Source organism: Flavobacterium lacus (assembly GCF_003268815.1).
Taxonomy (GTDB): domain Bacteria; phylum Bacteroidota; class Bacteroidia; order Flavobacteriales; family Flavobacteriaceae; genus Flavobacterium; species Flavobacterium lacus.
The window spans coordinates 1-53,387 of the sequence record NZ_QLSV01000018.1 but is presented as its reverse complement, the minus strand read 5'-3'; the positions used below and the strand labels follow the sequence as shown (position 1 = coordinate 53,387).

38 protein-coding genes are annotated in these 53,387 nt (G+C 37.1%); 14 read left to right on the top strand and 24 right to left on the bottom strand.

Annotation, left to right across the window (positions count from 1 at the left end):
* Positions 1–568: 568 nt before the first annotated feature.
* Entirely contained in the window at positions 569–781 is a 213-nt protein-coding gene (locus B0I10_RS14875; RefSeq protein WP_112087310.1) for a helix-turn-helix domain-containing protein, read from the bottom strand.
* 3 nt (positions 782–784) lie between these two features.
* On the bottom strand, positions 785–1,321 hold the full coding sequence (locus tag B0I10_RS14870; protein ID WP_112087309.1) for a DUF2975 domain-containing protein: 537 nt from the start codon (positions 1,319–1,321) through the stop codon (positions 785–787).
* A 1,833-nt stretch (positions 1,322–3,154) separates the two neighbouring features.
* Here B0I10_RS14870 and B0I10_RS14865 point away from each other — a divergent pair.
* A complete protein-coding gene (locus tag B0I10_RS14865; RefSeq protein ID WP_112087308.1) occupies positions 3,155–4,159 on the top strand; it encodes a type IV toxin-antitoxin system AbiEi family antitoxin in 1,005 nt (334 codons plus the stop codon).
* Positions 4,134–5,003 carry a hypothetical protein gene (locus B0I10_RS14860; RefSeq protein ID WP_112087307.1) on the top strand — a complete coding sequence of 290 codons (870 nt, stop codon included), beginning with the start codon at positions 4,134–4,136 and terminating at the stop codon, positions 5,001–5,003. The genes B0I10_RS14865 and B0I10_RS14860 overlap by 26 nt, the downstream gene beginning before the upstream one ends.
* 778 nt (positions 5,004–5,781) lie before the next feature.
* Here B0I10_RS14860 and B0I10_RS14855 read toward each other — a convergent pair.
* Positions 5,782–6,462: a S24 family peptidase gene (locus B0I10_RS14855; protein WP_112087306.1), complete on the bottom strand. Its 681-nt coding sequence runs from the start codon at positions 6,460–6,462 to the stop codon at positions 5,782–5,784.
* A 592-nt stretch (positions 6,463–7,054) separates the two neighbouring features.
* Between B0I10_RS14855 and B0I10_RS14845 the strand changes: the two genes are divergently transcribed.
* Both B0I10_RS14845 and B0I10_RS14840 read left to right on the top strand, forming a co-directional pair.
* A complete protein-coding gene (locus tag B0I10_RS14845) occupies positions 7,055–7,513 on the top strand; it encodes a hypothetical protein (protein ID WP_112087304.1) in 459 nt (152 codons plus the stop codon).
* A 17-nt stretch (positions 7,514–7,530) separates the two neighbouring features.
* The gene (locus B0I10_RS14840) at positions 7,531–7,812 is read left to right on the top strand and encodes a hypothetical protein (protein ID WP_112087303.1); all 282 of its coding nucleotides are present in this window, start codon (positions 7,531–7,533) and stop codon (positions 7,810–7,812) included.
* Between the two features lie 23 nt (positions 7,813–7,835).
* On the opposite strand, the gene B0I10_RS14835 is transcribed toward B0I10_RS14840, so the two are convergent.
* Positions 7,836–8,081, bottom strand: coding sequence for a helix-turn-helix domain-containing protein (locus B0I10_RS14835; RefSeq protein WP_146740377.1), 246 nt, complete (start codon positions 8,079–8,081; stop codon positions 7,836–7,838).
* Positions 8,082–8,786: 705 nt separating this feature from the next.
* Here B0I10_RS14835 and B0I10_RS14830 point away from each other — a divergent pair.
* Genes B0I10_RS14830 through B0I10_RS14820 form a run of 3 tightly spaced genes read left to right on the top strand, consistent with a single transcriptional unit; the run spans position 8,787 to position 15,759 of the window.
* Positions 8,787–11,786 (top strand): SusC/RagA family TonB-linked outer membrane protein, encoded by a 3,000-nt coding sequence (locus B0I10_RS14830; protein ID WP_112087301.1) that lies wholly within the window; start codon positions 8,787–8,789, stop codon positions 11,784–11,786.
* A 12-nt stretch (positions 11,787–11,798) separates the two neighbouring features.
* Positions 11,799–13,175, top strand: coding sequence for a RagB/SusD family nutrient uptake outer membrane protein (locus tag B0I10_RS14825; RefSeq protein WP_112087300.1), 1,377 nt, complete (start codon positions 11,799–11,801; stop codon positions 13,173–13,175).
* Between the two features lie 31 nt (positions 13,176–13,206).
* The gene (locus B0I10_RS14820) at positions 13,207–15,759 is read left to right on the top strand and encodes a S9 family peptidase (RefSeq protein ID WP_181456969.1); all 2,553 of its coding nucleotides are present in this window, start codon (positions 13,207–13,209) and stop codon (positions 15,757–15,759) included.
* Between the two features lie 42 nt (positions 15,760–15,801).
* On the opposite strand, the gene B0I10_RS14815 is transcribed toward B0I10_RS14820, so the two are convergent.
* The 3 genes from B0I10_RS14815 to B0I10_RS14805 all read right to left on the bottom strand — a co-directional run bounded on the left by B0I10_RS14815 (position 15,802) and on the right by B0I10_RS14805 (position 18,722).
* A complete protein-coding gene (locus B0I10_RS14815; RefSeq protein ID WP_112087298.1) occupies positions 15,802–16,074 on the bottom strand; it encodes a DUF6520 family protein in 273 nt (90 codons plus the stop codon).
* A gap of 86 nt (positions 16,075–16,160) precedes the next feature.
* A complete protein-coding gene (locus B0I10_RS14810; RefSeq protein ID WP_112087297.1) occupies positions 16,161–17,654 on the bottom strand; it encodes a MauE/DoxX family redox-associated membrane protein in 1,494 nt (497 codons plus the stop codon).
* A 189-nt stretch (positions 17,655–17,843) separates the two neighbouring features.
* Positions 17,844–18,722 (bottom strand): helix-turn-helix domain-containing protein, encoded by an 879-nt coding sequence (locus B0I10_RS14805; protein ID WP_112087296.1) that lies wholly within the window; start codon positions 18,720–18,722, stop codon positions 17,844–17,846.
* Between the two features lie 389 nt (positions 18,723–19,111).
* Between B0I10_RS14805 and B0I10_RS14800 the strand changes: the two genes are divergently transcribed.
* Positions 19,112–19,753 (top strand): SOS response-associated peptidase, encoded by a 642-nt coding sequence (locus tag B0I10_RS14800; protein WP_112087295.1) that lies wholly within the window; start codon positions 19,112–19,114, stop codon positions 19,751–19,753.
* Between the two features lie 354 nt (positions 19,754–20,107).
* Positions 20,108–22,471, top strand: a complete 2,364-nt coding sequence (locus tag B0I10_RS14795) for a GAF domain-containing protein (protein WP_112087294.1) — start codon at positions 20,108–20,110, stop codon at positions 22,469–22,471.
* A gap of 2 nt (positions 22,472–22,473) precedes the next feature.
* Here the strand turns inward: B0I10_RS14795 and B0I10_RS14790 are convergent, their stop codons facing one another.
* From B0I10_RS14790 to B0I10_RS14765, 6 genes are all read right to left on the bottom strand, one after another.
* Positions 22,474–23,076 carry a TetR/AcrR family transcriptional regulator gene (locus B0I10_RS14790; RefSeq protein ID WP_112087293.1) on the bottom strand — a complete coding sequence of 201 codons (603 nt, stop codon included), beginning with the start codon at positions 23,074–23,076 and terminating at the stop codon, positions 22,474–22,476.
* Positions 23,077–23,128: 52 nt separating this feature from the next.
* On the bottom strand, positions 23,129–24,523 hold the full coding sequence (locus B0I10_RS14785) for an efflux transporter outer membrane subunit (RefSeq protein WP_112087292.1): 1,395 nt from the start codon (positions 24,521–24,523) through the stop codon (positions 23,129–23,131).
* Between the two features lie 12 nt (positions 24,524–24,535).
* A complete protein-coding gene (locus B0I10_RS14780) occupies positions 24,536–27,679 on the bottom strand; it encodes an efflux RND transporter permease subunit (protein ID WP_112087291.1) in 3,144 nt (1,047 codons plus the stop codon).
* A 21-nt stretch (positions 27,680–27,700) separates the two neighbouring features.
* Positions 27,701–28,810: an efflux RND transporter periplasmic adaptor subunit gene (locus tag B0I10_RS14775; protein ID WP_112087290.1), complete on the bottom strand. Its 1,110-nt coding sequence runs from the start codon at positions 28,808–28,810 to the stop codon at positions 27,701–27,703.
* Positions 28,811–28,822: 12 nt separating this feature from the next.
* Positions 28,823–29,317: a GbsR/MarR family transcriptional regulator gene (locus tag B0I10_RS14770; protein WP_112087289.1), complete on the bottom strand. Its 495-nt coding sequence runs from the start codon at positions 29,315–29,317 to the stop codon at positions 28,823–28,825.
* A 164-nt stretch (positions 29,318–29,481) separates the two neighbouring features.
* A complete protein-coding gene (locus B0I10_RS14765) occupies positions 29,482–30,663 on the bottom strand; it encodes a Pycsar system effector family protein (RefSeq protein WP_112087288.1) in 1,182 nt (393 codons plus the stop codon).
* Between the two features lie 27 nt (positions 30,664–30,690).
* On the opposite strand from B0I10_RS14765, the gene B0I10_RS14760 reads away from it, so the two are divergent.
* Both B0I10_RS14760 and B0I10_RS14755 read left to right on the top strand, forming a co-directional pair.
* Positions 30,691–34,419, top strand: coding sequence for a metallophosphoesterase (locus B0I10_RS14760; RefSeq protein ID WP_112087287.1), 3,729 nt, complete (start codon positions 30,691–30,693; stop codon positions 34,417–34,419).
* 14 nt (positions 34,420–34,433) lie between these two features.
* Positions 34,434–35,327, top strand: coding sequence for a phosphatase PAP2 family protein (locus B0I10_RS14755; RefSeq protein ID WP_181456968.1), 894 nt, complete (start codon positions 34,434–34,436; stop codon positions 35,325–35,327).
* Here B0I10_RS14755 and B0I10_RS14750 read toward each other — a convergent pair.
* The 8 genes from B0I10_RS14750 to B0I10_RS14715 all read right to left on the bottom strand — a co-directional run bounded on the left by B0I10_RS14750 (position 35,310) and on the right by B0I10_RS14715 (position 43,391).
* Positions 35,310–36,083, bottom strand: a complete 774-nt coding sequence (locus B0I10_RS14750) for a hypothetical protein (protein WP_245943005.1) — start codon at positions 36,081–36,083, stop codon at positions 35,310–35,312. The genes B0I10_RS14755 and B0I10_RS14750 overlap by 18 nt on opposite strands.
* A gap of 339 nt (positions 36,084–36,422) precedes the next feature.
* Positions 36,423–37,340, bottom strand: a complete 918-nt coding sequence (locus B0I10_RS14745) for a hypothetical protein (RefSeq protein ID WP_181456967.1) — start codon at positions 37,338–37,340, stop codon at positions 36,423–36,425.
* Positions 37,341–37,342: 2 nt separating this feature from the next.
* Positions 37,343–37,783, bottom strand: coding sequence for a hypothetical protein (locus tag B0I10_RS14740; RefSeq protein WP_112087285.1), 441 nt, complete (start codon positions 37,781–37,783; stop codon positions 37,343–37,345).
* A 219-nt stretch (positions 37,784–38,002) separates the two neighbouring features.
* The gene (locus B0I10_RS14735; RefSeq protein ID WP_112087284.1) at positions 38,003–38,704 is read right to left on the bottom strand and encodes a WG repeat-containing protein; all 702 of its coding nucleotides are present in this window, start codon (positions 38,702–38,704) and stop codon (positions 38,003–38,005) included.
* Complete coding sequence (locus B0I10_RS14730; RefSeq protein ID WP_112087283.1) at positions 38,701–39,654, bottom strand: methyltransferase; 954 nt, start codon at positions 39,652–39,654, stop codon at positions 38,701–38,703. The genes B0I10_RS14735 and B0I10_RS14730 overlap by 4 nt, the downstream gene beginning before the upstream one ends.
* Positions 39,644–40,213, bottom strand: coding sequence for a histidine phosphatase family protein (locus tag B0I10_RS14725; protein WP_112087282.1), 570 nt, complete (start codon positions 40,211–40,213; stop codon positions 39,644–39,646). The genes B0I10_RS14730 and B0I10_RS14725 overlap by 11 nt, the downstream gene beginning before the upstream one ends.
* Before the next feature lies 1 nt (position 40,214).
* A complete protein-coding gene (locus B0I10_RS14720) occupies positions 40,215–42,518 on the bottom strand; it encodes a glycosyltransferase (protein ID WP_112087281.1) in 2,304 nt (767 codons plus the stop codon).
* Between the two features lie 12 nt (positions 42,519–42,530).
* Positions 42,531–43,391 (bottom strand): viperin family antiviral radical SAM protein, encoded by an 861-nt coding sequence (locus tag B0I10_RS14715; RefSeq protein WP_112087280.1) that lies wholly within the window; start codon positions 43,389–43,391, stop codon positions 42,531–42,533.
* A 437-nt stretch (positions 43,392–43,828) separates the two neighbouring features.
* Between B0I10_RS14715 and B0I10_RS14710 the strand changes: the two genes are divergently transcribed.
* Positions 43,829–45,634, top strand: a complete 1,806-nt coding sequence (locus B0I10_RS14710) for a sigma 54-interacting transcriptional regulator (RefSeq protein WP_112087279.1) — start codon at positions 43,829–43,831, stop codon at positions 45,632–45,634.
* 74 nt (positions 45,635–45,708) lie between these two features.
* Here the strand turns inward: B0I10_RS14710 and B0I10_RS14705 are convergent, their stop codons facing one another.
* From B0I10_RS14705 to dinB, 3 genes are read right to left on the bottom strand one after another with little or no spacing between them, the layout of a single operon-like run.
* Positions 45,709–47,097 (bottom strand): exonuclease domain-containing protein, encoded by a 1,389-nt coding sequence (locus B0I10_RS14705; RefSeq protein ID WP_112087278.1) that lies wholly within the window; start codon positions 47,095–47,097, stop codon positions 45,709–45,711.
* Between the two features lie 3 nt (positions 47,098–47,100).
* Positions 47,101–50,160, bottom strand: coding sequence for a DNA polymerase III subunit alpha (locus B0I10_RS14700; protein ID WP_112087277.1), 3,060 nt, complete (start codon positions 50,158–50,160; stop codon positions 47,101–47,103).
* On the bottom strand, positions 50,160–51,374 hold the full coding sequence (dinB, locus tag B0I10_RS14695; protein ID WP_112087276.1) for a DNA polymerase IV: 1,215 nt from the start codon (positions 51,372–51,374) through the stop codon (positions 50,160–50,162). Before dinB ends, B0I10_RS14700 begins: the two co-directional genes overlap by 1 nt.
* 98 nt (positions 51,375–51,472) lie before the next feature.
* Here dinB and B0I10_RS14690 point away from each other — a divergent pair, with 98 nt between their 5' ends.
* Both B0I10_RS14690 and B0I10_RS14685 read left to right on the top strand, forming a co-directional pair.
* Positions 51,473–52,246: an XRE family transcriptional regulator gene (locus B0I10_RS14690; RefSeq protein ID WP_112087275.1), complete on the top strand. Its 774-nt coding sequence runs from the start codon at positions 51,473–51,475 to the stop codon at positions 52,244–52,246.
* 495 nt (positions 52,247–52,741) lie between these two features.
* Positions 52,742–53,143: an endonuclease domain-containing protein gene (locus B0I10_RS14685; RefSeq protein ID WP_112087274.1), complete on the top strand. Its 402-nt coding sequence runs from the start codon at positions 52,742–52,744 to the stop codon at positions 53,141–53,143.
* Positions 53,144–53,387: the final 244 nt, after the last annotated feature.

Below are 53,387 nucleotides of genomic sequence, written 5' to 3'. Positions count from 1 at the left end.
CACTATAATTGTAAACCAATTACAGGATTAAAAATGAACCGTAAACCAATACTAGGATTTAATTAAAAACTGTAAACTTTTTTTAGGACGATACAGAGATTCCTGAATTTTAGGGGGTGGGTTGTCTGTTGTCTGTTGTCTGTTGTAGGTTGTGGGGTTTGTTGTAGGAGTGAATTTCATTTTTCCTTCTGATTTTGTTGCCCCGGCCTGCCTAGGCAGGAGCAAAATCAGATTGTATTTCAGGAGTGAATATAATTTTTCCACCTGATTTTGTTGCCCCGGCCCTAAAGGGAGCAAAATCAGATTGTATTTCAGTAGAGGATATCATTTAATTGTAAGCGTTCATTTGTGTTGAGCACGGTTTTTTTCCATTCGCCGCGGCGGGTTGGGGAATTAACCCTCGAAGGGTTTGGAACCTTTCGAGGGTTGATGCAGTTTGGGGGGAAACGCATTGCATTACCACAAGCGTTTGCGCATTATCCTTCTGTTCAAAATTTGGGTTGGCATCGGAAGGGGCGGGTAAAAATATAAAAAAGTTGAACCTGATTTCATAAACAGTCTTTATCGATTATTCTTTATCCGCCACAAACTCCAAAATATCGCCCGGTTGGCAATCCAAGGCTATACAAATGGCTTCAAGCGTACTAAATCGAATGGCTTTTGCCTTTCCGGTTTTTAAAATCGATAAGTTGGATAGGGTTAAATCTACTTTGGCAGAAAGTTCGTTTAACGACATTTTCCGTTTGGCCATCATCACATCTACATTTACGATTATTGCCATAAGTTAAATGGTTAATTCGTTTTCTGCTTGCATGGCCACGCCTCTTGCAAATAGAGTAGCAATAACATAAATTACCGCCGCCATTAAGATAAACGCTTGACTGTCTAACCAAAAGTCCTGCAAGGCATCCATGTTAAATCCATCATCAACTAGTTTTTCAGCGATTTGTTTCGCTACATAACTCAGCAGTCCAATCGAAAGGGTCGTGTAGCTTATTTTTGTAATTTGTGCCGAAACAAATGCATTAAACGGTTTTTCAAGGTCTAGTTTGTGTAAGAGCACAATGACTTCATAAAAAAGATAGGCTTTTAAAACAGCAATGGATAAAATAAAACCAAACATGCCAAAAAAAGTTGGTTGGCTTTGTACATACATGTCCATTAAATCTAATTTTTGATATAAGTTAGCTATAACCTCGGGTTTGATAAGACTAAATACAAGGTTCACCAACACAGCCCCGGCTTCAATGCACAAGCCTACAAAAATGATATAAGCTATTACGTGCAAGCCTTTAAAAATGATGTTATTTCTTTTTGACATAATGAGATTGATTTACAATTATGTTGTAAAAATAATAAAAAATTATTGATAAACAATAAATATGTATTTTTATTCAATGTTTTTTGGTTTTTTTTTGCTGCTAGAAATACTAACCTTGTCTAGCTTTGTGGTAACTTAGAACACCGCTATAGCAATCCCTTCATGTGGTTTGATTTGCTGTACTTGTCCTGCATAACTTCTGACCCCGTTCCGAGGAGTGTTCCTTCTAAAATACACTGTGGTCAGCGAATCTTTATAGGTCGGGGATGGGTGGTGGTTGTCTGTTGTCTGTTGTCGGTTATGGGTAATGGGGCAAAATCAGCGTTTATTTCAGTAGAGGATATAATTTTTCCACCTGATTTTGTTGCCCCGGCCTGCCTAGGCAGGAGCAAAATCAGATTGTATTTCAGGAGAGGATATCATTTAATTGTAAGCGTTCATTTGTTTTGAGTACGGTTTTTTTCCTTTCGTGGCGGCGGGTTGGGGAAAGAAAAAAACAAAGTAGTGAATATAATTTTTCCACCTGATTTTGTTGCCCCGACCTGCCTAGGTAGGAGCAAAATCAGATTGTATTTCAGGAGAGGATAGGATTTCGTTTGTGCTATTGATTTTGTTGCCCCGGCCTGCCTAGGCAGGAGCAAAATCAGATTGTATTTCAGGAGAGGATTTCGTTTAATTGTAAGTGTTCATTTGTTTTGAGCACGGTTTTTTTCCTCCCTTTAGGGTCGGGGAAAGAAAAAAACAAAGTAGTGAATATAATTTTTCCACCTGATTTTGTTGCCCCAGCCCTAAAGGGAGCAAAATCAGAGTGTATTTCAGGAGAGGATAGGATTTCGTTTGTGCTATTGATTTTGTTGCCCCGGCCTGCCTAGGCAGGAGCAAAATCAGATTGCATTTCAATAGAGGATATCTTTTAATTGTGAGCGTTCATTTGTTTTGAGCACGGTTTTTTTCCTTTCGCCGCGGCGGGTTGGGGAATTAACCCTCGAAGGGTTTGGAACCCTTCGAGGGTTGATGCAGTTTGCGGGGAAACGCATGGCATTACCACAAGCGTTTGCGCATTATCCTTCTGTTCAAAATTTGGGTTGGCATCGGAAGGAGCGGTTTGTTCTTTGAGGTTAAAAAGGCAGTTGATTTTTAAGGAAATTTATTTGTTTTGCGGGGAAGTCAGAGACATTCGCCGAGCAGCGTGCTAATTTTGAGACTTAGGGTAGCATGGGTTTATATTTCGCTCTTATAGCCGATGGAGCTAATTGACATTCGCCTAGCAATGTGCTAATTTAGAACACTAAGGATAGTATGGGGTAGCTGGTTGCTTTCCTAAAGTTTCATAGATATGCTTTGTAATGGATTCGTAGGTTTTCCAATCTAACTTATTTGTTACAAACATGACGGGTTCTTTAAAAGGAATATTGCGAACTACTATTAAGTTACCTCAAAGATAAATAACATTCAAAACGAACAACAATAAATAAACCCCTTTTATTTATAAAAAAAGACACAGACTTTATATTGAATGCAAGTTTAAATCCTTCAAGTTTAAATTTTTTTTTAAAAAAGCAGCATTTTTAGCATATGATTTGCCCATCATATAACTTCCCTATACCCTGAATCTCCCGGTTGAGAATATTACGATTATTAGAAGTAGAGAATAGCTAGACTAGTCAAACCTTTTAACTTTCAATCGTATTTTTTTGTAGATTTGGGTTGCTGACTTCAACCTCTAGCAATAAAAAAGTGCTACCATTGCTATTTTTATTAATAATAGTTTTATATTTGTTCACAAATAATATCCGTTCACGTTTTCGTGAACGCTAGTATAACGTGAACAACATGAACGAACAGGAAATAATACAGTACGCATTACATAACCTTGTTGAGGAAGATATTACAGGAGAATGGAAAGATATTACTGATGATAATAGAATAGATGGAAAATTAGTACTTCATTTTAAGTATCACCCTCCAGTGCATTTTAATGTGGATGTCAAAAAGGAATTACGTGCAATGCACGTTGATTACTTTGAACATCTAGCCAAAGAAAAGAATCCTTTTTTAGTAGTTGCCAATCGGATATTTCCAAAGGTCAAACAGGAATTAAAGAATAGACGCATCAACTATTTAGAGGCCAACGGCAATATGTTTTTATTTCACGATGGTCTCTATGTTAATATAAATGGCAAACGCAACCGCGAATTAGCTACCAATACAGGAGGTAATAGAGCATTTACAAAAACAGGATTAAAAGTAATTTATCAATTTCTTCTCAATGAAGAAATTGTAAATTGGAATTATAGAGATATTGCTGCTTATACAGGCACTGGACTTGGCAATATTAACAATATATTTAATGGATTAAAACAAGAAGGCTATTTGATACAATTAACCAAAAATGACTACAAATTGGATAATAAGCTAAAACTTCTTGAAAAGTGGATTATAGATTATGAAAGAAAACTAAAACCTACTTTAGCAATAGGAAGCTTTCGATTCTTAAAACCGGATGATTTTTATAACTGGAAAAATATCCCCATAAAAAGAGGTCAAACGTTTTGGGGTGGCGAACCTGCAGGTGATTTATTTACAAATTACCTGCGTCCGGAAGAACTCACTCTTTATACCACAGAAGAAAGAACGGATTTAATTAAAAATTATCGCCTTGTTCCTGATATTCAAGGCAACGTAAAAGTATTTAAAACCTTTTGGATTACCGATGAAGTGAATGACAACGTAGTTCAACCACTCTTAGCTTATGCGGATTTGATTGCCAAAGGAGACCGCAGATGCACAGAAACTGCACAAAAAATATACGATGAGTACCTACAAAATAAATTTTAAGCAATTACGACAAGAACCTGCCATTTCTGAAATGCTCTTAGCATTAGAACGAGGGCTGAATAAATTTGAAATAGATTTTTATCTTGTTGGTGCGGTTGCTCGAGATGTGTGGATGACGGCAATTAATGATATTCCCCCAAGTAGAATAACAGGAGATATTGACTTTGCCGTATTTATAAATGACAAAGCGACCTATGACGAATTGAAAAAATACCTACTAGAAGTAGAAGGCTTTTCAGATTATAAAGGCAATGCTTTTGTATTGAAATGGAAAGGTTTTGTGCAAGTTGACTTACTGCCTTTTGGGGCGATAGAGGGTAAAGGTAATAGTGTTTCAGTTGAAGGAAGAGGATTAACTAGTGTAAATATGCCTGCATTTCAAGAAATTTATGACTTTGGTTTACCAACAGCGGAAATAGAAGAAAAACACACTTTCAAGTTTTGTACATTACCCGGCATTGTGCTACTTAAGCTAATTGCATATCAAGATCGACCAGAAATTAGAAGTGATGACATTAAGGATATCAGCAAAATTCTTAATCATTTTTTTGAAATGTATGCTGACGAAATTTATGATAACCATAACGATTTGTTTGGTGATGATACGCCATTGAACTTACTGGCGGCAAGGGTAATGGGACGTGAAATAGCTAAAATAACAATAAACAATGAACAGCTATATCAAAGGATATTGAATTTAATTAGCGAGAATATAATTTCTCCCAGTACAAGTAAAATAGGAAAAATAATGTCTGAATTCTTTGGAAATAATGTTGATGAGAATATTTCTTTATTGACTTATATACGACTAGGTTACATTGATATGATTGATCAATTGGTTTAATCAAATAAAAGATGGCAAATGATTTAGTTGGATACTCGCGTGCTGGAGATGTGTTCTATTATAGATGGGCTGCAAGAAGATCTCTTTAATTAATTTATCCTAATTCGTTATTGGATTCAATTACCATAGAAGGTTCGCCAGAAGTTGAGAAAGCTGGCTTATGATAGAGGCTGCTTACTATTACCGAAGATTATATTGTTCGCATTTCACCTACTGTCAAAGAAAACCCAAGCCCTTATGGCATAATGCAATTTGCGGGGAAACGCATTGCTTTACCACAGGCGTTTACACATTATCCTTCTGTTCAAAATTTGAGTTGGCATCGGAAGGAGAAGTTTGTGTTGTGAGGTTTAAAAATGAGGTTTTTTTTAAGTGACTTTATTTGTTTTGCGGTGAAGACAGAGACATTCGCCGAGCAGCGTGCTAAGGTAGAACACGCAGGACAGCAGGGGTTTACGGCAAAGTCAGAGACATTCGCCTAGCAGTGTGCTGTTGGAAGACCTCGGGTAGCAGGGAAACATCATTTCAACAGTGTATTGCAATGCTTATTCGGGAGCATTAAGAAGACCAACAAAAAGATGGTTCTCCATTTATATAAGAATGTTATCAAGCGTATATGAATCCAGTATTGTACTTGTAGCAAACGATATGGAAACTTTGGAAAATCATTTAAAAAAAAGCAACGCCTTCAAAGCACACGACGAAGCTAAACTGGAAAAAATAGTATTTTAATAGAGAGCCTATTTGAAAAAAAACTTCCGATTATAATCAACACGCATTAGAGCATACCTGTCCTATTAATAGTTGCTTTAATCAAAGCCAATGCCTTAACATTTGCAAAAGGAATCTCCTTAGTTTGAAAATTTTGATTGAAAGAAACCAATACGATGGTATCAGGGTTTGTTTCAGATTTTTGAATGTATTTGAATGTGATGTATTCTTCTCCTTCAACATCGATACTCAATAGGTACATTTCTCCATAAAAGAGCTGGTTGTATTTAGTTTCAACTTTTTTATAAAGAAGGTAATCACCATTTTTTATCAAAGGATGCATCCCCTCACCGAAAGCTATTAGTGCACCATCACATTTAGGTGCATCAGGAAGTGAAATATAGCCGAGCACAATGGACTCTTTTTTATTTAATGAAAGTAATTTTTTTAGTCCACCAGCTTGTTTTAAGTCATAAAGGGGAATAAGGGTTTGTTTGGAATAATCTAACAATGATGGTGGTTCATTCACTTGTGAAGTTTCGATTGTCTCATTATCACCTAACAAGATTTCGAAACTTATTCCGAGCTTTTCCTTGACAGCGATTATAAAGTCAAGTTTAGGAATTGTATTATTTCTGTAATTTCTGATATTCGCTTCATTTGTGCCCATTGCTTTAGCGAAAGCGGAGTTATTGCCTCCGAAATATTTCTCAGCAATTTTGTCTATTTTACTGTTAATGTTTCCCATGGTTAAAAAAATTTCGAAAAAAGATTCGAAAAAAATTGCATATTTCGAAAAATATATCGAATTTTATGGCTTCAACAAAAATATAAAAAAATAATAAAAATGACTAATCATATATACTTTATTTAGAATCCCATGTTTCCAATCATCAATTTAATTCAATTTGAATATTAAACTTTAAGCCATAATATTATGATACTATCTACTCCACAAAGCCCTAGTACAAAAAAAGACGCATTAATTTCAATAACAGAGGTAATTACTAATCATTTAAGTGTAAGTCGCATTTACATTTTTGGGAAACGATTACTAATTAATCGACAAAGCAGTTGCTTCAGTGATGAGAATCAAGATAATGTTTTAAAATCTCATTTTGATTTATTAGTATTTACAATTAAAAGCTATCCAGACGGAATAGCATTCATACAGGATCAAATTGAGAAAGTTACGGAAGGAAGCTCCTCAGCAACAATTTACTTACATCGGGAAATTCATTTACAACAATTAACTGAAAAACAAAGCTTCTTTTTTTACAACATTATGAAATCCGGGAATTTAATTTTCAAAAACTCCAATTATTATTTCAATTCAATCTTTGAATCCGAAACCGCCTTTAAATTATTTAATTGATTTTTGGACAATAAAACGAACAACGGCAATTGCTTTTTTAGAGGCTGCTAAAGGAATTAGAAATCCAACTAAAACGGGGGTGATTTTATTTAATTTTCATCAGTTAACTGAACAAATATGTTTAGGTCTTATAGGTGTTTTTTTAAATTATTACCCCACCTATTTTCATTTGAATTATTTGTTTGATATCTGTAGTCATTTTACAGATTTGATAAGCAATCTTTTTCTGTCAAAAGATGAAAACGAAAAAAGAGTATTTGAATTGTTGGTCAAGAATCCGTCACAAATTAGAAAAGATAAGCCCCTGTTGCTGCATGATACGGAAATTTTAACGCTTCAAAATATTTTAGAAAAATTCATAGAAGAAAGTAACTTGTTAGTTAATCATAAAATTAGTATCTATAAAAATAGTGTGTCATATTAATATTGAAATTAAGTAGTATGGAAAAAGTGCGATACCTCTTAGAAAAAAATGACGATACTTCGTCAGATTATTTTGTTAAAATTCAAGTAGCAGATTATAACGAATTGTTTTTTACGATAGCAGACCTTTTAAAGGTAATTTTAATGGTAATGGAATCAGAGGAAAACAACGCGTCAAAATATGTTATTGACCCTAAAACAAATTTAAAAACGCTAGTAGAGATTGTTTTACAATTGTTACCTTTTTATGAAGCTACTATTTTAGATGAGGTAATTTTAAAAAAAGAAAAAAAATTATGAAATAAGGAAAGACGTTGCATTTTTTAACTTTCAGGATCTAGAAAAAAATCAAAATCGAAAAGTTCTTTTGGGTGAATTTCCAAACCTTTTGCAAGCGCAATAATGGTTCCCAGCGATGCAGCATGCTCACCGCGTAAGACTCTGTAGACTTGCTTAGGCTCAATTTTTCCGAGTGAAGCTACTGTCATAACATCTTTATTATGTTTGACTATTAAGCGTTGTAGATTAAGGCCAAAAGCGATAAAATATTTTTTATTATTTTCTTTCACGAAGTGAAATTGCATTGAAATTCAAAAAAATAATTGTCAAATATGACAATAATGATTTTTTTTATATATATTTGAAGCATTTTAGGTCATTTTGGATTTAAAAAATAATAATTTTGCGATTCTTCAAATAAAACATTGAAGCATTCGCTTTGAATCTCGTTATCAAAAACTGGTAATTTTTAACGCACGAGATCATAAGTATGATGCTCACGTCCTCTGGCGTGGGCTCTCTTATTCGTGCGTAGGGTATACCAGTGCCTTGATAGCGTTTAAGCTGAGTTCCACGCTTTTTTTATTCCCCACTGGTACTCACTTTTATTCTTAGCACTGCTTTTCTTCTGAACGTTTCGCGTCACGGTCTTTTTGTTAATTTTTTAGTTAGTTGGAAATACTGCCGCTTTCGTTTTGGCGGGGCGGTAGTTTTCTGTTTTATTAATTTTTAAATATGTATGCCTATGGTGAATAATTGGGTTAGGTGCTGAGGTGCTGAGGTACTAAGGCACTAAGGTAAGGTACTGAGGGGCTCAGGAGCTAAGCACTTTAGTATGTATGCGTCTCAGGAATTTGGCGATAAAGTACCTCAGCACCTCAGGACCTCAGCAACTCAGGACCTCAAAAAAAAAAAATGGCCCTCTAACTCGTCGGCAAACAAACTTAGAGGACCGGATCAAACAAAACGAATGTCTCATTTAACTAACCAATTTTATGAATAAATTTTTGAATAACCAAGGAAGTACGCTATTAAAGCAGTTATGGCTTGTGGGCCTATTGTTAATTTGCGGTGCATTGCACGGAAGTCCACTTACTATGTGGCAACAAACGCAACAACCTATTACGGGAACTGTTCGGGATGCTCAGGGCGTTTTACCGGGGGTTACGGTGCTTATTAAGGGTAAAACGTCGGGCACGTTGACCGATGAAAACGGACAATTTTCGATTACTGCTACTGCTACCGATATTTTGGTTTTTTCCTACATGGGGTATAAAACGATGGAGGTAGGGGTAGGCAATCAAACGATTTTTAGTATCACTTTGGAGGAAGACACGACGCAATTGAAGGAAGTGGTGTTGAATGCGGGATATTATTCGGTGAAGGATAAGGAGCGGACGGGGAGTATTTCGCGGATTACGGCGAAGGATATTGAGACGCAGCCGGTGACCAATGTATTGGCTACGATGCAAGGTAGAATGGCTGGTGTAAGTATTACGCAAACCAGTGGTGTGCCAGGTGCCGGATTTGATATACAGATTCGGGGGCGGAACAGTTTGCGTGCAGATGGAAATAGTCCGCTGTATATTATTGATGGGATGCCTTTGGGCACGGAGAGCTTGGGGAATAGCTCTTTTTTGTCGGGTTCCATCTTGCCCGGGGCAGGCGTGAATGCCTTGAGTACTTTGAATCCTGCCGATATTGAAAGTATTGAGGTGTTGAAAGATGCCGATGCGACGGCGATTTATGGTTCAAGGGGAGCTAATGGCGTGGTGTTGATTACGACGAAGAAAGCGAAATCGGGCAAGACTACTTTGACCGCCAATGTCTTTTCGGGTGTTGGACAAATTGCCAGAAGATTAAATTTAATGAATACGGAACAATACCTTGCGATGCGTAGGCAAGCGTTTGAAAATGATGGCATCGCTACTTATCCAACCTTTGCCCATGACATTAATGGTACGTGGGACCAGAATCGGTATACGGATTGGCAGAAGGAATTGATTGGCAACACGTCGCAGCATCGTCAAGTGGATGTGGGTATACAGGGGGGTTCTGAATTTACAAAATTGCTTTTGAAAATGACTAACTATCAAGAGACCTCGGTGTTTCACGGTGATTTTGCGTACAAGAAAACCGCTTTTCAATTTTCGGGCAATCACCGTTCTGCGGATCAAAAATTACAGTTAGATCTCTCTGTTCAATATGTTTTAGATAAGAATAATCTACCGGGAACTGATTTGACTTTGGATGCCATTAATTTAGCTCCTAATGCACCGGCACTTTATGATGCGGATGGGAATTTGAACTGGGAGAATTCTACTTGGAATAACCCCATTCGTCAAAATTTTGAACAATACGTAGCAAAGACAAACTTTTTAAATGTAGGAGGGTCGCTTTCCTATCAATTATTACCCAATCTTGAATTTAGAACCATGGCCGGTTTTTCTGATACGCGATTGGCCGAATCAAAAATATCACCTTCGACACTCTATGACCCTGCTTTTGGGCTGGACAGTTCTTTTTCCTTTTTGGTCAGGAATGCGGGGTATCAGCAGTCGTGGAGTTTGGAACCGCAATTGCACTGGTCTACAACCTATCAAAACCACACTCTTAGCCTATTGACCGGGGCTACTTTTCAAGAGCGTAACTTCGGTACGTATGCTCTACAAGCAACGGGATTTTCAAGTAATAGCTTGATTTATAATCCCTCTGCTGCCAACGTGATTCGCATACTGAACAATAGCAATAGTGTTTATAAATACAATGCGGTTTTTGGCCGGATGAATTACACTTTTAACGAGCGGTATATTTTAAATTTAACGGGTAGACGTGATGGTTCGAGTCGTTTTGGACCGGGCAAACAGTTTGCCAACTTTGGTGCAGTGGGTGCGGCGTGGTTATTTAGCAAAGAAGCACTGGTTGAAAAACACCTCCCTTGGTTAAGTTTTGGAAAATTACGCAGTAGTTATGGTACGACCGGCAATGATCAAATTGGTGATTACCAGTACTTGGACACGTTTAGTTCCAATGGTTTGCCTTATCAGGGGATTATTGGATTGCAACCCACTCGCTTATTTAATCCCGACTTTAGTTGGGAAACGAATACAAAATGGGAAGCCGCCTTGGATTTAGGGTTTTTGAACGACCGTATTTCTGTTACCGCCGCTTATTTTAAAAACAAATCAGGCAATCAGTTGGTCGGCATTCCATTGCCAGGCACGACAGGATTTACGAGCGTTCAATCTAATTTTCCTGCCGAAGTCGAAAATTCCGGTCTTGAATTGGAATGGTCTTCGAAGAATGTTAACAGAGCAAATTTTTCATGGAGTACATCCTTTAACCTCACTTTTCCCAAAAATGAATTGGTTTCCTTTCCTGACTTGGAAGGATCAACTTTTGCCAATCAATATATTTTGGGAGAACCTTTAAATATTCGTATGGTCTATCAATATAATGGTTTGGATAGTGAAACGGGCTTGTATACGTTTGAAGATTTTAATGGTGATGGATTGATTCGAGCGAATGATGACCGCAAAAAAGTGGTTGATTTAACTCCTGAATTTTTTGGTGGTTTTCAAAACACGCTTACCTATCACAAATGGCAGTTGGATTTCCTGTTTCAGTTTGTGAAACAAACAGGGCCAAATTTTAATAACTATAAATCGATGCCCGGTCTTTCTGTGAATCAATCTGTTGATGTGTTGAATGAAGGACAACCTTTTAGTGCAGGTTTTAATACCCAAGCCACCAATGCTTATTCCTTTTATCGGAATAGTGATGCTGCCTTTGGTGATGCGTCCTTCATTCGTTTAAAAAACATTGCTCTGAGTTACACATTGCCTACCGCAAAAAAATGGCATTGCAAGCTTTATTTACAAGGGCAAAACGTGTTAACTTTTACCAACTATCGCGGTTTAGACCCTGAGAATTATTCCGGTATTCGCATTCCGCCTTTGCGTGTTCTAACCCTTGGCACTCAATTAACTTTTTAAAAAAAAACTACCATGAAAACGAAGCAATTCTATTTTATTCTATTGACTGTACTTTTAGGCCTAGTGGGCTGTGAAGATTTTGTAGAAGTTGAAGTTCCCGACACGCAATTATCCGGTGCGTTGGTTTTTGAAGATGTTCGTACTGCCGAGGCCGTTTTGGTTTCGGTTTATACACGCATGCATAACAATGTGCTGGTCACGGGTGATGTAAGCGGTTTAAGTGTGCTCTTGGGTAATTATGCTGATGAACTTGATTGTTATTCTGCCAGTTCTCAAGAACTACTGTTTAATCAAAATGACTTAATAGCGGCTAATCCAACTGTTCTAGCACTATGGCGAAACACCTACAATTTGATTTATACCGCCAATACAGTTCTTGAAGGCGTAGAAGATTCAACCCAATTGGCTCCAACGGATCGTGATCGTTTAATAGGTGAGGCGTTATTTATTAGAGCGTATTTGCATTTTTATTTGAATCAACTCTTTGGAGCCATCCCTTATGTGACTACTACCGATTATCGGGAGAATACCACTCTTGGAAAGCAAAGCAATAGTGCTGTTTTTGCGTTGTTGGAAGCTGATTTGCAACGTGCAGAACAGTTGTTGACGGATAATTACGTTGGTCCGCATCGCGTTCGGCCGAACAGAAATGCCGTACTCGCCTTGCAAGCTCGTTTCTATTTGTACAATCAGCAATGGGAGCTGGCCAAGGAGAAGGCTAGTAATGTGATTAACAATACCACACTTTATACTTTGGCGGCAGATTTAAACAATGTTTTTTTACGAAATAGTCCAAGCACCATTTGGCAACTGATGGCTGCCCCTGAAGGGAAAAATACCCTGGATGCTAAGAGTTTTATTTTTACGGCTGTTCCACCCCCTGCAAGAGCCTTGCGAGAAGGGTTGGTTTCCGGTTTTGAGCCCAACGATTTACGGGGAATCAATTGGGTTAAGAGCGTTACAAATGGTTCGGCTACTTTTCACCACGCTTTTAAATATAAACTAAACAATGATACCAGCACATCGATGGAATATTCGATACAGTTCCGTTTGGAAGAAATGTATTTGATACGAGCAGAAGCCAATGCCGAACTGAATTTATTGGATTTAAGTAGAAACGATTTGAATATTATACGGAATAGAGTTGGATTGGCCAATACTACTGCTCTGACGAAAGCAGAACTGCAAAGTAGTATCTTAAAAGAACGGCAGATGGAATTTTTTACAGAATTAGGCCATCGTTTTTTTGATTTAAAGCGGTTGGGTTTATTAGATTCAGTGTTGACTTCTGTAAAACCAGGTTGGAATACAACTGATGCCTTGTTTCCGATACCTGAAAATGAATTGTTGTTGAATCCAAATTTAACTCCTCAAAATGCTGGGTATTAATTCAACAACTGTTTGTTTTTCACCATTTTTTATGCAGCTTCTGGTATTACTCTTTGTTGGACTCGATGCATCTGCTCAAGAGAAGAAAACCTTATCACCGGCCGATTATGACCGGTGGTATGGCTTTCATCACACTACTTTGTCTTCTGATGGTCAATGGTTACATTATATTGTTGAAAATCCAAAAGGAGAAGATACTTTGGTGGTTCGAAAAGTTAATGGTTCTTGGAAGCAAATTGAGTTGGGTGGAGCAAAGGGGCAGTTTTCGCCTCGATCTGATTGGTTTGTTTTTATGAAAAAAAATCAACTTTATTACCAATCGCTAGTAACCGGATCAAAGGACTCTCTTGCCGGAATCGATGGTTTCTTTTTTTCGAAGGGAGGAACGCATTTGATTGGTGAGCGAAAAAAAGAAAAAGAACTTGTTTTCATTCATTTGGCAACTGCCAAACTCCAAGTTATTGCATCGGTTGCATCCTGTTTGCTTTCGCTAGATCGTTCACAACTAGCGTTGGTGCAACGCAGCGAAAATCGAATGTTGCTTAGCCTTCTGCATTTTTCGGAAGCTATCCATGTCAATAAAATCGCTGATTTTGATGGCATTATTTCCGGTCTGGCATGGAATACGCGAGGAAATGGCCTTGCTTTTTTTGAATCGGTTTCTCCAGCAAACGAAAGTGAGGCATCACATGTCGTGCATTATCTTACGTTTAAGCGTCAGCGTGTACCAAAGATTATTCTACAACAAAGTTCTGAACGACTACCGAGCGATTTTCAGGTTCCACAGTCTCGTTTATTTTTTTCGACGGATGATGGACAGTTGTTTTTTGATGTGATGGATCGCCGTGACAACGCTGTACCGCCTAACGGTGTGTTAGTTTGGTCTTCTCAAGCAAAAGTTTTACCTCCTCCCAAAGCGGAAAAAATGATATCACGCTATTTGATGTGTTGGCATCTTAGACCCAACACCTTTGTTTTGGTTAATGATGAAGAGCACCCCCTTGTTGTTCCTGCCACTAGCGGAAAGCATGCGTTGGTTATAGACAAGGCTGCCTATTTACCCCATTTTGAACATCAAGGTATTTATGTTGATGTGTATTTGCAGGATTTAAAAACGGGAGGAAAAAAATTAATTGTACAGAAAATCAATAACGAAAAAAATCATATTCACATTTCTCCGCAAGGCAATTATATCACTTGGTTTGCTGATAAAAATTGGTGGATTTATGATGTTTTGTTTGATAAAAGTCGTTGTTTGACTTGTTTTACTAACACTAACTTTAACGATTTAGACTATGATCGCCCGGGCTCTTTTTTGCCCAATGACAAACCCCATTGGACCATTGACGACAAAGCTATTTTGCTCACTGATTTTTATGATGTGTGGCTATTTTCACCCGATGGTAAGAGTAGAAAGCGTCTTACAAATGGCTTTCGTACACAAGGTCAGTTTAGATTGTTTGACGACCGTTTGACAATGTCCGTACGTGAGAATTTGTTCCAGTATCAAGCCCAAGCGTACAATCTTGAGCAGGGCATTATTTTGAAGGAGGTCAATCGTCAAACTTTGGCGGAGGGAATTAGTGTTTACCAAGCGCACAAAGGCCTGCAAACTATTGTAACTGTTGAAGATAAAATTGATTCATTCCAACAGGCAGGAGACACTTTTGTTTATAATCTAAGTGATTTTGATAAGTCGCCCGAGCTCGTTGTTCACAAAGCTAATCGGCCCTACGGAAATGTGGTGCAACGGTCTAATGCACATCAAAAAGAGTATCATTGGGGAAAATCAGCATTAATTCATTACACGGCGAATGAAGCAACGCTCAAAGGAGCTCTCTTTTATCCGGCCAATTATAATCCTGAGAAAGAATATCCGATGGTTGTAAAAATTTATGAACGCATGTCGTTTTTACTGCGGAAATATGTAAAACCGAGCTCGTATAGCACTATTGGGTTTAATGTAACCAATTATACACAAGCGGGCTATTTTGTTTTATTGCCTGATATTGCTTATACAGTCAACAAACCGGGTGAATCTGCATTGGAATGCGTGTTGGCCGCCGTTGAAAAAGCAGTTGGTAGTGCCTCTATTGATGCTAAAAATATTGGTTTGTTTGGTCATTCGTTTGCCGGTTTTGAAGTGAGTTACATCGCCACGGAGAGCCATCGGTTTAAAACAATTGTCTCCGGTTCGGGTTGGCATGATTTAGTTGGCACCTATTTAAGCACGGATGACTATGGTGAATCGAATATTTGGCGATTTGACACCCAGCAACTGCGTATTACTGCTCCCTATTACTCTACTGAATTCTTGACTAATTCACCCGTTTTAAAAGCATATCAAATTAGTACGCCCATGCTTTTATGGTCGGGGACAGAAGATTTACGTGTTAATTGGCGTAATAGTGTTGCCATGCAGTTTGCTTTGTGGCGATTGGGAAAACCGAGCACATTACTCTTGTATCCAAAAGAAGGTCATGTTTTAGAAGAGCGACAGCATCAATATGATTTAAGTATCAAAACTTTGGAATGGTATAATCATTATTTAAAAGGAGAACCTAAACCTGAATGGGTGGAATAAAAAAGGTGTCCAACAAGTTGGACACCTTTTCTGCTATTTGTTCTAATTCAATCTAAATAATGTTTTAGAACAAGTTAGGTCATTCGGGCTTTCTTTCCCTCTTACGATTCGTTCTTGACCTTGATACATGGCTGTACAGATTTCCGTACCCTCATTTTCACATTCTACAGCGATTGAACACGGAGCAGGATGGTCTACCCAACCGGTTACTACTGCTGTGGATTTTTTGCTTTCATTTTGGAAAGCAAAAGCACTGGTGATTGCTACAATCATTAGTAGCAATGGCAAAATTGATTTAAAATTAATCGTTTTCATATTAAAAAAAATTAAAAGTGATGATCTACTCTTTTGTACAGGTTTTCGATCTTCCCCTGCGGTATCGGCCGATATCCGTATTGTTTTTATTGTAGTGGGTTAAACCGCTCTTTTCTAAAACGTCCTATTACCAAGTGATTCTTGGTTAATCCTAGTAGTATATCGTCGTATACTTTGAAACTTTTGATTTCTTCTCCTTTGTAGTTGTAGAAGTAGAAACTAAATTGATAACTGTTATTGTTTACTTGATACACGTCAATGATGGATGCTTCTTTAAGCATTTCCGGACTATCATACTTCCCTAATCGTTTTGATTTGATGTAGAGATAGTTTCCATCGGTGGTGGCGTAGGTGTTAATTTTTTCGGGCTGTGTGGCGAATTTCTTTTCTCTCCAGTTGTTGAGGTAAGCAAATTTTAAATCTACTTGTTGAAGCGTATCGATGGTTTTTCCTGTTACGATGCTGTCTAAGGTTGGTGTGGCTAGGAGGTATTGATTTCTGTAATAATAGGTGTAGAGGGTGGTTCTGAGTTTTGCGTTATAGCTTAGTAGTCCATCGGTGTCAAACACCCCATCGATTTGTTTTTTAAGAATGTCCGTGTGTTTTTGAGCTACATTTTTATTCTGTATATCAATGAGGGTAAGGTAATTTTCACCGGTTTTGGGGTGAAGAGCACGGACTGTAAAGTTAGTGCTGTCGATTACTTCATAGGTTGAAAATTTGGTATTGCCTTTGTAGATGGGTTTGCCTTTCCAGTCTTGGGTTGAGCCACGGTAGATGACCGGGATGGTTCCGTCTGCAAAATAATAAAAGTCGTCTTTTACCCTTACTTGTGCGGTGGCAAAGTTGAAGTTGTGGTTGTCTTGGTTGAGGCGGTAAGCGTTTTGAATCGTAAAGCTAGTATCTATTTCCATGATGTATTTTGGAGCGGAATTGTTGCCAAGATAAATTTTGCCCTTGTTGTAACCTGCCAAGTAGAATGAATTGTATTCGAGTGAAATTCCTTTTAGCATTTTAACCGGGCTATGTGGAATGCGGCGGGTGAATGCATTGTTGTGGTGTATTTTCTTTTCGGATAATTGGAATAACACGATGACTGCAGTGACTGCAACCAAAGTCAGCAGTGTGACCAGTAGGATTGTTTTTTTTGGTTCTTGTTGCTTTTTACTTTCTATAAAAATAGCCATCAGAGCTATTAGAACAAAGACGATATTAAAAATCAAGTGTTGGTTCCAACTCATTTTTTCAAGCACACCTCCGCAGGAGCAGGGTATGAAGGAACTGAAGTTTAAGATGATGTAGATGTAGGCGGTGAACATGACCATGAGTGTAAAGGCAGCCCATAGTGCTATTCTTCGGCAACTTTTAAAGGACAGTGCTACCGCTATGATTATTTCTGAAAGGGGAATGCTCCAAACGATGAATTCCGCATAGACTCCCAATAGCGGTGATTGCCCTAGCTGTACTTTAAAGTTAGGAAAGTCGATGAATTTGCTGACGGCGGCGTAGATGAATAGGAGGATATAGGCGTAGCAAATAATAATGACTAGGTTTTTTTGTATGGTGGTGTTGATTTTCATTGGTTGATTATTAACGATTTTTTAAACCACATCGTGCCCTTGTTTACCTTGGTAAAGAAGTTGTTGCACTTTGATAAAGAAATGCATAGCGATGCGAAACTTTGTTTCTTTACTAGGATAAAATTGCGATTATCTTTTTTCTTTTACTTTGTAAATCAGGAATTTAGCTATATAAATCAGGAAGAAGTTTTATTCCGGTCTTTTGACTTGGCTTGGTGGGTAGTGGTATTTCTTTTTGAATGCAGTTGCAAAGCTATGGTAGTCATTGAAACCGCAATGGAGTGCGATTTCTACTAAGGAGAGGTTGGTTTGTTGGATTAGCTCATGGGCATTTTTGAGTCGTTCGTGGTTATAGAATTGGTAGATGCTTGTGTGCAAGTGGTCTCTGAACAGTTTTTTGAGTGTGAACTCGTTGGTTTGGAATTGTGTGGCTATTTCTCTGGTGGTGGGTAGGGGGAGGTGCAGTTGGGAGAGGATGAATTGACTTACTTTTTGTATTTGTATGATCTCTGCATCGGTGCGGTTAGCGTTTTGATCGAGTTGGAGGATGTCCCATATTTCTTTTTGGATGGTTTTGATGGCGATGAGGAGTATGGTTGCTGAACCGGGAAGTAGGATAAGTGTACAATTTGCCGTGATTACTTTTTGTTGTTTGGTGCGAAATGTGAGTAGCAGTTGAAGTTCTTTTTTTTGCTTCAGTATTTTTTTGATTGTGGGAATGGGTAAGGTTTGGTTGTTGTGCAGTAGGTCTGCTAATTTATTGTTTTGTACTTCTTTTGGTTTATAACCCAGTTCATTCGGCAGTTTGTGGTTGTATTCCATGATGGTGAAATTGGGTGTGAGTAGGAGTGCGAAATGGAATCCGTTTTGATAATTGTAGTAGGGTGAATGGACTTCTGATTGGCTGATGATTTGTTCTAGTTGCTTTGTTACCTCAATCAGTAGGCTTTTGATTTTTTGCCATTCTTTGTTTTGGGGAAAGGTTTCGTAGTTCCAATCTGTTTTGCCTGTGGCGAGTTGGAAGAGAATGTGGAAGATGATGTTGCTATGGTTTTGTTTTTTATCCATGTTTTAGGTGTGTAGTAGTTTTGATTTACGGAGAAAAAATGGGGTTGGAAGGGGAGTTGGTTGAGTAAAATTAAATGGTAAGGATTTAATTTGCTAATGTTGTGGTGTGGAATTCGGGAATTTGGGGGGGGTGGTTGTCTGTTGTCTGTTGTCTGTTGTCTGTTTTCTGTTTTCTGTTGTCTGTTGTCTGTTGTCTGTTGTCTGTTGTTGGTTGTCTGTAGGTTTTAGTTTATGGGGGTTTTTTAGTGATTTTATTTTGGTGGGGGGATTGTATGGGTAAAATAAAAGTAAATTTGTAATACTCATTGAGTATGCTCAATAAACTGTGTCATTTCATTTAGGAGTGTTTAATAAACTGTTGAAAAAATAAAATTTTAAAATTAACGACCATGTGCTACTACACCATCCAAACTAAATTTGCACTAGAAGTACAAAGTCGGTTTAAGGCTAAATTGGCGGAGCCGTCTTTGTTTCAACCTTCTGCGGTGGTGAATGGGTTTGAGCATCCAAAAACACCTGTTATTACGGATGAGCGACCGGAATTGATTCAGCATTACAACTGGGGTCTACTTCCGCATTGGGCAAAAGATGAAACGATACGGTCGGTGACGTTAAATGCCAGAATTGAAACGTTGGAGGAGAAGCCTGCTTATCGGGCGGTGATTCAGCAACGGTGTTTGGTTATTGCCAACGGATTTTATGAGTGGCAATGGTTGGATACAAAAGGGAAAAATAAAGTGAAATATCAAATCGGTCTCGCCAATGAAGCCTTGTTTGCTTTTGCCGGACTTTATTCGATGTGGGAAGATACCTCCACCGGTTTGATTCGGCAAACCTACACGATCGTAACTACGGAGGCGAATGCTTTGATGGCTGACATTCACAATATCAAAAAACGCATGCCGGTTATCCTTCAACCCGAAGATGAAAATCGGTGGTTGTCGCATGCTCCTGTTCATGAATTTGCGTTTCCGTATGAAGTAGCGTTGGTCGCTAAAAAAGCGGATGGGGAGGCACTTACGTTGTGGTAGGGGTTTGGTGAAATTATATGTTTTGTGGGGTGCGGGTTGTCGGTTGTCTGTTGTCTGTTGTCTGTTGTCTGTTGTGTTGTGGGTTTTTTTCTTCATTTTATTTCCCCGTGTCAAATTGTCTTATTGCTCCAATAGCTCATCGTCACTTTTCTCCCAAACCGGTTACTTCTGCTGAAACATAATGGATGCATTTTGGTGCCGGTCTCGCAGCATGTAACAATTGGCAGTGATTGAACGCTGGAAGCTATTTTTTGAAAAACGCTATTCCTTTCTGTCTGTTAAAAAAACATCAAAAACAGCAGCAATAAATACAATGTTCAGAATATGTAGTACTTTTGCTTTATAGTTTTTTATATGGAAAACAATTACTTTACTGAAAGTCCTTTCACAACATTTATTTCCTTCCATAAAGTCATCACTATTTTGGAAGAAATTGCCTTGTCCTCGGTAGATTACCGTTCAAATTATGCAAAAGCCTTACTAAAAGAAGTCGAATCTAAACCGGAATTTATTACCGGCATTGATGATTTTAATTTTATACTGGAAAATGAGCAACTGATCAATCACCTGTTAGCCGATTTATTTCCTACTGCATTAACGCATAATGAAATAAAAGCGGTTACCCTTCCCTTTCAAAACGTTACTTTTAATTATACGGAGCGATTTAAGAAAATTCTAAACGATGCCGGTCAAACATTTGACATGTCTATTCGAGATTTTGATGAACACCAGTTTTATGTCATGAACTGCTCGTTAATTCTCAATGCGCATTACAATCAAAACATCGATTTTGGTAAACCGTTATTTTATGACATTCCGGATGCAAATGGAATCATTAGGCATTACAGAATCTTATATAATGCTGATTTTGTTGAAATTTTCCCTTCAGAAAAAGTCAACCCCCTTTCGCAAAAAGAAATAGAAGAACTGATCGACAATTATGACAATTTTGAACTTTGGAAACAAAAATTCCCCCCAAATTCTTGGATTTTAAAAGGTTTTGTCATTGTTTCGTTGGTAGATGTAACGGTTGAAAATGCCGTATCGAATTTAAAAACCTATTTGCTGAGTCCGGAGCTAAAAAAAACAAATTACACCGAAGATGCCTACTCTATATTTAGGTCTGTTTTTAAAATTCCTGAGTTAAAAATGGGTTTCACTATGTATAATGAAGAGCAAGACTCGTTTGAAAAACCCGCTTTCAAAGAAAGCGATATGACTAGTTTTATTTTGTTAGATAAACCTGAAGCAGATTGCAAAAATGCTCTTTGCGGCTGTTCCTACGAATTTTTAATCGAGAACCATAATGTATTTATCATTCCCGACGTAAATGAATTTGGTAAAATTGAAGAAAATAAATTGTTTGCCAAGCAACTTTTACAACAAAACATTCAAAGTTGTTTACTAGCACCTATTGTAAAAGACGGTAAGTTATTAGGAATTATCGAATTAGCCTCTTCTAAAATTAGAGCGATCAACTCGATCAACGCAACTAAATTAGATTTAATCATGCCGTTTTTGGTCGATACCATTGTGCGTAGTTTTAGCGATATGCAAAATCAACTGGAAGCCATTATTCAAAAAGAATACACCACCATACATCCGAGTGTTTATTGGAAATTTAAACAAGAAGCCAAAAATTATTTCGCCAATACCGCCCTTGCCAAAGATTACATTCTAAAGGAGATTGTGTTTAAAAATGTCTATCCTTTATACGGACAAATCGACATCAAAGGTTCATCGGAACACCGAAATGAAACCGTTAAAACCGACTTACGAAATCAACTCAAAACAATCATTGAAATTTTCGACACCCTCAAATCGAACACTAATTTATTGATTGTTGAACAACGAAAATTTGAACTACAAGAGCTTCTAAATGAACTAGATGCTCCTCTAAAAACAGATACAGAGCAGCAGATTCAGGGTTTTATTGAACTAGAAATTCATCCGGTTTTAGCCTCAATTCAAAACGAAAAAAGGTATGAACAAAAAGTAAAATCCTATTATGAAAGTCTTGATTCCAAGACCGGCATGTTCTATCATGCCCGAAAAGATTTTGATCATACGCTGTCAGTTATCAATAAAAAAATGGCCTCGGTGTTAGATGCCAAACAAGCTGAAGCGCAGCACATTTATCCACATTATTACGAACGGTTTAAAACCGATGGTGTAGAGCATAATTTATACATAGGCGAATCGATTGTGCCCACCATTCCGTATGACAAAATGTATCTCAGCAACCTCCGATTATGGCAATTGCAAACGTTGTGCGAAATGGAATTGGAGCACCATCGAATCAAAAGCACGCTGCCCTATTCACTCGATGTTACGTCGCTAATTTTGGTATTTAGTTCGCCCATTTCTATCCGATTTAGAATGGATGAAAAACGATTTGATGTAGATGGCACCTACAATGCCCGCTACGAAGTGGTAAAAAAACGTATCGACAAAGCCAACATCAAAGGAACCGATAAACGCATCACCGAAAAAGAAAAAATCACGATCGTTTATTCGCAAAATCAAGAAGAAGCAGAATACTTAAAATACATCAAATACCTTCAATTTAAAAAGATTTTAGAACCTACCTTGGAACAATTTGAAGTAGAAGACCTGCAAGGCGTTTCCGGGTTAAAAGCCTTACGTGTTAAAGTCTTAAACACCGAAATTTCAGAAAAAAAATACTCGTATCAAGAATTGTTGGATGAGTTGAAGTAATTTTAAATCTCGTCAATCAAATACTGATGCTCCTCCTTTACTATTCCGCGAAGACGATTTTTGATTAATTGTTCTAAAATTTCGTCATTTTCAAAACGTTCAAAAAGTTTAAATTTATACAATTTTTCGTCAAAATCAAGTAAATTTAATTCGCAAAATAACGTCAGATTTACTTCTGAACGAATGAATCCCTTTGCTTTAGCTTCTGTTAAAAAACCTAACAACGTTTCAAAAATTAGTTTTTTACGAAACCCTTCATACTTTTTCATCGATTGATGGTAATAGCGTTTCAAACTATATAAAAATTGAGAATCGGTTTTTCTTAATTCTTGTAAACCAAGTTCATATAACAAAATTACTTTGGCTATCGGATCAATTTTCAACTTACTAATTTCTTCGGTTTGTTGTTCAAAATGAATCCACAAATAGTCAACACATTCACTGATTAATTCTTCTTTGCTACTAAAATATTTGTAAATCGTTTTTTTTGAAATAGCCAATTCAGAGGCTAAATCATCCATCGTCACATTTTTACTGCCGTATTTTTTAAAGTAAGTTAAACTTTGAAGCAACAAATCTTCTTTAGTCTCCGATTTCAATTCCATACTAATCAAATTAAAAAACTGCCGTGATGAATTTCAAGGCAGTTGATGTGAATTAATAACCTCCACCTAATGCACGATACAATGAAATAACGGCATTCAGTTGTTGAAAGCGATTGTCAATTGTACTTAATTCAGTGTTTAAGGCGTTGTCTTTTGCGGTTAAAACTTCCAAATAATTGACCATTCCGTATCGTAATAATTCATCCGAATAATCCGCTGCATTTTGAAGCGATTCCAATTGTTTGGTTCGAATGGCTAATTTCTCGGTTTCATTTTCATAGGAAGCCAACGCATCTGACACTTCTTTTCCGGCGGTTAAAAGCGTTTGTTCAAACTGAAGATAGGCTTTTTCCTGATTGGCTTTGGCTACTTCGTGACGGGTTTTTATTTGTCGTTGATTAAAAATCGGTTGTGTTAATCCGGTTATTACCGAAGCAAACAGCGAGTTGGCACTAAACCAATCTTTTAACTCCAAACTTTGAAAACCTCCGTTGGCCGTTACGGTTAAGGATGGATAGAAATTGCTTCGGGCCACATTGGTCATTTCAAATGCATTTCTAAAATTCATTTCAGCTGAAATTACGTCGGGTCTTTTACTTAATAATAAAGCAGGAATTCCAACTTTAACATCAGTTGTCATATTTTGGTTTTCAAATAAACCTCTTTCGATGGTTCCGGGAGCTTGTCCGAGCAAAATACTTAACGTGTTTTCTAACACTTTTACGTTGTATTTTAAATCTTCCAAAATCACTTGAGTTCCGTATAACTGAGCTTCTGTTTGTTTAACGGCAACGGCATTTACACTTCCTGCATCTTTTAAAGCAATGATGGTTTCAACACTTTGGGTTCTATTTTCCACTGTTTTTTCGGCCACTTTTATTTGAGCATCCAACGCCAACAATTGAAAATAGGTAGCCGAAATACTGGAAATCAATTGCGTTTGAATCGCTTGTTGAGCGGCAACGGTTTGCAAATAACTGGCGGCAAAAGCTCTTTTGTTACTTCTGATTTTTCCCCAAATATCGGCTTCCCAAGAAAGTCTTCCTGACAGTTCATATTGATCTAAAGCTCCGTTGAAGAAACTTCCAAACTGACTGTTTTTGGCCAATTCTTGATGTGTCCAACTTGCATTGGCAGAAAAAGTGGGTAAATAACCTGCTTTTCCTTGTTTCATATTGGCTTCTGCTGCGGCCAAATTTTGCAATCCGATTTTCAAATCATAATTGTTTTGTAATCCGGTTCTGATGTGTTTTTGCAAAATTGGATCGGTAAACAATTGTTCCCACGAAACGGTTGCCAACGAAACGCTGTCTTTGGCTTGTTCAGTTCGGTATAAGTTTTCGGTAACTATGTTTGGACTCTTGTAATCTTTCGCCACAAAACAAGATTGCATTAGTAAACTTCCTGCAATGACAACCGTTATTTTTGATATTTTTAGATAGTTCATCTTATTTTTTTATTATAAAATTTCTGGATCAGTTTCTTTTGCCTTTCCACTAATACGTTCTTGTAATCCTTGGAAAATAACGAACAATACGGGAATAACAAATACACCCAAAAGTGTTCCTACTAACATTCCGCCAACAGCTCCCATTCCAATCGAACGGTTTCCAACAGCACCAACACCCGAAGCAAATGCCAACGGAAGTAAGCCGAGAATAAACGCGAACGAAGTCATCAAAATAGGTCGTAAACGAGCTTTTGCTCCATCAATCGCTGACTCAAATAATCCCATGCCGTGTCGTCGTCGCTGGATGGCAAATTCGACTATCAAAATGGCATTTTTAGCTAACAATCCGATTAACATAATTAAAGCTACTTGAAAATAGATGTTGTTTTCTAATCCAAATAAATTCACAAAACCAATCGCTCCCGCAATTCCGACAGGCAGCGATAAAATGACTGAAAGTGGTAATACATAACTTTCATATTGACCTGCCAAAAGGAAATAGACGAATATCAAACTCAGTAAAAATACCCCTGCTGCTTGTCCGCTAGCGATGATTTCTTCACGCGTCATTCCTGAAAATTCATATTCGTAGGTTTTCGGTAAATGTTGAGCGGCCACTTCTTCCACAGCTTTAATTGCATCACCCGAACTAAAACCTGGGTTTGCTTTTCCGGTGACACTAATTGATTTCAATAAATTATATCTAGCAACTGATTCCGGTCCGTAAACGCGTTTTAAATTCACAAATTCGCTGATGGAAACCGTTTCGTCTTGCGCATTTCGGATGAAAATATTATCTAACGATTCGGGAGTGGCTCGGTCTTCCGGTTTTGCCTGAATCATCACACGGTATTGTTTTCCAAAACGGTTAAAATCGGTTGTGTATAATCCTCCATAATAACCTTGTAACGTGTTGAAAATTTGATTTATTGATATTCCGGCTTCTTTCGTTTTTTCAACATTTACATCCATTTGATATTGAGGGAAAGAAGGATTAAAACTCGTCATCGCATATTGAATTTCCGGACGAGCATTCAACGCTTGTAAAAATTCACCTGAAACTTGGCTTATTTTCATCCAATCATCATCGCCTTTATCTTGCAGTTTTAATTCAAATCCGTCGGCATTTCCAAAACCTTGCACACTTGGTGGTGTGAAAAATAATAATCTTGCATCTTTAATTCCTGCGGTTCTTCCGAAAAGTTCGCCCACAACCGCATCAACTGATTGATTGTCTTCTTTTCGCTCGCTCCAATCTTTTAATTGAATAACTGAGAAAGCATACGAACCTCCGTTTACATTATTCAATAAACTGAAACCGACAACATTCATTCTTGCTTCAACAATATCCATTGAAGCAAGGATTGAATCATATTCATAGACGATTTTTTGCGTTTGTTCCAACGTTGCTCCGGGTGGTAACGTAATGTCTGCCATAATTAAACCACGGTCTTCGGTTGGAATAAATCCTGAAGGCGTAGATTTGAAAAGTAACAAGGCAATTCCGGAAGCCACAATTAATCCTACTACTGCAATCCATTTTCTTTTTAATAAAAAGCCGATTGAATTGACATATTTGTTCGTCATCGATTCAAAACCTGTGTTGAAAGCAGTAAAAAATCGATCTTTAAATCCTTTTTTATGCTGTTCTGAACCTTCGTGCGGTTTTAATAATAAGGCACAAAGAGCAGGACTTAAAGTCAACGCATTTACAGCAGAAATTAAAATCGCAATCGCTAACGTAATCGCAAATTGTTGATAGAAAACGCCCGACGATCCTTTGATGAAAGACACCGGCACGAATACAGCCGACATTACTAATGTGATGGAAATAATTGCTCCTGTAATTTCGCTCATCGCAGAAACCGTGGCTTCTTTAGCAGATTTGACTCCTTCATCTAATTTGGCATGAACGGCCTCGACGACGACAATGGCATCATCGACGACAATTCCGATGGCGAGAATCATCGCAAAAAGCGTTAACATATTAATGGAATATCCAAACAATTGAAGGAAGAAAAATGTTCCTACAATGGCAACCGGAACAGCTATTGCAGGAATTAAGGTGGAACGGAAATCTTGCAAAAACAAGAATACCACAATAAATACCAAAATAAATGCTTCGATTAATGTTATAATTACTTTTGAAATGGATGCATCAAGGAATTTTTTAGTGTTATAAGGCACAACGTAGTCCACACCTTTTGGAAAATCGGCTTTGGCATCTTCCAAAATGGTCATTACTTCTTCAATAATTTCTTGAGCATTAGAACCAGATGTTTGGAAAATACCAACAGCAACACCCGGTTTTCCCATTCCCATATTATTGGTTCCGTAATTAAACCCGCCTAATTCAACTGATGCAACATCTTTTAATCGAAGGAAATTTCCGTTTCCGATGGATTTAATAATGATGTTTTCATATTCTGAAATTTCAGCTAAACGACCTTTGTATTTGATCACATATTCATAAACTCCATCAGCATTTTCACCAAATTTTCCGGGAGCAGCTTCTAGATTTTGTTCTCTCAATGCTGCTTGAATGTCAGACGGAACGACTTTGAATGCCGCCATTTTTGCCGGGTCAATCCAAATTCGCATCGAATAATCTTTAGCTCCAAAAACGTTTACTTGTCCAACTCCTTTTACACGTTGAAGTTTTGGTACTAAATTTATTTTAGCATAATTCTGTACAAAAACCTCATCATATTCCGGATTATCCGAAAACATGGAAAGGAACATCAATGCACTCGTTTGACTTTTTAACGTTGTAACCCCGGTTTGAATAACAGCTTCAGGTAATTTGCTGGTTGCTCTTGCTACACGGTTTTGCACGTTTACTGCGGCAATATCTGCATCGACACCTAACTCAAAAAACACATTGATTTTGGCAGCACCATCGTTACTGGCAGACGAAGTGATGTAGGTCATTCCTTCCACACCATTGATTTCTTCTTCAAGCGGAATGACTACACTATTTAAAACTGTTTCTGCATTTGCTCCTGTATACGTGGCGTTTACTTGCACAGTTGGCGGAGCAATTTCAGGATATTGTTCGATGGGCAACGACATCAAACCCAATATTCCCAGGATCGTTATGAGAATAGAGATTACTGTTGAAAGAACGGGTCTTTCAATAAATACTTTTAACATATTGACTAAGTTTGAGTGTTATTATTTTGGTGAAGTCGCGGTTTGAGCTGTTTTTTTAGATCCGTCGTTTGGTATGATTTCCATGCCGTCACGTAGTTTTGAAACACCTTCTACCACAACCAAATCTCCTTCGTTTAAACCTTCTGACACAATATAATTAAGTTCAGAAGTTCCTCTGGTTTGAATTACTTTCGTAGATACTTTATTTGATTTATCAACCACAAAAACCAATTGTTTTCCTTGCATTTCTGAAACAGCAATTTGCGGAATTAATACGATGTCTTTTTGTTCGGTAGGCAATTGAATCTTTCCGCTGCTTCCGCTACGTAAAATTCCATTAGGGTTTTTAAATTCGGCACGTAATTGAATGCTTCCGGTTCTTCCGTTTACCAAACCATTGATTGTTTCAATTTTTCCTTTGATTTCGTACGGCGAATTATCGGCCAAAATTAAATTTACTTCCGGCAATGATTTGATTTTATCCGCCATTGTTTGTCCGCTAAAAGTACGATTGAACTGCAACAATTGTTTTTCATTCATCGAAAAATAAGCTCGCACATTTCTGGCATCGGAAATGATAGTAAGCGGTTCAGGATTGGTTGAACTGACTAAGCTTCCTTCTTTATAAGGTAGACTTCCAACAACTCCTTCAACCGGACTTGTTATCGTTCCGAAATTGATATTGGCTGCAATGCTGCTGTAATTACTTTGAGCTTGGGCTAAATTAGCTTTGGCCGTTTCTAATTGTACGTTGCTGATGATGTTGCGTTCTACCAACGGAACCATACGATCAACCTCAACTTGAGCGGCTCTTACTCTCGCTTTGGCAGCTGATGCATCTTGGTTTAACGTTTGTGTTTCTAACTTAAATAGTAACTGTCCTTTTTTTACAAGTTGACCTTCATCAACATAGATTTTTTGAATAAATCCGTTTACTTTTGGTCGGATTTCTACATTTTGTTGCCCTTCAATATTGGCAGAAAACTCTTGATATACAGTTGTGTTTTCTTTCTTTATTTTTTGAACAGCAAATGGCATAGGTCCTATCGCTTGTGGTTGAGGTGCTTCTTTTCCGCAGGATATCATTATAATTGCGGTTATGACTAAGGTCAAAATAGACTTGATTTTCATGTATTTAATTGATTAAGAGGTTGAATTATTATTTTCTATTTCATTAATTTTTGCAATGGCATCTTGAAGAAGTTTTTCAAAATCTTTTGCATATTCTAAATAGACAGCTAAGATTTGTTGTCCTTTTTCGTAATCCGCAGAAAGTTTAAACTGTTCGTCAAATTCTCTTATTTTGTCACAAATTTGAACTTCAGAATTAAGAATTTTAAGATGGTTTTTAATTCTATCTGATAAATTGGAGGGCCTGAAATGCTTTCTTCTGTCGCCGGGTAAAGTGTAATAATTGATTTTTTCCAGTTTTAAAAGCAAATTTATATTAGTTGAAACGGAGCTTTTACTGGCGTTTGTTATTTCTACTAATTCTTCAAATGTTAGCCCCTTTATTCTGCAGTTTAAAATTAAAGTTCCGAAAATGCGGGAGGCTAATGGAGGTAGATTATGATGGGTTTCAAAGTGAATCCCGAACATTTCAATAAGTTTTTGCTTTTCTTTTTCTAGATTATCCATGTCATTTGAAATTAAATTCGGGACAAAGATAACTATTGGTTCGTTTTCAACCGAACCAACCGAACTTAAATTTTTGTTAAAAGTAAATTGGGCTTATTTTTGTGTTTAAAAATAAGGTGAAGATTTTAATTTTTCTTCTGATTCAGAAGAAGTTTCAATAGCTATTAAACTCCTGAATTCTTAAACGCAATCACAAACGTCAACACCGAAACAATAATTCCAACCATAAAAATGTTGTACGTAATTCGAAGTAAACGGTATTTTCGCTCTAAAACCAAACCTAAATAATACAAATCTTTGATCATCGAATTGTATAAATAATCGCGGTCTTTCATCATTACATTCACCGCATCTTCATAGGCTTTGTAGGGCATTTTATAAAAATTACCAAAAAACAAGAGATTGACTTTTCGCTCTTCCACATCTTTTTGTGTAAAGGTACCCGAAGTTACTTTTGGGCGGGTAGACAGAATAGCAAAAACAATAGTAACCACACTAAACATGACCAAAACAAAAGTAGGGATAATCAAATGTACATTGCCGGGACTGTCTAGTTTAGGTATTAAAGTAGACAAACTTATCGATATAATGATGGCATTAACCGAGAGCAAAATATTGGCTTTACTATCAGCAATTTCACTCAATCGCGTATGATTATTTAATGTAACACGAAACATGGTGTCAATGCCACGTTCCGATTTTTCTTCTTTTGGTTTTTTGACCGTTTCAGCAGAATCTTGGTCAACATTATTCATGAGTTTTTTGATTCTTTTTTCAATTCTAGTAATGTTTTTTTCCTTAACCGGTTGCCAAAAAGTTAAGGCAAATGGGGTATAAAATTGATGTTTTTGCGAAAGCATTAACAAGTTTTCCTTCGACCATTCCAAATCTGAAAAACTTTTTTTACACGTAGTTTGCCATTCTTCGCGCAAGAATTCGCAAAGCGTCAAATAGTTATCATTCGCAAAATGAAAATAATCGGCATCACGAATAATTTGTTCTAGTTCATTCTGAGGCTGATGCGTAAAAACCGTAGCCATAATTAAATTAGAAACAGCTAAAATAAACGTTTCGTCGCACTTTTGATTCTTCAAAAAAAGAGCAGCAATTTGCACACTTGAGGCTTCATGTTTTTCAGTTCCATGGATATAACCGGTGTCATGGAACCATGCAGCAATTAATAATTTTTCAGTATCTTCGTCACTTACTTGTTGATACTTTGCAATTTTTATAACCGCCTGAACAACACCAACTGTATGATTAAAATTATGGTAAACAAAAGTAGAAGGCAACTTTTCTTTTAACAAAGTTGACACATATTGTTCCGCATGCTGGATCAAATTCATAGACTAAATTTTATTTTCTACTAAATTATGAAAATGTTTCGGGTTTTCATTACGCTACTTACAAATTATAAAAAAGGGTTGGTTTTACTTCCTTCCTTTTTCTTGTTTTCTTGTGCAACACACTCGATTCAAACCGGAAAAAAAGACACCCTTTCTTCCCATCAAGAAATTGTTGACAGTTCTAAGGTAAGTCATACTTTTTTCTTACTTGGCGATGCCGGGAACACAACCAATCCCGAAGCCCTACAAACATTAAAATTTTTAGAAAGTCAAGTTTCCACAACGGACAAGAACAGTACTTTATTGTTTTTAGGGGATAATATTTATCCCAAAGGAATGCCGGCAGATAAAAACGACCCAACCCGGGAAGATGCCGAAAAAAAAATAACCTTACAACTTGAGATTGCGAAGAATTTTAAAGGCAAGACCATTTTTATACCCGGCAATCATGATTGGTATAATGGTTTGAAAGGATTAAACGAACAAGAAAAATTTGTTGCCACTTATTTGAATGAAAAAAAAGCATTTCTACCCAGAAAAGGCTGTGCCCTTGAAACCGTAAAAATAAATGACCAAATTGGTTTGATTGTGGTTGATAGCGAATGGTTTCTGCAAGATTGGGACAAACACCCCACCCTGAATGACGATTGCGACATCAGAACCCGATTAGAATTTTTTGACGAACTGAAAAGTGAAATCAACAAAAATCAAAACAAATTCACCATTTTGGCCATTCACCACCCGTTAATGAGTCACGGTCCGCATGGTGGTGTTTTTTCGGCAAAAAAGCACCTTTATCCAATCAATAACACTATTCCCTTACCTCTAATTGGCTCATTCATCAATCTTTTACGAAAAACAACCGGAGCCAGTCCGCAGGATTTACAAAACAAAGTGTACCGCGACCTCATTAACAACATCAAACCGATGATTCAAAACCGGAATAATGTTTTAGTGGTTTCCGGACACGAACACAATCTTCAGTATATTGAAAACGACGGCATAAAACAAGTAATCAGTGGAGCGGCTTCTAAACGTGAAGCAGCAAAAGCTGTTGGAGCAAACGATTTTTCTTTTGGCGGATTTGGCTATGGTAAATTAGAAATTTATGAAAATCAATCTGCATTACTAACCTATTTTAGTACAGAAGAACGTGAATTAAAGAAGATTCATGACGTTTATCTTCCCAGTCCAAATGAAGGTTTACTACCTACCAATTTCATTGAAAACAAGGAAAAAACTGTTCAAGCATCCATTTATTCGGCTGATTTCACCAAGAAAAGCAAATTTTACAGATTCCTTTGGGGAGACCATTACAGAACCTATTACGGTCTGCCCATCGCAGCCAAAGTGGTTCAACTCGACACCCTTTTTGGTGGTGTAACACCAACCATTTCAGGCGGAGGAAATCAATCGGAATCACTTCGCTTAGCAGACAAAAACGGAAAAGATTATGTGATGCGTGCCTTGAAAAAGAATGCCACTCGTTTTTTACAATCTATTTTTAGAAATCAAAATGCGGTGGCTGGATTTCAAGACACCTATGCAGCAGAATTTATTTATGATTTTTATACTTCCGGACATCCTTTTACTCCCTTTATCATTGGCAACTTAGCCGATAAAATCGGAATTTATCACAGTAATCCCAAGCTTTATTTTATCCCCAAACAAAACCGATTGGGAATATTTAATGACTCGTTTGGCGATAAATTATATTTGGTAGAAGAACGTCAAACAGACGAACATCTCGATTTAGAAAGCTATGGAAAACCACAAGCCATTCTTGGAACAGACGACGTTTTGGCCAACATTCGAAAAGATGAAAAATACCAAGTGGATGAAGAAGCCTACATCAGAGCTCGCTTGTTTGATATGTTGATTGGTGATTGGGACAGGCACCAAGACCAATGGCGTTGGTCGGCATTTGAACAAGGTGACCAAGTGATTTACAAACCCATTCCGCGTGATCGCGATCAAGCTTTTGCAAAAGTAGATGGCAATTTAATTCGTTTATTACTTAACATTCCCGGCGTTCGACACATTACCAACTTTGAAGCTGATTATCCGAGTGAAAAATGGTTTAACTTTTCAGCTCACAGTTTAGATGTGGCTTTTATCAAAAATGCAACAGCAGCTGATTGGAAGAAACAAGCCGATTATATCATCAGCGAACTGACGGATGAAGCGATTGATGAAGCCTTTTCCAACTTGCCTTTAGAAATAAAAGACGATGAAACAACAAACGAAATTAAAATCAAACTAAAATTCAGAAAAAAAGGATTGGAAGATTTTGCTTTGCGTTATCATACATTACTTCAAAATAGAATTATTCTGACCGGAACCGATAAAAAAGACAAATTTCTAATTGAACGTTTAGCCGAAGGAAATACAAAAGTTTCATGGTTTCGATTGAAAAAAGACGGCGAAGAATTGCAATTTTCGAAAACCTATACTAAAAAGCAAACCAAAGAAATTTGGATTTATGGCTTGGATGACGACGATCAATTTGAAGTAAAAGGAAAAGCCAAAAACAACATCATCATCCGATTAATTGGCGGTCAAAATCATGATAATTATGTGGTTGAAAACGGTAAAAAAGTAAAAATATACGATTATAAATCAAAGAAAAACACCATAAATGCTGAAAACTGCACGGCAATTCATTTAAAAGATGATTATGAATTAAATGAATACCATTACAAAAAACCAAAATACAACCATACCTTTTTATTACCCATGATTGGTTTTAATCCGGATGATGGTGTAAAAATTGGCGGAGCGTATAATTTTGTAAAACAAGGATTCGTCAACAATCCTTACACTGCAAAACATAGCTTGCGTGCCAATTATTATTTTGCCACTGAAGGTGTAGAATTAGGTTATAAAACTAGTTTTACTCGAATAGTAGGCAAATGGAATTTAGAAACGGAAGCCCGCTATACTACGCCAAATTTCAGCATCAATTACTTTGGCTATGGAAACGAAACCGAGAATTTTGACCGTGAAGAAGGAATGGACTATAATCGTGTTCGCATTCAAATTCTAAAAGTTGCTCCTTCACTTAACTATGTGGGCCGATTTGGGAGCGAAGTTACCATTCAAACTTCCTTCGAAAACATTGAAGTGGAAGGAACTTCCAATCGGTTTATCAACGAACCCGGAGCTATTAATCCAGCAGTTTTTGACTACCAGCAATTTGCCGGAGCTTCATTCCACTATGCTTTTAAAAATTATGATCGCGAAGCCAATCCAACAATTGGAATGTTATTTTCGATTCAAGGAACATGGAAAACCAATTTATCCGATTCAAAACGAAATTTCACTTCGTTAGAAAGCGAATTGGGATTTAGTCATAAATTAACCAAATCCAATAAATTAGTACTCGGAACGTTATTGAAAGGAAAAATGCTTTTGAATAATAATTTTGAATTCTACCAAGGTGCAACATTGGGTGGCGATTATGATTTGAGAGGTTATCGAAACGAACGCTTTCTCGGTAAACAATCCTTCTTTCAAAGCACCGATTTACGATGGAATATTGGCAAAATAAAAAGTATAATTCCAATGAGTTACGGCATTTTAGGCGGATATGATTACGGAAGAGTTTGGTTGGATGGAGAAGATTCAAATAAATGGCATCAATCTGTGGGAGGAGGAATTTGGCTTAACGGATTAGATTTAGTAACAGCCCGTCTAACTTTTTTTAACAGTCAAGACGGAAACAGAATTGCTTTTGGACTAGGATTTGGATTTTAATTTTTATGAAATTTATGGATCAATTCATCAAACTTTTTATTGTATTTTTTGCCTTTCAACATAGTATATCTGCACAAACGGATAGTTTATCCATTAAGCGTGACACGTTAGTTTTTGGCGAAATTAAAAATGATACATTAGTCAAAGAAACCATTTGGCAAAAACTAAAATATGATGCTCGAAACGGTGCAAACGGTTTTCTTTACACGTTTGCTCAACCCACGCGATGGGACAAGAAAGACCTTGCCTATTTTGGTGGTGCTTTGGTTGGAACCGGAATTTTATATCTTTCAGACGAAGAAATAAGTGGTTTTTTTAGAAGACAAGAGAAAGACATTCCTCACGCTGTGAGTGAATTTGGTTTTAGATTTGGAAAACCACTCGTAAATTATGGTTTAACAGGAAGTGTTTATTTGGTTGGGTTACTCTCTAAAAACGAAAAAATTCGCTATACCGGTGTCCTAATGATCACCTCTGCCAGTGTGAGCGGGTTACTGCAACAAGCTATGAAAACAGTCGCAGGGCGAGCAAGGCCCAGCACTGAACTAGGACACGATTATTTTGATCCTTTTAATGGCAGTCCGGCTTTTAGTTCTTTTCCTTCGGGACACACTGCTTTATCCGTTACAACCTGTTATGCGTTATCGAAACAATTTAGCAGCCCATGGATAAAAGGTGGTTTTTATGTTTTGGGAATGGTTTCGCCCATGTCTAGAATTTGGGAAGGTGCTCATTGGGCTTCCGATGTTTTTTTAAGCACGGTGATGAGTGTTGCCATTGTTGAATGCGTTGATTCTTATTTGAAAAGAGATAACAAATATAAACTCAGTCCTGAACAATCAAAAAATAAAATTTCGTGGAATGTTAGAATGGGCTACAACCAAGTAGGTTTAGTTGGCACTTTTTAAGGTATGAATTGAAACTTCATAAACATTTCCACCTCTGTTTTTAGTTCTTTCATCAGCAATTAACAGTTTATCATTGTCTATAAAACTGACAGCTTCTTTTTGACTGTAATGATTTAGAGCAAGTTCTGTTCTTTTACCGCCGAGAAAATCATCACCTTTGAATTCTTCAAAAAGCCAAATCTTTTCATGACCTAGTAGTACTATTTTTTTTTCATCCGGGCTAATGGCAGCACCTGTTATTACGCACGAATTATAATTGGAACATGTTTTAAATTTTCCAATTAACTGAGCAGCATGATTGCCGGCAAGCGCAGGGATTTTATAAATTAATGTAGAACCGTCAAAGCCCTTACTTCTGTTTTTTGTGAATAAGTAAAAAGAGTTTTGATAAACAAAAAAGGCTTCACAATCGTATAGTTTTTCTTTTTTCTTGGCCGGAAAATGAGTTTGCTCGGGGTAATAAAAATTTATTTTTTCAACTGTAGTTAAAGCGTCATTGGGTGAAATTTTATAAATTACCAAATCCTTTCGGTCATTGTCATTATTTCCGAAATCGCCAATGAAAAGATTTTGGTCGTTGTCTTTGGTAAGGTCCTCCCAATCAATATTACTGTGGTTGTCCAGTTGTATTGTTTGCTCCACTTGACCTTTGTTGTTAAGTCCGTAAACCACGGATTTATTACCACTGTCTTCAATCACCCAGATGAGGGAATCAGTTGCCACTAAACCTGAAACTTCTGATAGCTTTGCAGGCAAGTAGAATTTTGTGTGTAGTGTTAGGGCGGCAGTGCTTTTATTTTGACAGGACAATGATGTAAAAATGAGAAAAGCCATCAAAAGGGTGGAGGTTCTGATGCATAAAAAGGATGTGTATGAAAACTTAAATTTTAAAACGATTTTACGAATAGCTAACATTTTAGTTTTTTAAAAGGCAGTTTTAAGCAAATAATACGCACTGCAGCAGACCTTGAGACACAAAGATACAGAAAATAGCCTACTGTTGGTTGGGTAAGTCAGCAACCTAAAAAGTGCTTGCAGCCCTCAGCGTACCGAGAGCACTTTTGCATTCCAACCAACTCCCGCAGTGCCTGCGAATCAATTGTATTTTGGATAGGAGGGAAAAAAGAGCTCAGCGTTTGGTTTTACACCACATTTCTTATTCCTCTTTATCCTTTTTCTTATCGCGTTTTTTTGGTCTTTATTAATTTTTTCTATGGTTTTCATAGGAATTACATTCAACTCATTTGTTTCGCAATTCCAGATGTTGAGGTATTTTTGCGAAACCACATGATGCGATTTCCATTTTGTGAATTTACCATAGAGCATCAAGGTGCATACATCGGTGGCAGTTATAAAGTCACCTGTTTCCGGTAAATGGGAATGGAGGGTTGATTCTATTTCTTTTCCTTCTTCCATTTTTCCACCATATTCAATCGGGATGATGTTTTTGTGAAGTTGCTTTTTGGAAGTGAGTTTATTATTGCTGTTAAAAGTGAGTAAATAATCATTTCCAAAAATGACAACGCCATTTTTGGTTGGACCGGTAAGCACATACACTTTCTTTTCTTTGCCCTTGATTAAAGGAATTAAATTCAAATTTGTATTGTTGTATCTTTTGAAGAGGGTGTCCGATTGTATTTCATTTAAAGCCAGTTTTCGAATGGTATATAAATCCGTTTCTGTTGGGGTGAACGCTCTAATAGTCAAATCCGTGGTTGCTTTTTTCATATCGTAAGAGCTGTCGAAAGACATGGTTCCAATCACTTGGGGAGTGGCCTCTTTGGAGAAAAAAACACATTTTGCAACGTCATTGTCTTGGTACGAGAAGTAACCACCAATATTTTCTCTTTCCTTATACTTTTCCAAAAACAAATCTGTTCCGTACCACGACGCCATTTCAGATTGAAATAATAGTTTCCCTTCCGCTACAATAGCTACTGCTTCTTGATTTAGATTTTTTTGTCCAAAAGCTGTTAAGGTTAAAAATGTAACCAGAATTGTTATTGTTTTCATTTTTAACGCTCATTTTCACTATTAAAATTCATTTCCCAACCTCCGTTTCCGGGATTGAATAGTAGTGGAATTATTCCGAAGATAAATTCAATTTTGCGTTTGAATTTCCAGGTGCCGACAATTGTGGTTTTATTTTCGGAAAGTGTGCCAACATAATATAAGGTTGGATGTTTTTGATTTGTTTTTATCCTTTCTCCTTTCAGATTAATTTGATCATTGATAGGCATAAACTTTTGAAACGAAATTTTATTATTTTCAACTTTACCGATAATTTTTCCGGTTTCTTCCATTCCTCCTGTGGCGATATCGTCATTCACAGTACCGCTAAAGTTTACTCCGTCAAATTTTTCAATGGTTATTTCAAAATAGGTCTTTTCAAAACCTATCATCTTTTGAATTTGCTCTTTCTCAAATGTATAATACCCTTTCCAATGTCCTATCATTTTACTAAAATAAAAAAAATAGTGACACCGCTCGTTTATTATAACAATTTACGTCAACTATTTTTTTTAAATGAATGATACTGCCGTAAAAATGATGAGCGTACAACTAAAAATCTAACTAGAAAAAAGAAATTTATAATCGAGGAGGAGGCATTAGCACTGCGAAAGAAGTTGAGTTTTGGTTGGAAGGTGGGCTGTGTTGATAGACTAAATTTAATTTTAAAGCGTACAAATTTTTCCCCCTTGTTCATTTATTATGAGCTTACTATTGTCCGATTTTGTTGCCAATGCAAAACCATTATAAAATGGTTCTGCAAACATGTAACGTTCAGGGTAAAGTTCATCTCCATTTTTATCAATATGAAACCATCCCTTAGCATCTTTTGCTGTAGCAAAGTTTTTATGGAAAACCCCCAAGTCTAAAAACGATTTGTTATTTATTAAATTCCCGTTTTGGTTAATATGTCTAAAGAGACCGTCCTGTGATTTTACGCATGCTACTCCGTCTTTGAAGTCACCTGCATAGCTATACTCCTCGATATAAAGTCGATTCCCGAGGAGATCAATATGAAAATAATTATTCTTTAGGTCTCTTACTGTGCACCTGTTTTCCTGATAATTTCCTGTCCAAAGGTAATAATTGGAATAAATTCTCTCACCTTTTTCGTTGATGTGAAACCATTGATTATTTTCAATTACAGCCGCCCGATTGCAATAGAAACCAAATGTTCTTGCATAGCGGTTTTGGTAAATTTCATTTCCATTACTGTCAATGTGATAAGCACCGGAAATATCCTTAACAGGAGCGATTCCGGGCGAATGAAACTTTAGCACCTCGATAAAATTCTTGTCAAAGATTGCTTTTCCTTCAAACAAAAAGTGTGTGTTGTTGTCTGAAACTTTTATTGCTTGCCAATTCATTTTTTGAATATTAAAATGGTTTGTAATTCATTTAATTTTAATTCGCTTTCCAATTGAAATCCTGCATTTTCGCAAAGCGAAATATACGCCGATGATGTTCTTTCATGGCTTTCGCACATTGCGGTCATATTCAAGGAAAGTAAAGACAAATCGATACTAATTTTATCGGAACAGTTTTCAATTACAAATAAAGCTCCATCTTTTGGTAATGCTTCTAAACAATTTTGTAAAATGACAGCTGCGTTAGCATTATTCCAATCATGTAAAACTCTTGAAAGAATAATGACTTCTGACTGATTTGGAATTTTGTCAAAAAAACTACCACTAACTTTTTTAATGTTTGGGATTGAAACAGTTGAAATTACTTTATCCAAGTCGAACAAAACACATTCAATAGCCGGATCTTTAGCCTTGATAAGTTCTACAATTGCACCGTAACCTCCTCCCACATCCATTACAGATTTGTATTTGCTGAAATCTAGTATATCAGGCAAATTTTGGTAATCCTCTTTCGCATATTGGTACATTGCTTTGTGGTAAGCATTTAATTTCTCGGGATGCTCATTTAAGTAATCAAAAAAAGGCAATCCGTAACTTTCTTCAAATGCACTTTTACCTGTTTTGATAGAAAAATCTAAATTTTGCCAAGCAGTTAAGTGCTCTGCACTCCAATTCAAGCAGGCGTATTTTAAACTTTCCGGATGATTTTCTGTGAGAAGTTCAGACATTGCATTCACTTTGAAATGGTCTTCCTTTTTATCTAAAAACTCGGCACTGTGTAAAGCATTTAGTAGTAACACTACTTTTTCCTCCGTTAGAGAAAGTTCAGTTGCTACTTGCGTTGCGGTTTTCTGTTCGTGTAAGCAATCAAACAAATTGAGTTTGCAAGCTGTGCTAACCGCTAAATACGTCCAGTGCTGTGTGAAAAATGTTTTGAGTCTATCCTTCATCAATTATTCCGTTTTTAAAAGTTAAACCGGTCATGTAATTTACCCAATTTTCTTTGGTATAGATTTTCCGATTGATGCTGAAATGATAAAACGCAATCAACATATCGTGCGTAATGAAAAGCGTTCTGCCGTTATGAGTTGTGTGTGCTTTTATAAAAGTTGTTATTCTGTAATTCAATTGATCCATATTTGGCATACCCGGTATTTCTCTTCCTTGCATAAATCGGTTATACATTTCATCAAATCCATGTTCCAAGTAAAAATTTCCCGCTACTTTTTCGTCGGTAATATGAAGTCCGGGTGCACCCAAAGCTGTGGTTTCAATTATTTCTAAAGAATTTCCATAACCTCTGGTTATAAATTCAGCCGTTTGAACACAACGTTCAACCGGGCTGGTATAGATTTTATTGACCTTCATTTCGGCTAAACTTGCGCCAAAACGTTGTGCATTTTGTTTTCCTTGTTCGTTCAATAAAATTTCATTTCCAAAAGAGCCTTTTGGGATGTCATCTCTGTCAGCGTGTCTTAATAACAGAGCTATTTTTTCGTTAATATTCATTTTAGTTTGGTTTTCGCATAGTGCAGGTTTTACACAAATCAATTTTCTTGTAATTCTTCACAAGATTTTGGTAGCTTTCGCTTTGCAATACTTTTTCGACGCTTGTCTTCTCAATGTTTCCAAAATCGCCAAGTGTATTGCGTTGTTCATCAGGAGCACAACAAGGAGAAATTTTGCCTGTTGCTGAAACCCACAATTCTCTCTCCAAAAACGGACATTCATAGTTTTCCGGAATTTCTTCGCGTTCAGTTTCTTGCAGTGGAATAATGTTTTCTAAAATCACTTGCTCACCATTTGGTTTGAGGTAGTGCTGTTGTGCTTCGTAGGCTTGTTGTACATACCTATTCCACTGGGCGATATTTTCCGGTGAGGCTTTCATCGACAAATGTTGAACTTCATCAAAGTGTGCCCAAAGTTGATGTCCTTTTACCCTGTCTACACCCAACGTAGCTGCTAATTTTATGATGTCTGCTAACTCATGCATGTTGTTTTGCATAAACGTTAGTTGGAATGTTACACGGCAGTAATAGCCGGTCTTTTGAAAGTGTTCATTGCGAATTCGAATAAATTCTTTTACGTTTGAAACAGCTTCTTCAAAATTTAATTTCAACATCACTTTTTGAGAAGTTTCCGCTGTTGCTCCGTTCCAACTTATTTTGACATCGCTTGTAATTGGGACAATTAGTTTTGCCCATTCAGTAACTGTCTTTTCAGTTGTTTTGGGGAATGTGCCGTTGGTCGTCAGGTTCATTTTTATGTTATACTTGTAGCACAATTCAACAAAATGAGCAAAGTGCTTATAGATTAGCGGTTCTCCCATGGTGGAAGGTATCATTTCCGTAACACCAATTTTTTTGGCTTGCTCAAAAATGGGTTCCAACCATTCTTTGGGCATTCTTCGGTGTTTGCCGTTTAATTTTTCTTTGATGTAGGTTGAAAATGGACTATGCTCTTCACACATGGTGCAGCTTAAATTACAGTCTTCCGGATTGGTATCGATTGTAACACGCCAAAGTTTATAATCAGTTTTTGAAATCAATTTTTGATAAATCATATCTAATTCGATACAATGGTTTTGAATGTTTGGAACGCTACCATCGTTAGTGTATAAATACCCTTTTTCACCCAATTCCTTCATTTGTTGGGGATTGGAAATTGCAAATTTTAGTTGCTCGGCTAACGAATTTGCATTTCGATGTTCAAACAAAAGGCCGTTTACCTGGTGTTGGACATATTCTTTCATTCCGCCAAAATCGGCAGTAATAACCGGAACTTTGCACGATTGTGCTTCGTGAATGACAAGCGGTGAATTTTCGCCCCAAATGCTTGGCACTACGATACAATCAACTTTTGAAAAAACATCATTAGCCAAATTGTGATTGACGTATTCACCTGCAAACTCAATTTTGTTTTTGGAAGTTTTGGCAACTTCTTTCAGAGCATTTGTACTTTGTCCGCTTGTTCTGCCGAAAATTTTCAACGTTGCAGTCGGCTCAACTTGTTTAAATGCTTCAATCAAAAGATTGATGCCTTTTGCCGGGATATGAGTACCGATGTAGCCAAAAGTATAATTCGTTTTGTCTTTTGATTTCTCCGTTTGCGTTAAATATTCGGTTGGAAAACCATAATCTAAATAGACGATTTTATTTTCTGGAATACCAAAATCATTGATAAATCGATCACGAAGATAATTTGAAGGAGCAATAAATACATTCACTTTGTTAATGATGGCTTTTGTTTCTATCATTCGTTGGTGAATCCAGTGGCTCCAATTTTCAATTTCGGTTGGTTCATTTTCTTCACGTCCGCTGAAATACACTTTGTAGCAATCCGTTGCACATTTTTTATCCTCTTGCTTTTCGCACAACTGAAAATTGTTAGAATTACCAATGCTTCTGGTTAAAAATTGTCCCCTTGGGCACATTAGCCAAAAGTCGTGTAGGGTAAAAACAATCGGAATTTTCAGTTGATTCAGTTCATCAATCAATCCTGTTGAAAGATGGTTTAAGTGTCCGATATGAGCAATGTCGGGTTTGAATTGTTTGACTAATTCCGCAAAGTTGTCATCCATTTGTTTGTGGCGATACCCGTCTTTACCCTGCGGATTGTTGACAAAGTAAAGTGATAAGTTGTTATTTATTTTTTGCTCACGAATACTAAAACAGGGTGCATACGGATTTTCTTCCCGCGTAAATACGGAAACTTTGTGGTGCTTTGAAAGTTCATTACAGATGGATTGGCTGTAAACTTCGGAACCTGCATTGTAATTAGGTGGATAACCGTGGATTATTTTTAGGATGTGCATTTGATATATCTTTTAAGCAACTTGGTTTAGTTTAATGGTGTAATTACCCTCTCTTTTAACGAATTTATTACTATTTACTGAAACTTGATTTATAGCACTTTTTAATCCAATTTTTAATATCGGTTCTGAATATGAATGACTTCCTTTTGAACTGTCATAGAATCTACCAAGCATATCAACCATAAGATAGGAGCCTTGAATTAAATTTTCAGGTTCTTCTATTGTTTTAATGTCAAAGTTTAATTTGTTTTTATTTTTAGAACAAAAGTTATAAAATTCCGTTGATGAAATCATTGTTAAATCAAATTGTTTTTCATTTTGACCTTCAACTTTTGTTGCTTGAAGAATTTTCCATCTAAAAGGGTTTAGTTCATTTATTAAATTTGTTAGGCATTCATCTTTGTTGAATTGAGATACAACGGTATTGATTTTTAAATTCACACCATATTGGCGACATGCTTGAGCAAGCTCAATGAGTTTGTCTTTTGAGACTGTTTTGCCATTTTGATTTCTTCCACTTTTCAAATTTGATATTTCATTTAAACTATCAACACTTAACGCTAGAATATCGAGGTACGGTGAGATATTTTTTATCCAATCATAATTTATTTTACTAGCATTAGTTACAATACTGGTTTCAAAACCCAAGTTTTTAGCATAGATTATGAATTCATCAATGTAGGGAACAAGTGTAGGCTCACCCCCAGCAAAGTTAATTTTTTTAAACATTCTGGAATTTGCTAATTCCTTTATAATCTCAAATTGATTTTCTTTTGAAATTCCTTTGCTTGAAATGTCGTTAAAAGTAGCATAACAAAATTTGCATTTGTAGTTACACGCTTTAATTACATGGAAATTAATTGTTGTTATCATTTTATTTTAAATTTTGAAAGTGAGAAAACGGTTCTTTACTATATAAATAATCAGGATGGTCACACCAGTAGCAAGTTGTCAATGTCTTGTTTGAAGTAATAATTATTAGACTTTCTCTTTTTCTTAATATAATGCCTTTACGTTTTAAAAAACTATGAGACACGATGATAACATCCTTTTTACAAGTTGTACATTCTACATAGGGAAGAACTTTGTATAGAATTTCATCATGAATACTTCTATCCCATTGACTGTATAAGGAGTGGTTTGTTTTTCTGTAATTTAAAATTTGTTTGTTCATTTTACTTCGATTTTCTATATGGATAGTCTAAAGTTATGCCAAAACCATGTAATTTATTAAATACATGATAATGAGTTATTTGTAATTAACTAAAAGAAACTTTAAATACCTTAAAGAAATTTAATACTTTTATAAAATGAAAAACATATATATCACTTGGCACTATACTACTCATGGAGTGGCCTATCTAAAACATATACTTAGCAAGTTTTATCAGATTGAAAAATTGAAAGAACAATTTGATTTTAATCGATTAGAACAAGAGGAACTCAATGGGGTATTTAATGTTCTTAATCAGAATGGCTTTGTTTTCGATGAGATTATTTACATAACTGCTCCTCAGAAAACTTTTGACAGACTGTCAAGTAGAGGTGTAAGCTATAAAAAAACTATTCTTGAGGATGAATTGATTGTCGCGAAAGGATTGAAAGATTTATTTGGCGAAATAATTTCTGATAATGCTATTTGCTACAATCTAGAGGCAGAATTTACTTTTGTAAAGACGAAGTATCCTGAGAAACTTGAACTCTTTAAAGAAGTTATTTGGAGAAACATTCAACATTATCCTATTGAACAGCAGATTAAATGGCTTACTGAATACTCCAATTTCCAAAATATATATTCAAAAAAAATAAAAATCGTGGAATTAAAAGTAGATGATTTAAGAAATGAAAAACAAATTTCGGATGAAGTAAGCAAATGGTCTCGTCAATATTTTTCAAAACAGAAGGATTTTCAGCCTATCATAAATGTTTCACTTGGAAGTAACGAAACACAAGTGGTTTGGCATATTTTGGCAGAAGCAGGACAATTGCCTGAAAACACAAGATTTATTAAGACCTATGATGATAAAAGCGATAAGCCAGAGAAACGATTTAAACAATTTTCCATTCAAGAAATACCAACTAATCTCATCTCCTCTATCGGTGCAGAATTTAAGGTTTACAGCCACACTAAATCACCTTCCAGGAAATTAGTTAATAAAAAAATGGAAATATTTCTTAAAACAGGTTTCTCCATTTTATTAATTGGGGAAAGGGGAATAGGAAAGTCAAAAATTGCGAGTGAAGCCAGACCATCTGATACAAAAAATCCTTTTGTTGAGGCAAACTGTGCCTCTTTTGATGAAGACAGTAAAGCAGAGGCAGAGTTATTTGGTTATGAAAAAGGGGCTTTTACAGGAGCAAGTACCGACAAAAAGGGGCTTTTAGAAGAAGCTAATGGTGGAATTTTATTTCTTGATGAAATCCACCATTTGTCAAAACTTGTACAGGCAAAACTCATGAAAGCCTTGCAAACTGATGGGAAAAATAAAATGTCAATACGACGAATGGGAAGCAACAAAGAAATTAAGGTTGAATGTCGTCTAATTTTTGCTACTAATAAAAATATTTCTGAACTGAAAAAAAAATTATTGCCTGATTTTTATGATAGAATTGTTCAACACGTTGTAAATATTCCACCTCTGAGAGAGACAACTGAAGATAGATTGACTGATTGGGAAAATATTTGGAAAGGTTTAAATTTTAATGGAAATGCTCCAAAAGAATTGGAATTAACAAACTGGTTAAATCAGTTGCCATTATATGGAAATTTTAGAGATTTGCAAAAGATAGCGATGTATTATAATGTATTTATTCAGTTTGATGAGGATACAAAAAACATGCTTAATGAAACGAATGCTTTTCAATATACAAAGAATGAATTTGAGAAATATCATTCTCCTAATGTCCAACTCGGAAAAGAGAAATTCAATTTTAATGAAAAACAAACTACAAAAGAGATGCTAGCTGATTATTTGTATGAATTACAAGACTGGGCAGTGACTAAATTTAAAGGGAGAAAGCAAGCCATAGCTCATTTTAAAACTTTAAATGATTCTATTACAGAGAAAACCTTTAACGATTGGAAAAATAAGAAATCAATAAAAAGTAAAGATTAGTTAAATTTTATCATAAGGAGGTGAAATAGCAGTCTAATAAAAAGTATGGTGTTGCTAGCGACGCTCCCCTTAAACTATTGTCCGTGCTTTTCGGTTTGCGGAGCAATTTTTATTTTTTTGGGATTTTGGCTTACGAAGGTATCGACTAATTGCATGATGTAACTATTGCTTTTGTGTGGGGTAACGTATTCTTTTATTTCGGATAAGTTGGATAGGGTTTCTTCGGCTGCAATATACCCCATGCCATAAAAGTGACCTTTTTCTATCCAAATGCAGCTTCGTTCATCGTTGGTTCTGCCTTTGTCGATAATGGCGAAAGTGGGTTTGTTGCGGATTAAAAAATGGACTGCCTTTTCAATTTGGCTATTGTGTATTTCCAGCTCAGGTAAATCGGTGGTGCTGAATTTAGCGTGTGTCTCCCCTTCGTTGATGGCTCCGTAGTTGCAAAAACGATGGTCGATTTCAAATTGTGCGGCTACTTTTTGCAAGGTGTTGATACCGGCATATAAACTCGAAAACGATTCAATGCAGGAACTAAATTTCGGCAATTTGCCAATGGCGAGGTATTGGTAACCGTTGCGGGCTTCGTATTGATATAATCCAAATTTAGGTTCAAACCGTTTGAGAGCTTTGTTATACATTGGCCATAACTTTTTTATTTCTGCACATTCTAACAGCAACGCCATTAACTCGGTGGCACACACCTCAGAAGAAATGCCGTAGATATCCCGCATAAAAAGTTGCCTTTGTTTGGTGATTTGATGTCCGGTGAAATGGGAAGCTACTCGTTTTTTGATGTTGATAGCCTTGCCTACATAAATTACCTTTTTTTCGGAGTTATAGAAATAGTATATACCGGGCTTTTCAGGCAATTGTTCAAAGTCGGCGGGCGGTAGGTTGGGGGGCAAGCGTTGGTCCACCGCAGTTTTTTTTATCATTTTTGAAATTTCACCTTCCGAATCGGACAAAAGCAATTGGGTAAATAAGATAGCGGTTGCGTCGGCATCGCCTCCGGCTCGGTGGGCATTTGATAAAGGAATTCCCAAGGAGTAACAAAGTTTACCTAAACTATAGGAGGGTAGCCCCGGTTTTATTTTTCGTGCGGCTCGCACGGTACAGAGTTTTGTGGCAGTCCATTTGAATCCGGATTCTTGGAGTTGGTGACGTACAAACGAATAATCAAAATTGACATTGTGGGCTACAAATATTCGGTCGGTTAACAGTTCCAATACTTTATCTGAAATGTCATCAAAAATGGGAGCATTTTTTACCAATTCATTGTCAATCCCGGTTAAGGCAAAAATGGCAGGCGGAATAGGTTGTTGCGGATTCACCAATGATTCCCAACTGTCAATCACGCGAATGCCATCATGAATCCGAATGGCGATTTCCGTTATGCGGCTGCCACCGGCATATCCTCCGGTGGTTTCAATATCGACGATGGCGTATTCTTGTTTTTTCATAGCTTAGTTTTGTGTCATCTTTTGCCGAGGCAAATTAATTTCATGTTCTTGCGGATAGGGAGCTCGTTGTGTCATGCTCACATCCTCCCGAATTTGTTGCTGCGTTTGAAAACGTTTTTCATCGGTAGCCGAATAACGAGGATCGGGAATAAACGGCATTTTTTCCATTTTTGAAATGGTGATGGTAGGAAAATGATAATCCACCTCCACCTGACCCAACAACAGATAACACCCTCCTCCTTTAAACGGATATTGCTTCAGGCAATCGGCAAAATGAGCGGTATCAAAAAATTCGCCTTCCGCATCGATCCACGTTCCAAAATACATATCGCCTCGTTTGGTGGGCACGTGTTTCCGGGAAATTAAATACGCTAACATTCGGACCGTTTTCTTATGGTGTTTTGTCAAATCCCGTGCCATAACATCGCCACGAAATTTAGTCTGCAATAAATTAAACGGTGTGACCGAAACCGGAAAATCAAGCAATTCAATTTCATCAAAAGCATCTTCAAAAGGCGAACGTTCTACAGTCGGCAATTTATATTCTTTCACCGGTTCCCGAATTAATAGTAGATGCCGGTGCTCGGGTTTAAAGTTAATTAAAATCAATCGGGCAATAATCAATAATTCATTTTTGGGTTTTCCGGTAAATCGAAATGCTCCGATAAAAATCAAGATTTGGATGCCTTCAATGCCTATGGGAACGCGATTGATAAAGTCTTCTAAGGAAGTATACAACCCATTTTCCAGGCGTTCGCTTACCAAAAGCTCGGCTGTTTTTAAATCCAAACTTTTCAAATGCTGAAAGCCTAAGTAGAGGTTTTTTCCAATTACCTTGGTTTGGTACTCACTCGTGTTGACGCAAGGATTATGGATTTTAGCACCTGACATGCGAGCTTCATGCACATACACTTCGGTTCGATAAAATCCGCCAAAATTGTTGATGACTGCTGTCATAAACTCAATCGGGTAATACGTTTTCAAATACAAACTTTGGTAACTTTCCACTGCATAGGATGCTGAATGAGCTTTACAAAACGAATAGCCGGCAAATGATTCGATTTGGCGGTATATTTCCTGACTCAATTGTTCGGGATGTCCTTGTTGTTGGCAAGAAGCAAAAAAGTTGTCTTTTACTTTTTGTAAGGCGGCTTTCGAACGTCCTTTCCCGCTCATGGCTCGGCGTAGAATATCACCATCGGCAGCCGGGAGTCCGCCATAATGCAAGGCAATCTTAATTACATCTTCCTGATAGACCATAATGCCATAGGTTTCGCCCAATTGTTCTTTGAACACGTCGTGAAAGTATTCAAAACGATCGGGATAATTATGTCTAAAAATATATTCTTTCATCATCCCCGATTGTGCTACTCCGGGTCGAATAATGGACGAAGCAGCCACCAATACTTTATAATTATCACATTTTAATCGTCGTAACAATCCACGCATGGCAGGACTTTCAATGTAAAAACAACCGATGGTTTTGCCTTCACTCAGTAGTTCATTACAGACTTTTTCGTTTTTGGATAACGAAGTATCACGAATATCGACGTCGATGCCTTGGTTTTCTTTAATCAATTTTACCGTATCGTCAATATGACCTATGCCACGCTGGCTTAAAATATCAAATTTATCAAAGCCAATGTCTTCTGCCACATGCATATCAAATTGAACGATGGGAAAGCCTTTGGGAGGCATTTCTAAAGCGGTGAAATTGGTAATCGGTTCTTCGGAAATCAGAATTCCACAGGAGTGCATACTGCGTTGATTCGGGTATTTTTCGAGTAGCATGCCGTATTCCTGCACCATTTTTACCACTTCATTTTGATGATGGGTTTTCATCGGGTTTTTGGCTAATTCATCCAACTCTTCTTTGGGCAAACCAAAGACCTTGCCCACTTCTCGAAAAATGGAACGGTATTTAAACTCCACATTCGTTCCACAAAACGCGACATGATCTGCACCGTATTTGGTGAAAATGTATTCTAAAATAGTATCTCGTTCCCGCCACGACCAGTCAATATCAAAATCGGGCGGTGATTTTCGGTTTACATTTAAAAAGCGTTCAAAATACAAGTCGAGTTCTAGCGGACAAATATTGGTAATGTCCAAGCAGTACGCAATGATGCTATTTGCTCCACTACCACGTCCGATGTGTAAAAACCCACGACTGATGCTGTATTGCACAATATCCCAAGTAATCAGGAAATAACCACTGAATTCTAATTCATTAATCACTTTCAATTCCTTTTCTACTCTGGCTTTGGCTTTCGGATTGTTTGCACCATAGCGGCGAACCATTCCTTCGTAGGCTAGTTTAGTTAACAAGGCACTATCGTCGTGTTGGTTGGAGGTGTAGTGTTTCTTGTTTTTTGGGGTGTTGAAATCATATTCAAAATGGCAAGCTTCAATGACCGATTGCGTGTTTTGGATGATTTGTGGATAATCCTTAAACATTTCCATCAGTTTTTCCATTGGAATCATCACGTGTGCGACTTTGCAATACTCGGTTTCAGTGAGTTTTGAGCCTAAAATGTTGAGGTCAATGGCACGAAGTATTTTATGCAGATTGAATTCTTTTTTAGTTCGGTAGGTTACGGTTTGCAATACCACCATTTTATCCAACTTCCGTTTCCAAACATAATTGTACAACTTCGACAATTGTTCCGGTGCAATCCCGATAAATTCATTTTCATTCATCGTTTCCGGAATTTTGTCAAACGGATAAATCACAATCGTATGTTCAAAAGCCGGTGCTTTGTCCGGAAGCGGTATATTCTCAAAGTTGTGCTTGGTCAGTAAGCGGTTCATTTCGGCAATGCCTTTTCGATTCTTTGCTAAACCGATATACAACTGCTTGCCTTCATTCCGAAAATCAATTCCTACTAGCGGTTTAATCTGCACCACTTTGCAGGCTTTTATAAAATCATAGATGCCCGTTACGGTGTTGATGTCGGTCAATGCCAAGGCAGTTACCCCAAACAACACCGCTTGCTCCACTAATTCCTGTAGTGGAATTGTGCCGTAACGCAGCGAATGAAAAGAATGGCAATTGAGGTACATTAGTCCGTGTTTTTTGCTTTAGGAATGATGGATTGACTTCTCGGGTTACTAATGATGTTGCCCGCTTTTGAGGTGATGTTTCTACCGCCACAACGGGTTACAGCATTGTATCCAAAACGGTTTTTGATTTTGTCCATGGCTTGGTACAAGGCAATCATTTCTTCGGTGTCTTCAAACATATCGATTTGATAGGTTCCCCGTACTAAACCAGCAAAGGATACGCCCACCAATCGAATTCGCATACGACGGTTGTAGAGTTTGTTGAATAACTCAATGGCTATTTTACTTAAAACATGGTCACAGGAAGTGTACGCAATTTTCCGTTGTACATTTTCCGTATCAAAATTAGCATAACGAATTTTGACCACTAGGGTAGAAACTAACCATTGTTCTGCCCGGGCTTGGTAGGCCAGTTTTTCCACCATTCCTAAAATTAAGGATTGCACTTTTTTAATGTCGATGGTGTCTTGCAAATAGGTGTGTTCGGTAGAAAGGGATTTTCGTTCTCGGTACGGTTCTACCGGTGCATTATCAATGCCATTGGCTTTTTTCCAAATTTCCAAGCCGTTTTTGCCAATCATACTTTGCAAGACTTCCGCAGGCGTTTCGGCTAATTTTTCAATGTTGCGTATGCCAAGTCGGGAAAGCAGGTTAAAAGTCACTTCACCCAACATCGGTATTTTTCGAATGGATAACGGATTTAAAAAGGGTTTAACCAAGTTTTCCGGAATTTCCAAATTGCCATTGGGTTTGCCTTCTCCGGTAGCAATTTTAGAAACGGTTTTGTTGACGGATAAGGCAAAACTGATGGGTAAACCCGTTTCTTTGGTAATGGTGTGGATCAATTCATTCGTCCATTTATAACAGCCGTAAAACTTATCCATTCCGGTGATGTCCAAATAAAATTCATCAATGCTTGCCTTCTCCACTAATGGCGAATTTTCTTCGATGATTTGAGTGACTTCGTGTGACTTTTTCGAAAACAATTCCATGTCTCCCTTTACGATTTTGGCTTGCGGACACAGTTGCATTGCCATTCGAATCGGCATGGCAGAGCGTACACCAAAATAGCGAGCTTCGTAGGAACAAGAAGCGACCACACCACGTTCGCCACCGCCTACAATCAACGGAATCCCGTTTAATTGTGGGTTTTCTAATCGGACGCAAGAGACAAAAAAGGTGTCTAAATCCATGTGTACAATTGCCCGTGACATAGTGTTATAAATTTTTGAAGTTGAAATTATTTTACAAAATTAGGACGTTTAATCCCTAAAATAATTATCTTTGTAGTGACTTAAAATCCCTTTAACATATGTTGTATATTTCAGACAATTTAAAATGGTTGAGAAGTAAGCAAAACTTGTCCCAACAAGAAGCGGCTGATGGTATGAAGTTGCCTTTAGATCGCTATAAGAAATACGAATATGGTAAAAATACACCTCCGGCAGAAACCTTGCTCGTTATCTCTCGTTATTACCACATTAGTATTGATTTATTGTTAACGGTCGATTTACGAAAAACACCCATAGACAATTTGGTGCAATTGGAAGACAACCGCATTGTGTTGCCCATTACTGTTAACACTGAAGGGCAAAATTTGGTTGAAATTGTCACCCACAAAGCCAAAGCCGGCTATGCTGCAGGCGGTTATGCTGATTTTACGTTTATGTCGCAACTCGAACACATTTCGCTTCCTTGGCTTAACAAAAATGAAAAGTACCGCACGTTTCCGGTGGATGGGGATTCGATGCCACCGCACAACAGTAAGTCGTTTATCATTGCCAAATATGTTGAAAAGTTGGGTGATGTAGTGGATGGTAAAACCTATATCGTGATTACCACGAACAATGAAATGGTGTACAAACGATTGAATAAGAATGGGAAAAATACCTTCACACTCAATTCCGACAACACTTTTTATAAACCCTACGAAGTGAAATTTTCTGAAATTGCCGAAATATGGGAATATGCAGGGAGTTTGGAGCGGGAGAATTTTAAACCCGAAAATTATAGTTCTGAACGTTTAGAAGGGATTATTCGGAAGTTACAGGGGGATGTGATGGAGATTCGGGAGCGGTTGGGGTAGTTGCTGTCAGTTGTGAATTTCATTTATTTGTAAGCGTTTATTTGTTTTGAGTACGGTTTTTTTTTCGCCCGTGGCGGGGGGTTGGGGAGAGAAAAAAAAATAGTTATTCCCACCTGATTTTGTTGCCCCGGCCTGCCTAGGCAGGAGCAAAATCGGCGTGTATTTCAGTAGTGAATTTCATTTCTTCTCCTGATTTTGTTGCCCCGGCCTGCCTAGGCAGGAGCAAAATCAGAGTGTATTTCAGTTGTGATTTTCATTTTCCCTCCTGATTTTGTTACCCCGGCCTGCCTAGGCAGGAGCAAAATCAGCGTGTATTTCAGTAGTGATTTTCATTTATTTGTAAGCGTTTATTTGTTTTGAGTACGGTTTTTTTCCACCCGCGGTGGCGGGTTGGGGAAAGAAAAAAACAAGACAATTTTTCCATCTATCCAAGCAGGTAAGGGAAGGAGAAAAAGTATACAAATTTTTTATAATTTGCTGTAACAAATCTATAACATGAAAAAAGATAAAAAAAGTCAACTTCAAAATGATGATTCCATGTGGAAAGGAGCACCACCAGAGTCATTTTTAAAAGCGAAAGAACTTCGTAACCGTTTGACAAATGCAGAAAAAATTTTGTGGGAAGAACTAAAAGGAAATAAGTTTAATGGTCAAAAGTTCAGAAGACAACATCCAATTGGAATATATATTGTAGATTTTTACAATCATAAAAATAAACTAGTAATGGAAATCGATGGAGGATATCATGACAACGCAGAACAAAAGTTAATCGACTTTACAAGGGAGGAATTTTTGAAATTGAACGGATTAAAAGTTATTCGTTTTAAGAATGAATCCATAACCCAAAATTTATCGTTCGTTTTAGAAAAAATAAATGAGGAATTGTTAATAAAGTAGAAGTTAATCCTCTTGATTTTGTTACTCCGACCTGCCTAGGCAGGAGCAAAATCAGGGTGTATTTCAGTTGTGAATTTCATTTTTCCTCCTGATTTTGTTGCCCCGGCCCTAAAGGGAGCAAAATCAGAGCGTATTTCAGTTGTGAATTTTGTATCGTCCTAAAAAAAGTTTACAGTTTTTAATTAAATCCTAGTATTGGTTTACGGTTCATTTTTAATCCTGTAATTGGTTTACAATTATAGTG

Excerpts from the sequence above, each read along its gene's own strand:
- B0I10_RS14875 (WP_112087310.1), bottom strand. The coding sequence starts at position 781 with ATGGCAATAATCGTAAATGTAGATGTGATGATGGCCAAACGGAAAATG.
- B0I10_RS14870 (WP_112087309.1), bottom strand. The coding sequence starts at position 1,321 with ATGTCAAAAAGAAATAACATCATTTTTAAAGGCTTGCACGTAATAGCT.
- B0I10_RS14865 (WP_112087308.1), top strand. The coding sequence starts at position 3,155 with ATGAACGAACAGGAAATAATACAGTACGCATTACATAACCTTGTTGAG.
- B0I10_RS14860 (WP_112087307.1), top strand. The coding sequence starts at position 4,134 with ATGAGTACCTACAAAATAAATTTTAAGCAATTACGACAAGAACCTGCC.
- B0I10_RS14855 (WP_112087306.1), bottom strand. The coding sequence starts at position 6,462 with ATGGGAAACATTAACAGTAAAATAGACAAAATTGCTGAGAAATATTTC.
- B0I10_RS14840 (WP_112087303.1), top strand. The coding sequence starts at position 7,531 with ATGGAAAAAGTGCGATACCTCTTAGAAAAAAATGACGATACTTCGTCA.
- B0I10_RS14830 (WP_112087301.1), top strand. The coding sequence starts at position 8,787 with ATGAATAAATTTTTGAATAACCAAGGAAGTACGCTATTAAAGCAGTTA.
- B0I10_RS14825 (WP_112087300.1), top strand. The coding sequence starts at position 11,799 with ATGAAAACGAAGCAATTCTATTTTATTCTATTGACTGTACTTTTAGGC.
- B0I10_RS14820 (WP_181456969.1), top strand. The coding sequence starts at position 13,207 with ATGCAGCTTCTGGTATTACTCTTTGTTGGACTCGATGCATCTGCTCAA.
- B0I10_RS14815 (WP_112087298.1), bottom strand. The coding sequence starts at position 16,074 with ATGAAAACGATTAATTTTAAATCAATTTTGCCATTGCTACTAATGATT.
- B0I10_RS14810 (WP_112087297.1), bottom strand. The coding sequence starts at position 17,654 with ATGAAAATCAACACCACCATACAAAAAAACCTAGTCATTATTATTTGC.
- B0I10_RS14805 (WP_112087296.1), bottom strand. The coding sequence starts at position 18,722 with ATGGATAAAAAACAAAACCATAGCAACATCATCTTCCACATTCTCTTC.
- B0I10_RS14800 (WP_112087295.1), top strand. The coding sequence starts at position 19,112 with ATGTGCTACTACACCATCCAAACTAAATTTGCACTAGAAGTACAAAGT.
- B0I10_RS14795 (WP_112087294.1), top strand. The coding sequence starts at position 20,108 with ATGGAAAACAATTACTTTACTGAAAGTCCTTTCACAACATTTATTTCC.
- B0I10_RS14790 (WP_112087293.1), bottom strand. The coding sequence starts at position 23,076 with ATGGAATTGAAATCGGAGACTAAAGAAGATTTGTTGCTTCAAAGTTTA.
- B0I10_RS14785 (WP_112087292.1), bottom strand. The coding sequence starts at position 24,523 with ATGAACTATCTAAAAATATCAAAAATAACGGTTGTCATTGCAGGAAGT.
- B0I10_RS14780 (WP_112087291.1), bottom strand. The coding sequence starts at position 27,679 with ATGTTAAAAGTATTTATTGAAAGACCCGTTCTTTCAACAGTAATCTCT.
- B0I10_RS14775 (WP_112087290.1), bottom strand. The coding sequence starts at position 28,810 with ATGAAAATCAAGTCTATTTTGACCTTAGTCATAACCGCAATTATAATG.
- B0I10_RS14770 (WP_112087289.1), bottom strand. The coding sequence starts at position 29,317 with ATGGATAATCTAGAAAAAGAAAAGCAAAAACTTATTGAAATGTTCGGG.
- B0I10_RS14765 (WP_112087288.1), bottom strand. The coding sequence starts at position 30,663 with ATGAATTTGATCCAGCATGCGGAACAATATGTGTCAACTTTGTTAAAA.
- B0I10_RS14760 (WP_112087287.1), top strand. The coding sequence starts at position 30,691 with ATGAAAATGTTTCGGGTTTTCATTACGCTACTTACAAATTATAAAAAA.
- B0I10_RS14755 (WP_181456968.1), top strand. The coding sequence starts at position 34,434 with ATGGATCAATTCATCAAACTTTTTATTGTATTTTTTGCCTTTCAACAT.
- B0I10_RS14745 (WP_181456967.1), bottom strand. The coding sequence starts at position 37,340 with ATGAAAACAATAACAATTCTGGTTACATTTTTAACCTTAACAGCTTTT.
- B0I10_RS14740 (WP_112087285.1), bottom strand. The coding sequence starts at position 37,783 with ATGATAGGACATTGGAAAGGGTATTATACATTTGAGAAAGAGCAAATT.
- B0I10_RS14735 (WP_112087284.1), bottom strand. The coding sequence starts at position 38,704 with ATGAATTGGCAAGCAATAAAAGTTTCAGACAACAACACACACTTTTTG.
- B0I10_RS14730 (WP_112087283.1), bottom strand. The coding sequence starts at position 39,654 with ATGAAGGATAGACTCAAAACATTTTTCACACAGCACTGGACGTATTTA.
- B0I10_RS14725 (WP_112087282.1), bottom strand. The coding sequence starts at position 40,213 with ATGAATATTAACGAAAAAATAGCTCTGTTATTAAGACACGCTGACAGA.
- B0I10_RS14720 (WP_112087281.1), bottom strand. The coding sequence starts at position 42,518 with ATGCACATCCTAAAAATAATCCACGGTTATCCACCTAATTACAATGCA.
- B0I10_RS14715 (WP_112087280.1), bottom strand. The coding sequence starts at position 43,391 with ATGATAACAACAATTAATTTCCATGTAATTAAAGCGTGTAACTACAAA.
- B0I10_RS14710 (WP_112087279.1), top strand. The coding sequence starts at position 43,829 with ATGAAAAACATATATATCACTTGGCACTATACTACTCATGGAGTGGCC.
- B0I10_RS14705 (WP_112087278.1), bottom strand. The coding sequence starts at position 47,097 with ATGAAAAAACAAGAATACGCCATCGTCGATATTGAAACCACCGGAGGA.
- B0I10_RS14700 (WP_112087277.1), bottom strand. The coding sequence starts at position 50,160 with ATGTACCTCAATTGCCATTCTTTTCATTCGCTGCGTTACGGCACAATT.
- dinB (WP_112087276.1), bottom strand. The coding sequence starts at position 51,374 with ATGTCACGGGCAATTGTACACATGGATTTAGACACCTTTTTTGTCTCT.
- B0I10_RS14690 (WP_112087275.1), top strand. The coding sequence starts at position 51,473 with ATGTTGTATATTTCAGACAATTTAAAATGGTTGAGAAGTAAGCAAAAC.
- B0I10_RS14685 (WP_112087274.1), top strand. The coding sequence starts at position 52,742 with ATGAAAAAAGATAAAAAAAGTCAACTTCAAAATGATGATTCCATGTGG.